Genomic DNA, 57,671 nt, shown 5'->3' on the forward strand with positions numbered 1-57,671 from the left:
AGACAATCGCTGATTTAATCACCATATCTAAATTAGAATTGATAACGGAATCTTTTAAATGGTCTAGATCTAGGTTAAACTGTAAGTGAGTCATTTTATTTCCTCTTTTCATTGTTTATCGTCGCTGAAAACAGTGTTGCCAAGAGTGAATAAAATGACTCATTCTTTTTACACAATTATATGGACTTTATCCCAAACTCCAATGATTTGGATAAGATAACCGGAAAAACTCCGCTTATTTTTAATGAAATAGGGGTATTTGCCTAATTAGTCGGAATTTCTCCGCTTATCTTTTAACACAGTGAAATCAACAGCCTAGTTTAACACAGCCAAACTCTTTTAAAAGAACCTCCATAAACTCTTGACCTGAAACGCGTTTCATACAATAAGCTGTGTATGTAAGAAAATTCAGCGCAAAGTCGGCGTGATCATGAAAAGGAGCGTAACGACTGCGCTGTATTTAATGGAGGTTAAAAATATGGAAAAACCAATCGTATTTTTTGATACCAAAAAAGGGCATTCCATTGAAGGAATGCTCCTTTATCCTTATTTTTTCTTAGCATGCTTCCGCATATCAAAAGCAACGGCAACAATGATAATAGCGCCCTTTACGATAAATTGAATGTACGGACTTACACCGAGGAAGGCTAATCCGTAGTTAATAACTTGGAATATTAGAACCCCCGTTATTACTCCTGGAACTGTTCCAATACCGCCTGATAGTGATACTCCGCCGACCACGCAGGCTGCAATGGCGTCAAGCTCGTACATATTACCAGTATTATTCGTTGCACTGCCCACACGACCAGCTTCTAATGTTCCTGAGAATCCATATAAAAGACCGGCAATCATATAAATGATGATGATATTTTTTGCAACGTTTACGCCGGAAACCTTTGCCGCTTCAGCATTACCGCCGATTGCGTACATATTCTTTCCAAGCTGAGTTTTATTCCAAACCACCCAAATGATAATGGAAAAGGCGATTGCATATAAAATCAGATAAGGGAATTCATACTGTCCTAACTTAATTCCTTTTTGAGCAAAAGTAGTAAAGCTTTCACTTAATCCTCCGATTGGCTGCGCACCGTATGGCGGACGGTCAAAGTAGATGGAAGTGACTCCGTAAACACCAATCATCATACCTAGAGTTGCGATAAATGGCGGTACGTGAAACTTTGATACGATAAAACCATTTAAAGTTCCAAATAGTCCTGTTACAGCCATTGCAATTAATATAGGGATAAACAAAGGCAGCTCCGGAAGGTTTGGATACATTTTATAAGCGTAATCACCTGCTTGGAGCAGAGAAGCTGAAACTACTGCTGCAAGTCCGACCATCCGTCCGGCAGATAAGTCTGTTCCGCCTAATATCAGGATACCTGCGATCCCAAGAGCAATAATAATCCTTGAAGATGACTGACTTAGGATATTGATTAAGTTGGTCATTGATAAAAAGTCAGGAGATGCAATGACAATCCCTATAACAAGTAGAATTAAAAATACATAAATAACATTATCAAACAGCCATTTTACAACATTAGACTTTTTTGTGGCCTGAGTATTCATTTTGCTTCTCCTCCTAATACAACGCTGCCAGCCGCATAATTTCTTCTTGCGTGGTTGTTTTTGTTTCTACGATTCCGGCTGCTTTTCCATTACTCATTACTAGAATTCTATCTGTTACTCCAAGCAGCTCAGGCATTTCTGAAGAGATCATGATAATCCCTTTTCCTTGGGCTGCTAATTCATTGATTAGCTGGTAAATCTCAAATTTCGCACCAACGTCAATCCCCCTTGTTGGTTCATCCAACAATAGTACTTCCGGTTTTGTCAGCAGCCAGCGTCCAATAATTACCTTCTGCTGGTTTCCGCCCGATAGACTTCCGATTGGGGTTTTTTGCGATGGTGTCTTTACTTTCATTGAATCGATTACCCATTTTGTATCATCATGGACTTTACTTTCTGATAGAAACAGCCCTTTTCGATACTGAGGCAGGTTGGCAATAATGGAGTTAAAGCTAATGCTGAGCTGCGGATAAATCCCTGTTGTTCTTCTTTCTTCCGTCACGAGCGCAAAACCATTTTTTATCGCATGCTGCGGCGAATGATTATGAACGACCTTTCCATTTAACTCAATACTTCCTGACTTCAGGCCTCTGATACCGAATATCGCTTCCATTACCTCTGTACGCTTTGAGCCTACAAGACCTGCAACACCTAATATTTCTCCTTTTCTCAACTCGAAGTTAATATTAGAAAATGAACCTTCTGTTTCGGCTGTTAAATCCTTAATTCTAAGCGTTACATCTCCAGGTTGATTGATTTTTTCGGGAAACCGCTGTGATAAGTCACGGCCAACCATTAGCTTAATGATTTCATCTGTCGTTAATTCCTTCGCACTTTTCGTAGCAATATACTGACCATCACGCATAATCGTAACGTCGTCTGATATTTTTAAAATTTCTTCCATTTTGTGCGAGATATAGATAATCGCTACGTTATCACTTTGCAGCTTTCTAATAATCGTAAATAAATGATTTACTTCTTTTTCCGTTAGAGAGGATGTTGGTTCGTCCATCACTATGAGTTTTGAATGATAAGAAACAGCTTTTGCAATTTCCACCATTTGCATTTCTGAGACTGATAAGCTTCCTACTTTGCTGCGAGGGTCAATTTTGATATCCAGACTTTTAAAAATGGCTGCCGTGTCCTCATACATCTTCTTTTCATCAATAAAAATCCCTTTTTTCGGATATCTTCCCAGCCAAATATTGTCCATTACATTTTGTTGACGGACTTGGTTCAGTTCCTGGTGGACCATTGAAACACCATTTTCAAGTGCCTGCTTGGAATTCGCAAATGAAACCTCTTTTCCGTCCAACAGGATTTTTCCTTCATCCATTGAATAGATTCCGAATAAGCACTTCATTAAGGTTGATTTGCCGGCACCATTTTCACCCATTAAAGCATGTACGGTCCCTGCCTTCACTTTCAGTGAAACATTATTAAGCGCGATGACACCAGGAAATCTTTTAGTTAAATTAATCATTTCAAGTAAATTGGTTGAACTTGCCTCTGACATGCGTAAACCTCCTTGCCTAACCATCTAGCGTGCTTTTTTATATGGTAAATTTATTTCATCAGTCCTGCTTCAAATTGAAACATTGCCCCGAACGAAGGAAAAGAATTGTCCTTTTCCTTCGTTCGAGGAGCGCCATTGAGGCTGCCCTCGGACTTGGCGCTTCCGCCTTTTTACCTTATTGCTTTTTATTTATAAGCGTCTTTACCTACTTGGATATTTTCCTTTGTGATTTCAACATAAGGAACACGTACTGCTTTTTTATCGTCTAACTTCCACTCTGTTCCTTCTAATACGTCCTTGCCATTTGCAGCATTAGCACCCAGTTGCACCGTTGCTGCACCTTGGTTTTTCGCATCATTTAGAACTGTACCAACCATTTTTCCTTTTTCAATCATTTCAAGTGCTTCCGGAATCGCGTCTACACCTACAACTGGCATAAACTTATCACCTGAGAAGTACCCAGCTTTTTCAAGAGATGCAATCGCACCTAATGCCATACCGTCGTTATTAGCAATGACAAATTCAATATTTTCATTGTATTTTGCAAGCCATGCGTCCATTTTTTCTGTTGCTTTCATTGCATCCCACATACCAGTATCTAAAGCAAGTTCATCCACTTGAATTCCTTTTTCTTTAACCGTATCCACTACAAACTTTGTACGAGCTTCTGCGTCAGGATGTCCTGGCTCACCTTTTAAAAGAACATATTGAAGCTTGCCATCACCATTTTTATCCCAAGCTTCTTTATTTGCTTCCCATGCCTTAGCGATCAATTCACCTTGGATCACTCCAGATTCAGAAGAAGTCGTTCCAACATAGTAAGCTTTTTCGTATCCTTCTAATACACTTGCGTCCGGCTCTTTGTTAAAGAAGATAACTGGAATATCCTTTACTTTTGCTTTATCAATAATTGTTTGTGCAGCCTTAGGGTCTACTAGGTTGATAGCCAGCGATTTTGCTCCTTTAGCGATTAGCGTGTCGACTTGTTCAACCTGCTTGGCTTGGTCATTTTGAGAGTCATTCAGCATTAAGTTAACCTTTCCATCTGCTGCAGTCTCCATTGCACGACGAACATAGGACATAAAGTTGTCATCGAATTTATAAATCGTTGCACCTACTGCTGGAAGGTCGCCGTCCTTGCCTTTTCCAGAATCCGTTGAACTTTTTTCTGTACCTCCGCAGCCGGTTGCTAATAGAATGCTAGACGCAACTGTTAATGAAAGAATGAACCCTTTTTTCTTTTTACCCATGTTATCCTTCTCCTTTTGCTAATTAGTAAAGGCTCTGGTAAACTCGTTTTACCTTTACCTCATTGAAAGCCCTTACACATATAGTAGCACCGGAAGATTCCGTTCAATAGTTCTAACCTATAGCACTAATTTGCGATTTCCTAGATTTTTTTGCTACCACAAAAAAAGACCGATTCATAACGAATCAGTCTTAAAATTCTATTAACATACCGTTTCCCTGCGAAACTCAGTCGGAGATAATCCTGTCTGCTTTTTAAATACACGGCTGAAGTAATTCGGATCTTTATAGCCGACAGAATAGCATATTTCTTTTAAACTCTTAGTAGCATCAACCATTTCTAGTTTTGCCTGCTTTATTCTAATTTCGGTTACGTAATCGATAAACGTCATCCCAAACCGATCTTTAAATAATTTGCTCAAATAAAATGGGCTTAGCTCCACATACTCTGCTACATGTTCTAAAGTAATGCAGTCAGCATAATGATTTTCAATATACTCCTTTGCTCTATGAAGCATTCCCTTGGCGTGATTGTTCCTCCATAATTGAACGTGCTTGACGACTGACAGCAAATTAGCTTTTCCTTTTTCTAAAATAAGGTTAATATCCGCTGCCTCATCAATCGTCAAAGACCCTTCAAAGTGTATCCCTAAATCATGCATCATTCGTGAAAGGAGAATAAAAAATTCATCAAGTGATTTTTTCACTGCTGCAGCTTTTAATCCTTTGTTATCCGTTAGTTTAGAAACAAAAGAATCAAAGATAAACATGACTTGATTTATATCACCCTGGCGAACACTATCTAGCAGCTTTTTCTCTAATTCCAGCACATCCGAAATCGAAGGCAGCTCAACTGTCCCTTGTTTACTGCTAAATAAGTACTTCCGATTTGGAGTTTTTAAAAGCTGCTGCAGCGCAACTACCGCTTCATGATAAGATTTATTAAGTTCATGACCATGACTATATGGAAGCCCTACTGCAATTCTTAATTCTGCGTTCACTTGTTTTTTATGAAATGAACTAAATAGACTGTCGATGACTGCCTGCGCACTTGTTTTAAAATGTACTTTATCTGGCTGCTGCTGGCAAAGAAATAGAACAGGTACTTGGAAATCTGTCATTGGGCCTATCATAATTTCTTCCTTTTTCACAACTGTTTTCAAGGCATCCTTAAGCCAAAAATAAAAGTTTTGCTTTTCTTCTAAGTCAAAATCTCCCTTTTCCTTTGGCAGAAGGGAAAACAACATAATATAACCTGAAGTAATTTCAGCTCCTAACAGCTGGCTCCATTCATCAAACGTAATATCCTGAACTTGGTTTAAGATCAGTGAAGACACCCACTCTTTTTGGGCTATGGAAACAGCACGATCTAGATTCTCCCTCAAGCTCTGCTTTTCTTCCATAGACTTCCGCTCTTCTATGATTTCAGCAGTAACACGCTGCAAACTCTCAAGAATATCCTGTTTTCTACTAGGCTTTAAAATATACTCTTTTACACCCTGCTGCATCACTTCCTTCGCATATTCAAAGGTATTAAAAGCAGAGACCATGATAAATCGAATACAGTGGTTACTTCTTCTGATTTCCTTGACTGCCTGAACACCATCTATACCAGGCATTTTTATATCCATAAAGATGATATCCGGCTGAAGTTCTCCAGCCATCTCAATGGCCTTTCTTCCATTTGGTGCTTCACCAATAACCATTACGTTCTCGGAAGAGCTGTTTATGATCTTCGTCAATGCCTTTCGCTCCAAAACCTCATCATCCACAATAAGAATTTTAAACAACCGCTCTTCCTCCTTTTACAACGTTTGGAATGGTCAGTGTAAACGTAGTACCTTTTCTTACCTCTGATTGTATTTTAATAATGTCTTTTTGATTGTAAAAAAGCTGAAGCCTCCGAATTACATTTTTTACTCCTATACCAGTCGAATGGCCTTTTGATTGATCAGGTTCGTATTCTTCTTCCATTACAGTACCGCTTATATAGTTTTGTAATCTGCTTCTAGTGACTTCATCCATTCCATCCCCATTATCCACTATTTCCACATTAATTCTGTCATTACTTTTGTAGATATGAAGCCGGATTTCTGCATTTTCCTCATACGATTCAACACCATGTATGAATGCATTTTCGATTAATGGCTGAAGTGTTAAACTAGGAATCTCTATATCCAAGCAATCCTCTTCTATTTCCGTAATGAACTGAATCCGGTCTCCAAATCTAGTTTGTTGAATAAAAAAGTACTCTTTTACAATTGTAACTTCGTCCCTTAAAGTGGCAGCTTTATTTAAATCGCCGCCCAGGTTATATCGCAGCAGAGCAGCAACAGATTCAATTAATCTAGAAGTATGCTCCGCATCCTCAAGATAAGCCATCTTTGAAACCGTATTCAAAGTATTGAATAGGAAATGTGGATTGATTTGGTTTTGAAGACTTCTTAACTCTAACTCTTTTAGAAGCTTATCAAGCTCCGATTTCTCCTTAATTTCTGTTACCAATTGTCTAAGATTTGAACGCATTTGGTTAAAGGTTTCGGTTAATGGCTTTAGTTCATCCTTAGTGGTTATTTTAATATCATCACCAGATAGATTACCTTTTGAAATTTGCCGTGCTGCCTCGGATAATAGTGTAATTGGTTTAGTAATACCGCCCGAGATCCAAAGAGCAATCAATGTACTAAGAAAAAAGGCAGAAGAGAAAAGGGAGAATGATAATAATTTATAATAATGATTTTGCCTTTCCATTTGATCATAGAAGTTTTGATAGTCTGTCAGTTTGTTATTCAACAGTGCAAGCGTACTTTCCTGAAGAAACCCATCTATTTTTAATGCTTCATTTAAGTGGTCGGAATATTCGTTAATATTGTCTTTATGGAAAGCTTCTATCGTTGCGTCGCATTCTTCTAGAAAGCTGTTTATCATATTTTGATAGTTAATAACAGCCATATCACTCGATCTCATTTCTTTATTAAACAGCCATTGATCATTCAGGAGCTTAGATTTTTCAAGATTATATTCTTTTAAATAGGAGCCTTCTTTATCTAGCAAATATCCCTGCAGATTTTCTGTTATTAACGTAGTTCTTTGTGAGATATCGTTTAACATCAGGAACCGCTCGAAACTATCATCGTATTCATTAACTAGGTTTTCACTGCTTTTATAAAAAAGGACCCCAACAGACGTTAACAACACGACAAGGACAATGAAATAGAGTAATAATTTTGATCGAATACGAAATAACATTTCAGTATTCCTCCCCCGCGGACTTTGGAATCTCTGGCAGTTTTCCATCTCTCATGATCACCGTATTCGTATGATTAACGGGAGGAACCTTCTTGCCTTTTATGAGATCAATCATCATAATTACCGATTTATAGCCCATTTCAAAAGGCTCTTGGACCACTGTTGCTTTGATTGTACCTTTCTTAATGTACTTCAGTGTTTCAGGAAGACTATCAAATCCAATAATATAAACTTGATTACGATCTCTGAATTTCTCTACTACTTGAGCAATCCCAATTGCATCGAGGGCGCTTGTCCCATAGAAAGCATTGACTTCGGGGTAATCACTTAATATCTGGTAAGCCTTTTCAGCCGCTCGAACTCGACTAATTTCAGATTCTTCCACCGTAATAATCGATATACCCTCTTCAGATTCCACTGCGTCCCGAAAACCCTGTACGCGCTGCTGCTGATGGTTTGCATAGAAACTGCCTGTAATAATGGCAACCTTCGCCTGACCATTGGTGTCCTCAATTAATGTCTTACCCGCCATAAATCCAGAGTAATAATTATCTGTCCCAATATATGCCATCCGGTTACTATTGGCCGCATCTGTATCAATGGTGATGACAGGGAGTTTTTCTACGACTCTATTAATTAACGGGGTAAATTGCTCATCACTCAATCCCTGAGTGATTATACCATCCACTTTAGATGCCAGCGACATCTCAATCGTCTTTAAATGTTCATCGATATTCGCCTGCTTCGGTCCTGCATACTCCAAAAAAACACCATATTCCGCTGCAGCTTTCTTTGCTCCTTCTTCCACCATCCGCCAATAATCATTGTCGAGCTCTTCAGGGACCAGCACAAAATGATACTTATACTTTTCAACTGTTTTAGCCTCTGCAGGCAAATCATGACTAACAACCTTATAGCCATAAAACACAGAAAACGCGCAGCTCACAAGAAAAAACAAAACCCCGGCACCGTACGCAGCCTTCGTCAATCTGCTCATATAACAACTCCCATACAACCCAAGTCTAAATAAAAATATTATACGAAATATACCAAAAATCGACAATGCCAAATGGTGACAGGCACCACATTAGAGTCATTCTAATGTGGTGCCTGTCACCATAAAAACACAAATGTCCACCCTCGGTGGACATTTGTGTTTGTTTATTGTTTTTTAGGAGCTGCTGTCTCGTATGATGAGCTGGGTGGAGATGATTATTTTCTTTGCTGTTTTTCTGCCTTCGATTTTCTCTGACAGGGTGTTGACGGCTGTTTCACCCATTAGTTCTGTGAAGACTTTTATGGTACTTAATGATGGAAAGACGTATTTTGAAATGCTGATGTCGTTGACACCAATAATGTTAACCCGGCTAGGAACAGGAATTCCTTCCTCTAATAGAGCTCGCAGTGCACCAATCGCCAGAGAATCATTTGCCGCAAAAAATGCAGTCGGTAAGTTTTCTCCGTGTTCAAGAATGGCTTTCTTCATCAGTGAATGACCATCTGAAACGGAAAATGTCCCTACATACATATAGTCTTCATTCAATCGGCCTTTTTCTGCCAGATAGGCTTTGAAGGTGCTCTCTCTTTGGTCCTCGATCAGAGAGGTTTGATCTTTGAAGACCTCTCTCCCGCCAATATAACCAATCTTTTCATGTCCATTGGTTAAATAATGATCAATAACTTTTTTAGTAGCCTTTTCGAAATCAATGACGATGGAATCAAACTGCTCTTCATCGGGTGAGGTGTCTACAAAAACGATATTATTTGTAATAGACACCAAATCTTTTATTTGCTTATTACTAAATTTTCCGATTGCTATAAGACCTTGTATCTCGTCCTGTTTTAGGTCTCCATAGTTATCTTGAAAGTACTTAGCTACAGAAAAGCCCAATTGTCTGGCTTGATTCTCAACACCCAGCCGTATCGACATATAATATAAATCTTCAAGTTCTTCCTTTTCTGTATACCACTGTAAAAGTGCTATTTTCCCTGTTTCTAGTTTTCTACCTTGTTTCTTTTTATAAGACAGCTGCTCTGCTGCCTCAAATATTCTCTTTTTTGTTTCATCACCAACAGATAAAGTACTATCATAATTTAATACTCGGGATACAGTTGCGATCGAAACTCCAGCTAATTCTGCAATATCCTTAATTGTAGCCATTCATTAAACCCCTATAGTATTAGAAAAAAAGCGATAGTTTGTTTTCGCCTTATATACTTCCTCTGGGTTTAAAACAATGGTTGGAAAATCCGGCTGGTTAATGGCGTCAGGCAGACCTTGAGTCTCAAGGCATACACCTAAGTAATTCCTTGCCCGTACCCCAGATATAGAAAATGGACCTTCTAATGTATTGGAGGTATAAAGGACCACGCATGGCTGGTCTGTGGTAACTAATAATGTCCTGCCACTCTCTTTTTCACTTAACGCCACTATGTTTTCTCCCTTTTTTGAAAAAACAAGCGGATGGTCATACCCGTTGCCAGCAAGCACATTTTGCGGATGTGAAGATTTCATTCCCGCTTTTAACAAACGGCCATGTTTAAAATCGAATGGCGTATTATCAGCATCAATCATTCTTCCTGTAGGTATCAAATCCTCCCCAAGCTCTAGGAAGCGTTCACTTTCTAACTGTAAAATATGATCAGAACAATCTCTTTTAATATTGCCGCTTAGATTAAAATAGGAATGGTTCGTTAGATTTACAATTGTTTTTTGATCACTGCGAGCTTCATAGGAAATACTCAGCTCATTTTGATTATTCAAAAGATAGGTGACACTCGTATCCAAATTACCTGGGTAGCCCTCTTCTCCATCAGGACTGTGATAGAAAAATTTTAATCCAATGGCATTCTCACCTTCAACGGGTTCCGTTTTCCAGATCACTGAATTAAAGCCCTTCTTACCACCGTGCAGATGGTTGGGTCCCTCATTCGGCGTCACCTGGTATACTTTTCCATCCAATTCAAACTTTGAATGATTAATTCTTCCTGCCACTCGTCCGACAACAGAACCAAAATACGGGGACAGATCAAGGTAATCCTCAAAATTTTCAAAACCAAGCACAACATTCTCAACGATTCCATTGCGGTCAGGAACCATTATCTTCGTAATAATACAACCGTAATTCAAGCATGAGACTGACATACCCGAATCATTAACAAGGGTATACTCAATCACTGACTCATCTTGATACGCACCAAATAGTTTTTCTTGTATTTTCATCACTTTTCCACTCCATTATTTACTTCAATATATAAGACATTATGCCGCCAACATGTGTTGTCTGTGATCAATCTAGGATAAAGACTGTATAAAGCGTTTGAATCCGGATTGACCTTCTTCATTTCGCTTATAAACACCAGCATCTTCTATTGCTTTTAAAAACTTTTTCCCTGTCTCTTCTCTTACAATTGCTTCTACGTTTGAATCTGTTACAACAGATTGATATCGATCTTTTAAATCCTTCGCCCAATCCATGTGATAATCAGCAACAGAATTCGTTTTTCCTAGTATGAAGTCTTCAACCTCTCCAAGTTCAGCTTTTAAACGTGCTGGCAGCACTGCAAGCCCCATTACTTCAATAAGCCCGATGTTCTCCCTTTTAATATGATGAACATCTTGATGAGGGTGATAAATTCCCAGCGGATGCTCCTCACTTGTCCGGTTATTTCGAAGAACTAAGTCCAGCTCATAAAAATCCTGTTTTTTGCGTGCAATAGGTGTGATGGTATTATGCGGTGTATCACCTGTTTTGGCATAGATTCCTACTGATTCGTCGCTGTAATTTCTCCAAGCAGATAGAATATGTTCTCCCGCTTCCACCAGCGGTTCAATTTCGCTTGATCTCAATCGAATAACTGACATAGGCCATTTCACAAGTGACCCCTGTACATTTGAAAATCTCTCTAACTCAAAGCTCCATTCATCTTCTGCTTTGGCCATTGCAAAGTCGTAATGACCTCCCTGATAATGATCGTGAGATAAAATTGAGCCCCCGACAATCGGTAAGTCCGCATTAGATCCAACAAAGTAATGTGGAAACTGCTCAACAAAAGATAATAATCTTCTAAACGCATCGGAAGTAATCTTCATATCCCTATGTTCCTCTGACAGTACAATACAATGCTCATTATAGTAAACATAAGGAGAATATTGCAGGAGCCAATTCTCTTCTACAAGATTCAGCCTGATCAAGCGGTGATTAGAGCGAGCTGGGTGGCCAATTCTCCCCGCATACCCTTCATTTTCCACACATAGCAGACATTTAGGATAATTTGTCTTTACCATTGACCGTTCAAGCTCTATACTTCTTGGGTCTTTTTCTGGTTTTGATAAATTGATCGTGATATCCAGTTCACCGTACTCCGTACTAACCTTGTACTCGATATTATTACGAATCCGCTTCATCTGTATATAATTACTATTTTTACTTAACTCATAGAAAAACTCTGTTGCATCGATCGGACTTTGTTTGTATTTTTCGTAGAACATTTGATTAACGGTCGAAGGACGCGCCATAAAACAGTTCATGATTTTACTTGAAAAAATTTCTTTTTCGTCAAAAATATTTTCAACAATACCTTGTTCACAGGCGTAGTCTACAATCTCTTCTAGTAAATCTGGAATCTCTAAATTAGACTCTCCATCACATTCCGTAAACTCAACTAATTTCAAGAGTGAAAGGATTTGATTACGTGCATAGATTTCATCTTCTTGAAGTATCAAGTCAGCGGCAATCGCTTTATTGATTAATTGTTGGATTCGTTGATTGATCATGTCACTCACCTCTCATATCCATTTGGATGGTGCTGATGCCAGTTCCATGCGTCGCTGATGATTTGGTGAATAGATGTTCTAGTTGGATTCCATCCTAGTACACTTCTTGCTTTTTCCGAAGAGGCAATTAACGTACTTGGATCCCCAGAACGGCGGTCACCGAATTGAACAGGAATATCAATACCCGTTACCTCTTTCGCAGTCTCAATAATTTCTTTTACTGAAAACCCTTGGCTGCTGCCCAGGTTAAAAATATTACTTTCCCCGCCGTTTTGTAAATATTTCAGAGCAAGTAAATGAGCATTAATTAAGTCCTCAACATGAATATAGTCGCGGACGCAGGTCCCATCTGCTGTATCATAATCTTGTCCGAAAACAGTGACAGCCTGTCTCTTTCCTAGCGCCGCCTCTAAGACAACGGGAATCAAATGTGTTTCAGGGTTATGGTCCTCTCCAATCTCACCGCCGCTTCTTGCCGATGCAACATTAAAGTATCGGAGTGATACATACTTAAGATCGAATGCCTTTTCACACCAAGCAATCATTTTTTCCATTGTGAGCTTCGTCTCACCATATGTGTTTGTTGGAATGGTTGCCGCAGTTTCCGTAATCGGCACCACCTTCTGTTCACCATACACCGCTGCTGTTGATGAAAAGATGATGTGCTTTACATTAAATTCCTTCATCATTTCAAGAACAATTTGTGTACCAAATACATTGTTGTCAAAGTACTTTAAGGGCTCTGTCATCGATTCGCCAACAAGAGAGTTAGCGGCAAAATGCAGGATAGCCTCAATGTTTTCTTTTTCAAACACAGAACGCATAAACTCACGGCTGCGGATATCTCCTTCATAGAAGTGTGCCTTTGGATGAATGGCATCACGATGACCGGTTTGTAAATTATCAATAACCACCACTTGTGACCCTTGATCAATTAACTGGTAAACAGCATGCGAACCAACGTAACCCGCACCGCCTAAAACAAGAATACTCATTCAAATTCCCCCAATTGAATTTCTTTTGCTCCATCGCCGATACTTGCTACGTAGAAATCTGCAGGATAACCAATTTTGTTCTGATAAGCTGCACCTACATTAGCAATAAAGCTCTCAACCTGTTCATTTTCAACAATCGCAATTGCACAGCCCCCGAATCCGGCTCCTGTCATGCGGGCACCAATGACACCTGGCTGTTTCCAAGCAGCTTCTACTAAACTGTCTAGTTCAACACCAGTCACTTCATAATCGTCTCGCAGCGAAATATGTGATTGATTCATTAATTTTCCAAATGCCTCAAGGTTTCCTGCCTTTAATTCTTCAAGAGCCTTAAGGGTTCTTACATTCTCATACACGGCATGTTTTGCACGTTTACGAACTGTTTCGTTCGTTATTAAATTTTGATTCTCATCAAATTCTGCTTCTGTCAGCTGACCAAGTGCTTGGATTGAAAGTCTTTGCTGAAGCTGAGACAATGCTTGCTCACACTCCCCACGGCGCTCATTGTATTTGGAGTCTGCCAGCTCTCTGCGCTTATTGGTATTCATGATTAATATCTTGTAACCTTCTAGCTTAATGGGAGCGTACTGAAAGTTCAATGTCTGGCAATCGAGCAAGATTCCAGCATCCTTTTTTCCCATTCCAATGGCAAATTGGTCCATAATTCCACTGTTGACACCGATGAACTCATTTTCAACTCTTTTACCAATCTTAATCATATCCAAGCGATCTATCCCTAAATTAAATAAACCGTCTAACAGCACTCCAGTTAGCAGTTCAATGGATGCAGAAGATGAAAGTCCGGCTCCATTTGGGATATTTCCTTCTATTACACACTCAAACCCTTGCGGAATATCATAGCCTGCTTCCTTTATATAACGAATCATTCCTTTCGGATAATTGGCCCAATGGTGCTGCTTATCATACTCTAATTGAGTTAAATCAAATTCAATAATCTCTTTGTCCGGAAAGTTTACTGAGTAAAGGCGGACAAGATTGTCATCTCTTTTTCTAGCTGCCGCATACGTTCCATAAGTAATGGCACATGGAAAGACATGACCGCCGTTGTAATCTGTATGTTCTCCAATTAAGTTAATTCTCCCTGGGGCAAAGAATGCTTGCTCAGGCTGGGCCTCAAATATATCTCTAAATGTAGTTTTTAACTGTGTGCTGTTCATTATCGTCCCTCCATCATTCTATCTATATGTTTATTTTATTCTATTCGGTAAAAATAATCCAATGTTTTTTACTAAAAATTTTACTAAATATACGCTAAAAAGCAGTGTATACTAATACACACTGCTTAATTAAGGGATTATTTCATATTTTTATCCGTACATTTTAAGTAAAATATGTTTGATTGGAAGTCGCCTTGCCGTTCTGATGACCGCGCGTTTACTCCGTTAAATTCAGTCGGAAGCTGAAGACCTATTTGCATTAGTTCATCACCATAGCAGGTTCGTCCATTCACTTCATATGCTTTATCCTTTGATAAACCACTTAGACGTAATGTTTGCTGTTTACGAGAATTCGGGGCAGCTAATACCTTATAATAACCAACTAGTGCTTCTGATTGATCTGGACTAACCACCATCCAAGCCGTTTCATTACCTGAGAACGGACTCAATAGTCGATAAAAATGGCCATCCCGAATCAAGCGGCGCTGCTCTTTATAAAAAGCTACCTGCGCTTTAATCTCCTCTCGTTCCTCTTCCGTTAATGAGAGAGGATCTAGTTCATAGCCAAATGTACCAAAGTAAGCTGTATTTGCACGTGTAGACAGCGGGGTCTCCCTGAATGTTTGGTGATTTGGAACAGCTGAAACATGAGATCCCATGCTATACAATGGATAGGCAAAGGATGTTCCGTATTGAATTTTAAGCCTTTCGACCGCGTCCGTATTATCACTCGTCCAAGTTTGCGGAGCATAATACAACATGCCAGGGTCAAAGCGCCCGCCGCCGCCGGCACAGGATTCAAACAAGACATGCGGGAACTCGCTTGTTAACCTTTCATACAGTGAATAAACGCCTAAAATATAGCGGTGGAAAAACTCCCCTTGCTGGTTCGGTGCTAACTTTTGTGAGAAAGGCTCCGTGATGTTGCGGTTCATATCCCATTTTATATAGGATAGATTTGTTTGTTTAATAATTCCGGACATTTTTTCATAAAGATAATCAACAATTTCAGGTCTGGAAAAATCAAGTACCAGCTGGTTCCTGCCTAAAGTTCGGTGCTGATCTGGCATCCCTACGGCCCAATCAGGGTGTTCTTTAAATAACTCGCTGTTCGGACTAATCATTTCCGGTTCAAACCAGAGGCCAAATTTCATCCCGACATCTGTAATCCTTTTTGCCAAGCTTTCTAGCCCATTCGGAAGCTTATTATAGTCAACATGCCAATCTCCTAAAGAGGAAGTATCATCATTTCTTTTTCCAAACCAACCATCATCAAGGACTAACATTTCAATCCCCAATTCACTGGCAGACTTTGCAATATTAACTAGCTTTTCCTCATCGAAATCAAAGTATGTGGCTTCCCAGTTATTGATTAATATCGGACGATCTTCCTTTTTCCATTGTTCAGGTATCAAGTTTTCACGGTAAAGCTGATGGAAGGCTTGACTCATCCCATTTAAACCCTGATCCGAATAAACCATGACTACTTCAGGTGTTTGAAAGGTTTCTTCTGGTGCGAGACCCCAATTAAAAGCAAAGGGATGAATCCCCACTGTTACCCTCGCCATGTCGTAATGATCCACTTCAACCTGCATGATGAAATTACTGCTATAAACGAAGTTAAAGCCGTACACTTCACCGTTATGCTCCGTGGCATCAGGCCTTCTTAAAGCTAAGAACGGATTATGGTGGTGAGAACTGGCACCCCGTATACTGGAAATCGATTGAATTCCCGTTTCAAGTTGGCGTTCCTTCACATGCCTTTCTCGAGCCCATGCCCCAGCTAAATGCGTAAACACAAAATCCTTATCTGGAAGGTCAAGTGATGCGCCCATTAATCGTTCTATTACAAGATTACCTGTTCCAGCATTTGTCAGTGTTGCACTTCTTGTAATCACAGGCTTATCCGCAAAAATGGTATAGTTTAATGTTAATTCTGCTTGAAGAAATTCATCCTTTAATAGAATTTGTAGTGTACTAGCATCGCTGCCGTACGTTGCTGGAAGTCCCTCAAGGCGCGGCTTTCCTTCTAAAACACGATAGGAGTCAAATGTAAAAGTTGGAACATGGGTTTCATTTTCTTTTCGGACAGCAATGGCTGGTTCACGGAAATCCGAATTTCCATAAGCAGGATATTCCTGTCGCAGTGTTTCCAAAACAAATGCTGGATCGTCAGCATAGACATGACAGCTGGCTCCTGTTGGAACATCATAGATTTGCAGATGGGAAAAATCGTCCCTATGCCGCAATGCTTTTCCATAATATAGATGTCCTAATTGACCATTTTTCATCACGTGAAAAATATAACTCACTTGACCATTCGTTAAATGAAATTGCTGGTTTTCTTGATTTATATAAATGTGCATAGCCTGCTCCTTATATATGAAATAAAGAGCCTGAGCATTCAGGCTCTTCCAAGCTGTAACGTAGTTTTTCAATGAATTTCTATATGAGAATTAAACTCTTTGAATTAAAAATTCAAATTCCATGTCTTGATCTGCCTTGATAAGGTGTTCGTCATGAACTGGAGCTCCCCAGCTGTCGTCTCCGCCGACACCCATCTGCTTACCGGCAACTGTTACGACAGTATAATGAACAGGTGGAAGCTCATGAACATGCTGAGCATTCTCAAGTTCAAATGCTGTATATGGACTTAGGTTACATTCCAGCGGTTCAGCGATTGAAGAAATTCTAATTCCCTGACCATTGCGGTTTGTCACGCTGACGCGGCGGACCCCTGTTCTATTCCCAGATTCCTGCGGCATCACATATCCTGATAAACTATCAGAAACTTGATTTTTAAAGGTCGTGAGCTTTGCTCCCATCGCACGGTCAGAATAATTCTCATCTGGACCCATTGCATACCAATCTAATTGATCATAATCTGCTGGAACCTTGAAGGACACAGCAAAAGTCGGCAGCTGCGGCAGATTCTCTGCACCTTTATAAGCAGACTTCACGCGAACACTTCCATCTGAATAAACTGTGTATGCTGTCTTAACCTCGATATCTGGATTAATCGAGAACTTATAGGTAAAAGCAATACAAATATTATTGCTGTTTTCACTCACTTCTATATTTACACACTTTCTCGCTAAGCTAGCTGCGTACCAAAGCCCGGAATGGAAACCTTGTGAAAACCCGCGGTCATTATCCGTCGTCGCTCTCCAGAACAATGGAGCCGGCGGCAATGAAATCATCTCTTTGCCAGCATAGTTCAGAGACACTAACGTTCCAGCTCCCTTTGAAAACATAACTGTAAAGTCGCGGCCATGAACCCCAATGTTGACATCACCAAGTGCAACTCTTAACTCACCGCTAGGCAAGGCTACCTCCTTTGTACCAACCTGATAAACATACTGTCCGAAAGCAATCTCAAAACCTGCTTCTGCCCAAAGAGTGTTTTCCTTCAACACTAGTGAAGATTGCACACAATATTCACCTGCTTCTGCTTTGAACTCTTCAGGGATATCAAACTCAAAGCGTCCTTCACTTTGCGGCTCAACCTCTGCAAGCAGGGAACTTCTATACAATTCTTTTCCTTCATGGAATAGAACATATTCCAACTCATAGTCTCTCGTATTGGAGAACAGACTTTCATTTTTAACCATTACACCTTTCCCATCAGGAACTAGTTTGAAATCTTGATATAAAAATTTCACTTCCTGCATTTTAGGTGAAAGCTCACGGTTGGCATAGACAATTCCATTTGTACAGAATCCATAATCAGTTGGACGGTCGCCAAAATCACCGCCATAGGCAAGATATTCATTGCCGTAACGATCTTTTTTATAAAGTGATTGATCAATATAATCCCAGATGAATCCGCCCTGATACATTGGATACTTCGTCTCTAACTCTGTATATTTGTACATACCGCCAAGTGAATTCCCCATCGCATGCATATACTCACAGCTGATGTAAGGCTTCTCTGGATTGTCATTTAAATACTTTTCAATATCAGCTGGTTTCGCATACATACGGCTTTCCATATCACTCGTATCGTTATAATCACGGTTGTGGAATACTCCTTCATAATGAACGAGTCTGCCAGGGTCAACCTTTTTGAAATATTTAGAGACGTTCAAGATGACTTCACCCGCATAGGATTCATTCCCACAAGACCAAATCAGGATGGAAGGGTGGTTTTTATCCCGTTCTACCATCGAAATGGCACGGTCCATGACAATAGGTTCCCATTCCGGCTTATTACCTGGAATATTCCAAGATGGCTCCACCGCACCCATCTTTTGCCATGAGCCATGTGTTTCAAGATTCATCTCATCGATCACATAAACTCCATACTCATCACATAATTCATACCATAAACTTTGGTTCGGATAATGTGAGGTACGGACCGCATTGATATTATGACGTTTCAGTGTTTTGATATCCCAGAGCATGTCCTCTTTTGTAATCGCACGGCCATGGCGGGGATTGAATTCATGACGATTCACACCCTTGAATACAATCCGCTCCCCATTAAGGTGCATCACTTTATTCACAAGTTCAAATCTTCTAAATCCAATCTTTTGCGGAACAACCTCTACTAAACTTCCAGCTTGATTGTAAACTTGTATAAATAATTTGTACAAATAAGGACTTTCCGCACTCCAAAGCGCAGGCTGCTCAATAGCAAGGTTTATAGACCACTTACCATCAACATTTTCAGCTTCCCCCGTTTTAACAAGGGTACCATTGGCATCAACTAATTCTGCCGTTATTTTTGAAGCGGGATTCCCTTGAAGCTTTAAATCAACTGAAAGTGTCCCTTTTGTAAAAGTTGAATCTAGTTCAGGACGAGCATGCAGGTCAGAAACATGAATTTCTGGAACAGTATAAAGATAGACATCACGGAAAATCCCTGAAAATCTCCAAAAATCCTGATCTTCCAGCCAGCTGCCGGTGCTCCGCTGATAAACCTCTACTGCCAGCTTATTCTCTCCATCTACTAAATAAGGAGTAAGGTCAAACTCTGCAGGTGTAAAAGAGTCCTCACTGTAGCCTACAAACTCACCGTTTAACCATACATAAAAGGCAGATTCTACACCTTGAAAAGAAATATACACCGGTCTATTTTCCATAGCAGCTGGGACGTTGAAATATTTCACATAGCTTCCAACTGGATTATGGTCAGTCGGAATCTCTGGAGGACGAAGCTCATGATGGCCATCCCATGGGTACATCGTGTTGACATATTGCGGCTGCCCGTAGCCTTGGAGCTGGATATGTCCCGGAACCGTAATATCCCCCCAGCCTGCACAATGATAATCTTGCTCGAAAAAGTTTACAGGTCTATGGTCTGGATTGATACTGTAGGTAAACTTCCAATTCCCATTTAATTCATGTCGCAGCTTCATTGGGGCCGCTTCTTGCGCCTCCGCCAATGTTTCGTAGTACACATGGTCAGAATGGGCAGGTACCCGATTCACTGCAAATACATTCACATCTGTAAGCCAAGCTAAACTTGGGGTGGTTTTCATATCTATCACACTTCCTATCTACAATTTCTAATTCTATTATTTTACAGAACCCATCATTCCCGCAACAAAATGCTTTTGCATAATAAAGAAGATTAGCGCTGCTGGCAGAGTCGCAATAACGATGGCAGTCATGATGACACCAAAGTCAGGAGAATAACTCGAACCCAGGTTGGAAATTAGCAATGGAATCGTTTGATTTTCTGGTGACTGAAGCACAACCAGCGGCCAAAGGTAGCTGTTCCAGCTAGCCATGAACGTAATGATAGCAGCTGCTGCATACGTCGTTTTCATGGTTGGAATATAAATTCTGAAAAACACACCTAATTCCGTTAAACCGTCTATCCTTCCTGCTTCAAGGATATCCTTTGGAAACATCTTCGTACTCTGTCTAAAGAAAAAGATCAGAAAGGCAGTGGTAACTGTCGGCAGGATAACAGCCGAGATAGTATCAATTCCAATGAATGGCGCATTTTGTGATATCGTTCCAAACATTCTGAATAACGGTACCATTAATGCTGCAAATGGAATCATCATCGATAGCAGCAAGAAATTGAATAAATAATCTTTAGTCTTACTTTGATAAATTTCAAATCCATAACCAGCCAATGAGGCAATCAGCATCCCTAAAATAGTAGTGATAATGGAAATCTTTGCTGAATTCATTAATGCTGGTACGAGATCTACTGTATTCAAGAGGTTGTTTAAATTCTCCATAAAATGGCTGCCTGGCAATAACCTTCCCTTTGTTACATCAACCGACTTATTCGTGGAGCTGACAATCATCCATAAAAACGGGAAGATAGAAATGATAGCCGCAATTGTGAGAAACCCATAACCAAAGACTTTTTTAAGCATTTTTATCACCTGCCACTTTGAACTGAATAATAGAGAAGATTACAATCAGAATTACAATTGCATATGAAACGGTCGCCGCATAGCCAAAGTCCGGAGTATATTTAAAGGATAGATTATAAATATACTGAGAGATGGTCATCGTAGCATTTCCTGGCCCACCCGCCGTAATATTCATAACTTCATCAAATAACTGAAGCGTCCCTATGGTGGAAGTAATCGAAGTAAACAAGATAATAGGTTTTAACATTGGAATGGTAATCTTGAAAAAAGTTTGAATTGGGGAAGCCCCATCTATTTTTGCTGCTTCATAAATAGAATGATCCACGTTCTGCAGTGCAGATAGATAAAAGATCATATTATAACCGGTCCAACGCCATGTAATCGCGGCGATGATTGTAATTTTCGCCCAAAACGGATCTGTTAACCATGAAATCGGTTCTGCAATCAGTGACATCTTCATTAACATTATGTTCACGATGCCATCCTGTCCAAATAAGTATTTGAACGTAACAGAATAGGCAACAAGTGAAGTTACACACGGTAAGAAGATTGCTGTACGGAAAAACCCTTTAAACTTCAGCGTTTTATCATTTAGTAAAACAGAAATAAATAATGCAAGAATAATCATAATGGGTACTTGAATGATTAAATAAATGACCGTATTTTTTACCGTAGTCAGAAATACTGGATCTTTTAATAAACGTGCATAATTCTCTAGGCCGACAAATGTTAAGTTTGTTCCTCTGCCGGATTGTAAAGACATGATGAATGCCTGAATCATTGGGTAAAAATAAAATAAACAAATCATTACAGCAGCTATAGCAACGAATGACCAGCCAATAGCTGCGTTTTTCACTCGGAGTCCCCGAGTGGACTTAGCTGTTTGCATGGTTGGGTTGGCTTTTGCAGGTATCACATCTAGTCAGCTCCTAACTGAGGTTATGTTATTTCTGGTTTGACTTATTTTAAAATAGGGTCTGTTAAAACTGAATGTTGATTTCACTGTGTTTGGAAAATAAGCGGAGAATTTCCGTTTAAATTGGGAAATTCTATTATTCCCTTAAGAATAGGCGGAGTTTTTCCGCTTATTGCATCCAAATCCTTGGAATTTGTCTTCTTTATAGCAGTTAACCGGAATATCTCCGCTTATAACTCTTCTTAAGGTTCCTCTCTAAACAATAGACGGAAATTCTCCGCCTATGAATTCTCACCACAGCATGAAAGTCAACAATGAATAATAACAGAGCCTTAAAAGAAAAGCTCCGAGACTCTCGCCTGACACTGTTCGCTCCACTAAACCAAAGAGGAGAAGCCGGCGAGTACCCGAAGCTTATATTCATATGAAATTATTTCACTTGTGTTTCTGCTTGACCTTGAGCGTCTTTTAGCGCCTTATCAAGTTCCTTACCTTTAATATAGTTTTGTGCTTCTACTGCAAGAATGTCTTCGATTGCATATGTGTGTAAACCGAAGTTTACTTGTGGAATTTCTGCTGTCCAGGCAGCGAAATCAGCAATGATTTTCTGTCCGCCAAAGAATTCATCTGCAGCCTGATACGCTTCACCTTCAGATGCTGGCTTATACGTTCCAATCGCTCCAATTTCCTTATTGATTGTTTGATAGAATTCAACACTTGAGCCAAACGTTTTTGCTAGGAAATCTGCTGCTTTTTCTTTTCCTGGTACATTAAGAACATACCAAGAGCTTCCTCCTAAGTTTGAAGCATTAACAGAATCAGCTACACCAGGTAGTGTAGGGAATGGTACAACTGCCCATTTACCAGATTGTGAAGCTTCAGCCTTAATAGAAGGAGTGATCCAGTTACCTGTTGGCACAGTTGCCACTTCACCGCTATTGAATCCTGCTAAGAATTGACTCCAGTCAGATACAGGTTTCACTAAATCTGCATCTAAAAGCTTTTTATATGTTTCAAAAGCTGCTTTTAGTGCTTCATTGTCTGCCAAGTTAGGTGTTACACCATCTTCTTCTAAGTACCATGAGCCAGCAGTTTGGATCATCATACGAATTAATCCAAGGTCATTTGGATCTTGCGTTAACATTTGCTTACCAGTTGTTTCTTTTACTTTTTTACCGATTTCAATGTACTTGTCCCAATCGATGTTTTGCAAATCTTCAACGGTATAACCAGCTTGCTCTAAATAATCTGTTCTAACGTATAATCCTGTTACTCCCGTATCAAATGGAAGACCATAGTTTTTACCTTCAAAGCTTGTTGGAGCAATTTTATAATCTGCAAAGTCTTCTGCTTTAAATGATCCAGTCATTTCATGGAACATGTCAGGATATGCCTGCAAGAAGCTTTGTGCACGATAATCTTCAATTAAAACAACGTTGGGAAGCCCTTTTGTAGTTCCAGAGCTCAAGCTTGTGTTAAGCTTTTGAATAATGTCATCTTGTGCATTTTCAATAATTTCAATCTCTACGTCTTTATCCTCAGATGCATATGCTTCTCTGGCTAATTCCATAGCTTTTATATTAAAATTTGGATCCCATGCCCACACAGTTACTTTATTTGAATCTTTTGCATCTCCGGAAGTATCTTTTGTTTTTGACCCCGAAGAACAGGCAGTCAACAACAGTAGGCTTACTAAAAACAGAGCAAGTACTTTCTTCATTGATATTCCCCCAAGTGATTATGATATTGGTTTTGTAAGCGCTGTCCGCCTTACATTTCTTATGTTAGCACCAGCCCGGGGTTAACTGTTAGGACGATATTTCTATCATTTTGTACTATTTTCAGATAAATGGTTCCGTTTACATTTACAGATTTGTACTTTCTTTAGATACTTGGATTATTTTTGAATGGGAAGTATTATCCGGACCTTTGTCCCTTCTCCCAGGGTGCTTGATATGGTTACTCCATACTCTTCTCCATAAATTAGCTGAATACGCTCATGCACGTTTCGTACACCAATACCTGAAAAATGCTGCTGTTTACGCTTCGTGTCTGGAAGTGTGTTATCCTCTGAAACTTCCATTCCATCACCATTATCAATAACCTCACAAGTAAGGGTATTCCCGTCCTGCCAGACTAAGACATTAATATAACCTGACGGCTTACGGATAAATCCATGGAAAAAGGAGTTCTCCATAAAAGGCTGAAGAATCAGTTTTGGTATCTCCAAATCCATACAATCAGGCGTGACAAAATAGTTTACCTTAATCCGGTCACCATAGCGCTTCTGATTAATTAATACGTAATTCTTTAAATTATCAATTTCCTGCTTAACAGTTATGGTTTCACTAACATTGCCTATCGTGTTCTGAAGCAAAGAAATCAATGCATTAATGGTCGCTTCACTCTCTTCTTTACCGCCTTGTTGGACCATAAATTTAATGGATGTCAGTGTATTGTATAAAAAGTGCGGGTTAATTTGCTGCTGCAGGGCAGCAAGTTCAGCGTTCCGCTGATTTTTTTGTGAGACGACAAGCTGGTCCACATACTCATGAAGTTCATCAAGCATCGAGTTAAATGCATGCCCGATTTGCTTTGTTTCATATGTACCCGAAACAGTTACATACTTGTCAAATTCGTGCTTAGAAGTACTTCCAATTTGCTTTACCAGCTTTGATAATGAATTGGTCATTCTTCTTGAGGCGAAGAACACAATGATCAGTGCCACAAAGACTATCCCCATTGAAATAAGCACAATCTTCTTCTTATCGATTAGTGTGCCGAATACTGTTTCTTTATCGATGATATTAAACATGTACATTTCGAGGGATGGCAGAAACTCCATCAAGATAATTTGTTCTTTTCCCAAAAAGTTTTTAACCAAGTAATCTTTTGGTTCAGACACTATTTCATCGGCATACTGAAGCAGCTCCTCTGACTTTTCACCGATTAGCTTTGTCCGATCACTCGACATAATAACCCCAGATTTGTTTACTAAGAAAACATGATTACCAGGACTCGTGTAGTTGGAGTAAAACTCTCTAAATTCATTTTCTTTAATCGCGAAATACATCGTTCCATAGCCAATTCCAGATGTTCGTTCCATTAACGCTTTCGAAGTGACTATGTAATTTCCATCCTCTTTATCAGGACGCACATCGTATTGGTACATCAATCGCTTAGGTTCTTTAAGCGTATTCTTGAATATGTTACCCGACTTCAACTCATCATCAGTAATAGGCCAATAGGTCCGGTCAGTCGAGTAAATAATTCCATTTGTACCCGTGACGATGATACTTGTTTCGTAAGTGTCCACACTGGACTCTATTCGATTCATCTGTTGACCCAGCGTAAAATAAGCATTCAAGCGCTGTACATTGGAACTCTCTTCTGTAAGAATTCTCTTAATGGTGCCGCTCTGCAATAACTTGTTAGATGCGACAACGACCGAATAATTATAGGTCTCAAAGCTATCTTTCACCTGATCCATTACTTTCGCATTCGTAATACTGAACTTCTCAAAAAAGAATTGTTCTGACATCCGAATCGTAGTCCACGTTATCGTGATAGAAACGGTGATAATGATGATAACACTAATCAGAAACATGGTGATAAATAAGTTGTTATGTCTAAACCGTTCAGGAATTAATCTCATCTTGATACCATCTCTTATCTCGTGTTTTGTTTTCTTCTATATTGGCTTGGTGAAAGGCCCGTAATTTTTTTAAACACTTTGCAAAAATAACTGTGATCGGAATAACCAACCATACCGCTGATTTCGGAAATCGTTGCCCTTCCCTCAACAAGAAGCTTTGATGCTTCTTCTATTCGAATCCGATTTAAATATTCAATAAAACCTTCAGTATTATGAGTTGAAAAATAACTTGATAAATAGGAAGGATTAAAATGAAAATGCTTGGCCACATCTGTAAGGGTCAGCGGCTCCGCATAATGTTCCTTGATGAATTCCAACAGCTTTTTCATATTCTGATTGTCGAGAGGATTTTGGGAAGAAGAAATACATTGTTTCGCTTCCTGAATAAACTTATCCAATTGACCTTTTACCTCTTTAGAAGTTTGTGCTTCTTCAATCGATTTAAAATATGAATACTTCGCATGATCCAATTCCTTTACATCGTACTCCATGTTTCCAAGGAGAATCGTAGTATTAAAGACAATGTTCCCGATAAATGCCTTATATTCGTATACATCTAATGTGTAACATTCAGAGAGTTTTGTTACATGTTCCTGAAGATAGTTAAAAGCTGCGTCAAAGTTTCTCCGTTTAAATTCGTCTGTAAACCAATCCAAATTAAATCCTTCGACTGCCGGCTCTTGATTAGGCAAGTTCTGTTTCATTAAAAGGTGCTGCTCAGAAAAATAAAAACGATAATTTAAAAGTTTTATCAGACTTTCTTTGTAAATGACTCCCAACTGAGAAAACTCCGTGAAGGTTTCAGTAAGAACAAAGCCATAGCTCTCATTTGACTCTCCGAGCTGCTTAGCAAATTTAATAAAATCAGAAAAATCATCCCCGTTTACAAGGACAATATTTGTGTCGTAATAAAAGGAGTAATTCTCTTGTCCGAACTCCGCTTCAATTTTCCCCTTAATATGTTTAGGAAGTTCACTTTCCCCACTCTTTAACACAACACCCATTAAGGAAAATTTACGATAAGGAAACACTTCAGAAAGCTTCTCGACATCATAATTAACTTCATAGCCTGAAATCAATTTCTGTATTATTTGCCCAACAGAAAGGTCCACTGAAGCATGGTTGTCCATCATTTGAAGTGACGGAATTCGGTCAGCTGCCGCCTTCAATGCTTTTAACAGTCCTATTGCATCCAGCTTAGGCTTAAGAATATAATCAATCACTCCACTTTGGAAGGTAGAGCGGACATAATCAAAGTCCCCAAAACTACTGAGGATAATCACTTCAATCTGCGGATAACGCTCCTTTACAATTCTCGTTAACTCTTCACCGTCCATAATCGGCATTACGATATCTGTTAGTATGATATGTGGATGTTTCATCTCAATTATTTCAAGTGCTTCTACACCGTTCGAGGCTTCTCCAACAATTTCGAAACCTTCTTGTTCCCAATTTAAGTAATGCTTAATACCCTGTCTAATTAATTGTTCATCGTCAACAATAAGTACTCTTCCCAGCTCCCCAACTGTCAAAGCCTATCCCTCCAGATGGTGAATATTTTGATACATCCTATTCTATATAGTTTTTTCAATTTGGGAAAGGTTGAAGATATTACCTAGTGAAGGTTTATAGCACACGCTGACAGAAGGATTTGTCCTTCATTCGGGGTCTTGAGGACTAATCGTTCACGCCTGCAGAAGGATTTGTCCTTCATACGGGGTCTTAAGGACAAATCGTTCACGCCTGCAGAAGGATTTGTCCTTCATACGGGGTCTTGAGGACTAATCGTTCACGCCTGCAGAAGGATTTGTCCTTCATACGGGGTCTTAAGGACAAATCCTTCACGCCTGCAGAAGGATTTGTCCTTCATACGGGGCCTTGAGGACTAATCGTTCACGCCTACAGAAGGATTTGTCCTTCATACGGGGTCTTGAGGACAAATCGTTCATGCCTACAGAAGGATTTGTCCTTCATTCAGGGTCTTAAGGACAAATCGTTCACGCCGATAGAAGGATTTGTCCTTCATCGGATTCTTGGTCACATTCGTAAGAAAACGCGGTGCAATGTTAGAATTATAAAATGGCTGTCGAGACTTTATCGACAGCCTGAGTAGACACCCATTACAGTACCTTTTTAGCATATTTTCGGTGTTATGTTGTAACTGCTTCTTTTGGAATGACCACTTTTTGTGCCCCATGTGTAATTATAATTTCATCATCATATAAATCGACATGGGGTACTCTATCCCATTGGCTTAAGTTATTCTCACTTATTGGTTCTCCAAACACAGCGTTTACCAGCCAGTGTCTGCCAGGCTTTAAACTGCCTTTTACTGTTGGGATCACCGTTCTTGGATTTATGAGATTCGTATTTGCATTTGCATAGACTAAATCTGGCTGACCTTGTCCATAAATGGTTACAACGCCGCTCGCTCCCCAAGGTAATCTCGCTAATCCTTCTTGCTTATTTAGAATGACCTCAGCCTTTTGGCCTTTATATTCCTTATTTTCCATTCCTAATGCAAATCCGCCGTCTGCGTAATCGAGGCTTCGGCCATTCTCAATACAATGAATTCGAACATGCCATGGTGCTCCTGCGACAAGCCACGTTTTAATATCGACATCGTCGAAAGGTTTCCACTGGGTGTAGATGACATTTTCTGAAACACTAAAGTCTACACATGTTTTTTTACCTCTAAAAAGATTGTCTCCCTCACTAACCGCTAACATGGAATCAAAGGCACCTTGTGAGAGTCCCCAATCCGCTTTTGGCACACTAAAACCAAATAGATTAGAGTAAGCAAATTTTTCATATTTGGCGGCTGCATGCGGATGTTCATTGGTATGCTTATACCCAGCATTAAATGCAACCGTATGACCTCGTTCTTCCTGCCTGCATAAAATGAACCGCGGATATTTTTGAACAACTCTCTCCTTTAATAACGGAAGGGGCTTTTCCTCTGCCTGCCAAAATGGGTGTTCCTGAGGCAGTGCTGCCAATAAGAAGGTTTTAAGCGCCCAATAAGGTGAACCAGGAGCATTGTAGTTTTCTGCCATCACCAAATTTGGATAACAATAACCAATCGTTAGCAGCCCATTGGTGTCGAATATAGGCTGTTTAAACCACCAGCGAAGGTTTCTCAAAATGAGTCCCTTCATTTCGCCTAGCGTAAAAGGTTCAACACCAGCATAAACGAGCGCGCTCCAAAAGGCAGATTGTGAGAATCGATAAGCTAGACTTCTGCCATATGGCAGTGCTGATCCATCCTTTGAAAACCAATAGATAAAATCCTTAGCAAACAAGGCTGCCCTGTTTCTATACTTCTCTGCCCTTTCAGGATCGTCCTTTTCCATTAGTTTTGCATAAAACAAGCTATAAAAATGAATCGCAAAAGGAACATAATAGTCACAATGAGCCTCTGTTCCATCAGCGTACCAGCCTTCGTCTAAATAAAATTCATCGATTCTCTCAAGATTCTTTTCTATCTTTTCCCGATCATAGGGTAATCCTGCTGCTTTAAAACCGAGGTTAACCATCACAGGGAAGAACAGCCAATTACAATCATAAACGCTGATTTGGTTAATTTGATTCAGCCATGTAAAGAGGTTTTCTTTCTCAAAATCATTAAGCGGAGCCCAAACTTTTTCAGGAATGAGTGCAAGAGCATAGCCAAATGCCGCCATTTCTACAGCACGCTGATCATAGTCTGTGATTTCACCCCAATATTCCTCATGAGAAGGATTTGTACCGTTCTTGATTCCTTCCAAGCAAAGATCATAAATCTCGGAGTTTTCTCCTCCTGCCAATAAAGGAACAATTCCCCAAAGCACCCTGGAGAAACCTTCAAAACCCGCTATATCATCGGAGTAACTTGCACCTGTGCTTCCTACTTCTACATGAGCCCTTCCCTTGCTGTAATAATGGTTCAAAGGCTCGACTATTTGTTTTACTGCCTTTATTAAATCTTCTCGAGATTGGAGTGGATTCTTTTGAATGTGCAAATCAACTTTTAGCATACTAGGGTACCTGCCTTCTACCAGAATAATTCCTTGTAACCTTTTAATCTAGCAAGCCCTTCGACAAAATAATAATCACCGTAAATCAACGGATTCTTCATAAACTTCTGTTCAGGGAAGTGACTTGTTCCTTCTAGAACCAGCCCTTCTTCCGTTCCTTCCCAGTCACCATAATTTTTGTAAAGTGATTCAAGGATTCTTTCTCCCGCTCTTTGATAAATGGGAGCCTCCGTTACGTTCACTTTGTCTGCTAGTAAAAGCAGACCACAAGCTGCAATGGCACCTGCAGAAGAGTCTCTTGGAGAATCAACATCAGCAGGAAGAAGGAAATCCCAATGCGGAACATAATCCTCTGGTAAATGGGAGACAAAGAAATGCGCGACCCTTTTCGCACACTCCAAATATTTAGTTTCTCCCGTATAGTGGTAGCTCAAGGTTAAACCATAAATCGCCCATGCGTTTCCTCTTGACCATGCAGAATCAGGACTATACCCTTGCCCGCCAAGCGCTTCAATTCTTTCCCCGCTATCTGGATCAAAACGAACAATATGATGGACGGCTCCATCACTTCGAACGAAGTGGTTTAATACCATTTCTGCATGTCTTTTAGCCACACCCTTGAACCTGGGGTCACCTGTTTCTTCAGATGCCCAATAAAGAAGAGGCAGGTTCATCATGCAGTCGATAATTGCCACGCCGCTGTTGTCTTCCCCTACAGTCCAAGGATTCCAAGCACGTATGTAATTTCCATTCACATTAAATCGGCCCATTAAGAGATTGGCTGCGAGTAAAGCACGCCTTTTCGAATTCTCATCACCTAGAAGTTTATAGTGAGCTACGCTTGTCAATGTCCACATAAAGCCCATATCATGGTCTAAGCGGTAATAGTCATGTTGAACAGCATCAAGTTTTTCTTCACATTCAACTGCAATCATCTTTAGTTCTTCGTTTTTACTTTCACGATATAATTGCCAAAGTAATCCTGGCCAAAACCCAGCTGTCCACCAATATGGCTCCGCCAGAACATATTGACCATTTTCACTGGCGTGCGGAAAATTTGCCCCTATTCTTTTGCTTGTTCTTTCTACTTTTTCATTAACTTTCTGCCAGGCTTCATTTACCCATAGCGGTTGTTCTGTCATTGTCTCCACCCTATCTATTCAAATTGGAATACGAACTCTACCTTACTTTCTTTAACGGGATTCAACAGTGTAAAGTCGAGCGCAAAGTTCTCTTCTATATTCCCGAAATGATTGATAAAATTTAACCTCTTTACTTCCAAATATAGCAGTCTGCTGTCATATTGAATACGCAGCCTCTGTTTTCCTTCCAGGATCACTTCATTATTTTCTTCGGTTATCTTCAAAGCTGGAGTAATGAATCTTTCCATGATTGATACAGGCTGGTCACTGAAAGAATAGGTATCCTCTACGATCAGCTTTGGCAGATCCTTTTTCACCCATGAAAACTTTCGAGTTAAACCTTGAAGAATTTCTACTTCATATGCTTTTGAGAAATCTAATTCAAAGACATCTTCTTCGCTGCTTACATCGGCCCGAAGAATCCCAGCCTCTCTTGATGAACCGTTTTCCTGAAATTGATGATTAATAATAGGGACTGAGTGCCCCTGGGATCCATTACATAAAAATGTATAACGTTTCTCACTAAAATAGTCTTTATTATATAAACCGCTGCCCAAATCCTTAAGGAATACTTCATTGTTTCCTTGGAGAATAAAATGACCAATATCATTATGATTGTGTGGTTCGTTATTGTTTCCACCTTTTGCAGCAAAAGAGAAGCTGCCTAATTTTGTTTGGTGGCGAGAAATAAACCATTGCGAATCCTTGAAATAGCTGCTTCCATTCCCCCATGGCTTCTCAGGAAGTGTTTCATCAAACCATATAAGGTTACGGATTGCTGGTGCCCATCTGCCGCAATGATCTGCAGTGAATGAAGCACGAAGTTTTCTTTCCGGAATTTCAAAGTCCTTATAAACCTTACTTAAATAATGACTTAAGCCTAAAAATACAGAAGCGGTTGGATTTGCATCCGAAAAGTTGACCACAAGATTCTCACTTAGAAAACATCTTTGTTGGAACAAAGCAATTTTGTGGACCTTTTCACTAGTAAATAAATCCAGCTTCCCAACTGTTTTCTTTTTTAATAAATCTGCAAAATAGACGTAATATCCAAAGCCATATTGCCAATAACCAAAGCCTTCAAGGCAGACACCATCGTCGTTGAAGCCCTTTAAATAACATTCCATGGCAGGCAGGACCTTTTCTAAAATAACAGAGAGTTCCTTAGAATCTTGGATTAGATGCATAGCAGCTGCACCGATGGACCCTGCACATACCGCCGCCCAGTTGTGTTCCTGTGTTTCCCATTCATATTTCGTTGTATGGAAGGGATGAAACACCCGTTTATACACTTCTACATAAATACGCTTACGTATTAAAGGATCTAAAAATTCTTCCGTAAGCTTAAGAATCTCTGCTAAGGCAAAGGCTGTTTCAGCGGAAAATAAATCAATACTATAATGTTCGAAACTGTGTCTTTCGAGTGAGCAGCTGATACTCGTGGATGTTTCAAAGCTATTTTTTAAATGCGCAGGCAGACACCAGGAATACTCATTACAAATAGACCAAATTGTATTTTCTAGTGCTGCAGCATATTCCTTGTTCTCTGATTCTAGCAAAACCATTATGGCAAAGGTCGTAAGCCGATGTCTTTTTTGAAAATAAACCTTTTCAAACTCAAGCCTCGAACCATTTTCTTTAAATAACCTGAATAAGGAATAGTTCAACTCTTGCTCTTCTTCCTGCAGCAGCCGTTCTCCCTCGACACGTATCTCTTCAAAAAGAAGAGTAAATTCAGGATTAGTACTAGCGTCTCTCCACCATTTTGCTTTTTCTTTTGTACTAGAGAATAATAGTGAAGCATCAGAAACTAGCAAGTTATTTAAGTCATTTGAAATCAATGATTCTACCTCCCTTACCCTTTGACTCCTCCTAATGCAATCCCTTCAATTACCTGTTTTTGACCGATAATAAATACAATAACTAAAGGAAGAATGGCAGATACGGCGGCAGCCATGATTAAGGAGTAGAACTCACCATTAATGGTTGTAAATTTCTGCATAGCAATCTGTATCGTTAATAAACTGTCCGTACGTAAGAAAATAAGCGGATTTTGATAGTCATTCCACGTCCAAATGAAACGAAGAATACCATATGTCGCAATGGCCGGTTTAACGATTGGCAGCGCAATCGACCAAAAGATTCTCCAGTGGCCCGCACCATCAATTTTTGCTGCTTCAATATAATCGTTATGAATGCTCATAAAAAATTGTCTTAACATAAACGTACCAAGAACACTAAAGCTTCCAAGCAGGATTAGTCCAAAGTGACTGTCAAATAAGCCAATCTTTCGGAATAAAATGAACTGCGGTACAAGAATCGCTTGAGGCGGCACCATATACGTTGCAAGTACAATCATAAAAAGGAACTTTCCAAACGGAAACTTAACTTTTGAAAACCCATAGGCAGCAAGAGCAGATACAACCACTGAAACGCAAGTCGTAATAACGGTTACTTTTATTGTATTCCAGTAGTAGACATAGAATGGATAGTCACCAAACCATACTTCCTTATAGTTGTTAAAACCATTCGATCTTTCCGGAATCCATTGAATAGGAAATTTAAAAACATCTGCTTCAATTTTAAAAGATGTTGAAAGCATCCACACAAATGGTAAAAGGAACAATACGCTGCAGACAAGCATAACTACAGTAATAATACTTTTTTTAATCAATATTGAATTTGCCATTGTTTCCCCTCCTTAGTAATTCACCCATTTTTTCTGTCCAATCCATTGGAAAACCGTAATTCCGAATACCACGATGAATAGGACGACAGCCATGGCAGAAGCATAGCCAATCTTCAGGTTCACGAAAGCTGTATCATATAAATTCCAAACAATCATGGAGGTAGAGTTCATTGGTCCACCTTTTGTTAATACAGCAATCAAGTCAAAAACCTTAAAGGTAGAAATGATGCCGGTAATAAATAAAAAGAAGGAAGTCGGCGAAATTAGCGGTAAAGTAATATTTCTGAATTTCACCCATGCATTAGCTCCATCAATATCAGCTGCTTCATACAAATCTCTTGGAATTGACTGTAAACCCGCAAGATAGATAATCATATTAAAACCAATAGAAATCCATATTTGGATAATCATGATTGAAATGAGCGCAAAGTTAGGATCTGCAATCCACAATGGCGGATTTTTGATTCCTAATGACATTAATACTTGGTTAATTGGGCCAGCAGATGGGTGGAATAATACCTGCCAAACTACTGCTATCGCCACAACACTTGAGATATATGGCATGAAGAAGGCTACTTTGAAAAAGCCCTTCATATAAACATTTTTATCAATTGTAATCGCTATCAATAGTGAGATTGCCATACAAATAGGTACGGTTAAAACGAAGATGGCATTGTTTCGCAATGATTTTAAGAAAACAGCATCTTCAAATAATCTTGTGAAGTTATCAAATCCAACCCACTTTAACTGGGAAAGGGGGGTGATGAAGCTCCAGTCTGCAAAGCTTAGAGCAAATGTTGCAAATATGGGCAGCAGTACAAGGATTGAAACACCTATGAGCATCGGGGATACAAAAAACAGGCCAACTAAATTTTCATTTTTTTCTTTGATGATTTTATTCTTTCCTGCATCTTTTACAACCTTTACAGGTGTGGTGAGTTCTGTTTTAACACTCATTTGATTCACCTCAATTTTTAGTATATTTTTATTATAAAATAGTAGTAGATTTCTTTATTAACGGTATTTTGTTATATATAACTACAATTTTGACTTCTTATAAAGCAGGCTGTGTTAACTGGTCAGTTGATTGGAACTCCAGGCACTTCGCTTTCCGCGGGCGACCGCCGAGCCTCCTCGACACTGCGTGTCTGTGGGGTCTCGCCTGTCTCGCTTCTCCCGCAGGAGTCTTCGTGCCTTCCGCTCCAATCAACTGAGTGCCAAATCAACATATAGCTTTAACACAGCCAAAATAGAAAAAGCCCAGTACCTTTGTGGTCTGGACTTAAATTAAAACTAAATCTATTTGTAGTAAATTAATTACTATGATTTACCGCTTCTGTATTCGATGGGTGTGACTCCTGCGTAGTTTTTGAAGATTTTTATGAAGTAGCTTTGGTTATCGTAGCCCAGCCGTTCGCATATTTTTCCTACTGAGTCGGCTGTTTGTTCGAGTAGTTCTTTTGCTCTGTTGATTTTCATTTTGGTTACGTACTCAACAAAGGTTTCTCCTACTTCTTTTTTGAACAAGCGGCTGAAATAGCTTGGGTTTAAATATAAGTAGCTTGAAACCTCATCCAAGGAAATTTTCTTTTCGATATTCATACTTACATATTTAAAGGCGTCGAGAATTTCTTTGCGTTTTGTTTGTTCATAAACTTCTTTAACAAATGATAGGATGTATTTAAAATAATTCAACAGCCATGTTCTCAGTTCATCCAAAAACTGAATTTCAAAAATCTCGTTATGCATATACTCAATACTTTGCTGCGAACGAAATAATTGTAAGGCATGCAGTTTTATCCTTAAATCTAATAATAATTTTAATACCCAATCCTTCACCAACTCAGGGGGAAATTGTTTTTCTTCCAGAATGACAACCCATTTATTAACATACTCTGTTATCCTAGCCTCATCCCTAAGCATAATGAGCTCTCTCATTTCAGCAGCCGCTTCATCATATCTAGAAAATAAATCCTCCGTTGGTGCGTCCTGCTGTTCCTTCCGCTCAATGATGGTGCCCGGCTTCATATAAAAACGCTGATGACTGCAATGTAACAGCTGTAATAATTCCTGCTTAAACTCTTGCATACTTGTGCAGCCATCACCTGTTATAAAGGATAGCGAAACGTTTAGAGAGCGTTTTAATGCATGTTGAATTCTTTTCATACTTTCACTTACTTCAGCAAGCGCATTCCTTTTTAAAACTAAGGAAGAAGGGAAAAAGAAAAATAGTTCCTTTACTCCATGCTGGAAGTGGATTGTACCTGGGCAGCACCGTTCAATCTCCTCTGTTACAACATTATTAATCGCAAAATTCAACGTATCCTCTGATAAATATTGCTCTTTTACAATGTTGTAATGATGAATCATAGCCAAGGATCCAATATATCCACTTTGTTCTAGATGAAGGCCAATGGAATCTGCCTCTGCCAGCCAGATAATCTCATTAATATCTGGCTGCTCAATTGTTTTTTTAATGAACCTTTCTTTGACACTTTCTTTATTTCGATCCAGCATATTCTGAACTTGAAGATGATGGATCATTCTATCATTTTGTTCATCCAGTGTATCCTTGAATTTCTTGATTAATTTACGTAAATCATCTGGATCAAAGGTATCCTTGACTAAGTAGTCCTGAACTTGTAGTTTTAATGCCTGCTGTGCGTAGGCAAAATCTGCATGGCAGGATAAAATAGCAACCATTAAGTCCGGATTTTGGGTTTTTAGTTTTTTTGTTAATTCAATCCCATTCATCTTAGGCATACCAATATCGGTTATTAATATATCAGGCATTTCACTCATTGCTTTTTCAAAGGCACTGGCACCATTTTCATGTGTACTTTGAAGTGATACACCCAGCTGTTCCCACTCTATCGTTTCAGATAACAGCTGTAATACTGGATAATCATCGTCAACTAGCATTACTTTGTACATCAGAATTATTGCCCCCTTTTTGAATCGTCATTATTACCTTTGTCCCCTCACCAGGCAAACTTTCTATGTCCATCCTAAAAGAGCCCCCAAAAGTTATAAACATTCGTTCATATACATTGGATAACCCCAAGGAAGAGAATCCTTTGTTATTAGCTTTATGACTATTTTCTGTACCAATTGACTGTATTAACTTTCTTTTTAATTGATCCAAGGAAGCGTTGTCCATGCCCTGCCCATTATCTTCGATTATAATCACCAGTTGATTTCCCCGTAATTCCGTTCTTAATACGATTATTCCTGCGCTTTGATTAAGACCGTGAATAATTGAATTCTCAATAATAGGCTGCAGGATAAAGCGAGGAATCTGCAATGCATACGCTTCTTCATGTACAGCTATTTCAACCTTAACTTGTTCTTTTTGCCTCATGTTCATAATGTTAATATAATCTTGGACAATTTGGACTTCTTCACGAAAGCTAATGACTTCTTTATTTTTATCAATGGTCATTCTCAATAATTTTGACAACGAACTAATCATATTTGCGCTTTCTTTATCCCCTTTTACTAGAACCTTCATTCGAATGGAATTAAGGACATTAAATAGGAAATGAGGATTTATTTGTGCTTGCAGCATATCAAGCTCTGCTTTTCTTTTTCTTTCCTGTGTATCTGTTATTTCGTAAATCATTTCATTCACGCGGTCTAGCATATGGTCAAATGATTCAGCCAGTTTACCCACCTCATCCCTGCCCCGCAGGCGGGAACGAATGGCCAGATTTCCTCGTTTAACAGCTTCTGCTATTTTCCCTAAGTGGACAAGTGGTTTCGTAATCGTTCTCAATAAAGACGCCATTAGGATAAGAAAAATAGTGAATGATACTATTTGTACCGTAAATACTTTACTAAATATTGAATTAATTTGTGTGATAGCTTGTTTATAAGGAACAAGGGACACAAGCTTCCAGCCCGTGAATGAGATATCGTGTTCAGCAATCAAGTAATCCTTATCTGAAACTTTGAAAATATTTGAGGAGTTATTCTTTGTAAGCTGTTCACTATATTGAAATGGTTCACCGATTTTTAAATGGTCACGGTGCGAGAGGATATTATTTGATGAATCCAGGATCATCATTTCCTCATTACCCTTCATATTCTCAAATATTTGGTTGATCTTTGTTTCCATAATTGTAACAATCACGTACCCATAAATCCCTAAGTTGCCATCTCTCAATGTTCTAGCAACGGAAATTTGATATGGGTTATTACTTTTCTCGGATCTAAACACGGTTGGTTTACTTTCAATCCAAATGGATTCATAACCCTGTAATCTATTTAACTTCTCAAACCATTTTTCTTGGACCATCCTGCTTGGGTCATAATCATATGTAGAGTAATTTTTGTATGATTTACCATTCTTTAAAAGGATGGTAACATATGATTTTTCCCCTACTAGTGTAATATTTTCAATCGTTTTATTGATTTTACTATCATCCATATAACTTTGGTAACCTGTACCATCCTCGGTCGTTCTTAGAGCTTTTTCTTTTAAAATGGTATTCATTTCCGCATCTAGCTGAACAAAGTTGGTAATGTAGAGCATATCTTCTAAGAGCTTCTCCACATATTCATTGGCAATGGTAAGCTCCCGATTGGCATTGGATAACGCCTGGTCCTTCAACGTGTCTTTCGTTAAATAGTTATAGATAGATAACGAGATTGTCGCTGGTATGATTAAACAAATGATAGAAATAAAAATTACCTTAAATCGAAAAGAATGGGGCGCTAAACTACGCTTTTTCCCCTCTCTCATATGCAAATCACCCTTTTAATAGAAAGATGGGGTTGTAATCAATTACAACCCCTTTTCTTTCCATTATTCTATTATTCTGTGATGATGTCTATACTATTTGTTGCTGTCAATAATTTCCTGGAATCGTTTTTGGGAGGCTTTAATAGTTGCATCGATATCCTGCTCACCAAAGATTAGCTTTTCGTATTCCTCATTGATTACTTTGTAAAGCTCAGACTGATAAGAAACCGGTGAAATGATTTTAGATGATTTTGCATTTGTTAAAACATTTACTAGAGAATCTTTATCAACCTTCTCAGGATTTTTTGTTCCACTAAGAATCTTGTCGATGATACTTGTTAATTCACTATCACTTACTTTATTCCATGAAGGGATATTTTTTCCTTGAACAATTTGCCCTTCAGTTGTGTACCAGCGAATGAATTTATATGCTGCTTCTTTATTCTCAGAAGTATTTGCAACGGACATAAAGTCTGTCGTTACTGGTGTATACCCGCCTTCATCGCCGCTTTCATTTTTCGGATATGGAGCAACTGCTACATCAAATTCTAATGGGAATTGATCTGTTCCGCCAAGTTCAGTATTCATCCAGCTGCCGATTAGGATTGAACTTGCGTCCTGCCCAAAGAACTGGTTACGGTAATGAAGTTTTTGAGATAAGATATCTGTGTAAGGAACAGCAGACTTATCTTCTTTCTCCATTTGTAATCTTAGCTCAAGAGTCTTTTTGAATAACGGATTGTCAAGATTCGATTTACCATCAGCAGTTGTAAACTCAGTATTATCGGCTTCACTAGCTAATGCAAGTTTCATGAACTCCATCCAGCCGCCGCCTTGTGGTCCGTGGAAGTATGTTCCATAATGATCTTTTGTTGTCATAGCCTTTGCATATTCCGCAAATTCATCCCATGTCCAATCCTTTGGTACCTCAAGACCAGCTTCAGTCAAGTGGTTTTTATTAAGAAGAACATACCATGGGTTGAACTTTCCAGGTAATGCATAATACTTTCCATCGATCTGTGTATCAACTTTGTATTCCTCTGTAACTTTGTAAGCTTCCTCTTTAATGAATTCATCAATCGGTGCAACCATACCCATGCTTACACGCTGTGCATAACTTGCAGGGTCACTGAACATAAGAACGTCTAATTGTTCTCCAGATGCTGCCGCCAGGTCAAGCTTTTTAAGTGCTTCTTGTGTATCTCCCTTTTCACTAAGGATGACTAATTCTACTTTGATGTTAGGGTACTTTTCTTCAAATGCTGCGATAGTGCTTTTCCAGTTATAGGAAGCTTCGTTTCCATGAGTGTGGAATTTAATTGTAACCTTTTCGTCCTTCTTTGGTTCTGACGATGTTTTCTCCTCACTTCCACTGCCGGAGCAGCCAGCTAGGACTAAACAAAACAGCATAGTAAAGATTAATAACGACCAAATCTTTCTCTTCATTGCCTTTCCCCCTCAATGTTTTTCCTATCAATTATTTGAAAACCCTTACAACAAAAGTTTAACAAATTCAAATTTAAGACTAATACCATTAAATTTACTCATTATAATACTTTTTTGACTACTACATTAAAATCCCTGGCTATTTTTACAAATAGTAAATTAGATATATACATGAGAGCTAAGCTTAAACCGCTTCCAAAGAAGAGAATTCCGACACCATTGAAGAAAATACTGATGGCTGACACACAAATGGCTGCAGAGATCATCACCATCGTATACAGCGGATAGGATATTCCGAGTAAAAAAGCTGTTTTAATATATTGCAATGTTTTATATTCATATTGAACATATACCGGGAAAATAAATAACGTGATAACGAGAAAAAGGAAAACAACACCTATTAAGCAGCCCATTAGAATCGGGTACAGTGATCCCTGCAAGGAGCTGATTAACCGCCAATCTAAGTATAAAATAATACCAATTCCTGCTAATATGAATCCTAAAGAATTTGCCTTCCAAAACTCTTTTTTGTATGTTTCCCAGTACGTTGTAAAGACTGATAAATCACTTTCGCCCATTATCCATTTACGAATGAGGGTGAACATTGCCACTGTAGCCGGCGCAGCCCCAAGTACAAACAAACCAAGAATCATAAAAAGCAGCCATAAGAGGTTAATATAAGCTAATCGTGTAATCCACTGGCAGATACCTAATAATTTCCCCATCCAATCTGTTGATTCCATAACTGGTTTTCTCCCCCCTGTTACTACATGTTCCTTTATTTTAATAGAAATAATTTTATTTGTTTAACTATTTTTTTGACCACTTTAGCAAAAATCTTTACCTCTTACTTTGCGGGCATAAAAAGAGCAGCTTCCGATATAGAAACTGCTTCCATTTCAATTAATATCATATATTTTGCATTTCTCGTAAAATCTTGTTTTTCCAATTTCAAGTAACCTCGCCGCTTCCTGCTTATTTCCATTGGTAATGGACAGAGCATTTTGAATGGCTTGTTTTTCAACTTGGGCAAGGGTTTCTTTTAAGGACTTAATAGGTATGTCTGTCATGTTAATAGATTCTTCCACTTTTGAATTTTTAGGAACACTTCCTGTTTCAATATCGCGCAAATACAATGGCAGGTGGATTAATTCTATTGTATTTCCGTCTAAAACATTGATAGACCTTTCTAGAACATTCTCGAGTTCTCGAATATTCCCTTGCCACTTATGTTGATTAAGCCTTTCTATTACTTCAGTAGAAAGCTTTAACCCTTTACGATAGAATTTTCTTTCTAGCTTTTCTAATAGATTAATGGATATTAGTTCGATATCGCCCCTGCGATCTCTAAGTGGAGGAATTTCTATTTTAATAACGTTTAACCGATAATATAAATCTTGACGAAATGTTCCTTCTTCTACCATACTCTCTAAATCCCGATGTGTAGCTGCTATGATTCGAACGTCCACAGGAATTGACTTTTGAGCGCCTACAGGCAGTATCTCCCGTTCTTGCAAGACTCTTAACAGCTTACTTTGCATCGCAAGCGGCATATCACCAATTTCATCTAGAAAAATGGTTCCACGATTAGCCATTTGAAATTGTCCTTTCTTCCCACCTTTTTTTGCTCCTGTAAAGGCACCCTCATCATAGCCAAATAATTCGGATTCAAGTAAATGTTCTGGAATGGAAGCACAGTTTATTGGGACAAAGGGAAAGGAGGCACGTGTGCTGTTATTGTGAATAGCAGAAGCGAATAATTCCTTACCTGTCCCAGATTCCCCTAGTAATAGGACAGCAGATTGACTGTCAGAAACTCTTTCAGCTAACTTTTTGACAGCTGTGAAGGAAGGACTTTTTCCAATGAGGTTACTAAAGTAATATTTGCTTTTAATATTTTTTCCAGCCTTTGTTTTATAATAATTCACTTCTTCAACGAGATGCTGAATTTTATTTTTGTATAATAACCAATCCTCGGGATTACGAAACATGACTGTTCCAACTGCTCCAACTAATTTATCATCAATAATTAACGGATATCGATTCGCAATCATATCACCGCCGTTAATTGGCTGAAGAGCCACCAGCTCTTTTTGTCCAGTTTTCGCGACGATATGCATTCGTGTGTTTTCAATTACATCCTGAACCGGTTTTCCGATTGCTTTTTCCACCGTAGTTCCTAGAAATTCACAGTAGGCTGAATTGATATAAAGAATAACTCCCTCGGTGTCAACAACGACAATTCGTTCACCCGCAAGATTAATAATCTCTTCGAACCAATGATATGGGATTTTTTCCGTTCCTGTTTTCACACCTTTTCACCCCGTTCGTTTAGCTTGTATACACCCTATTATAACAAAGAGGTTTAGTCATTAACTCTACCTATTGAAAAATCCTGATCGGCAATTCCGACCAGGATCACTACAATTATTGGACAGTATAACCGCCGTCTAGAATAACTGCCTGACCTGTAACTCCTCTTGCCTTTTCACTAGCCAGGAAAGCAGCATAATCAGCAATTTCAGATACTGCTAACAGTCTTTTTTGCGGGACAAGGGTAAGTAAAACATCATCGATTACACGTTCAATGCTTACATTTCTAGTTATGGACAAGTCCTTAAGCTGGTTTCTAACTAGCGGTGTATCAACATACCCCGGGCATAGAGCATTAACCGTGATTCCATGTTCAGCTCCCTCTAATGCAGCAACTTTTGTTAATCCAATCACTCCGTGCTTTGCACTATTGTAGGCGGCCTTACCGGCAAAACCAATCACTCCGTTAATCGATGCCATATTGATGACTCTGCCAAAGCCTTGTTGTTTCATGATTGGGAAGACATGTTTTATCCCTATAAACGGTGCTGTCAGCATAACTTTTATTAGGAACTCAAATTTCTCTGTGGGAAATTCCTCAATTGGAGAAACATACTGAAGTCCAGCATTATTCACTAAAATGTCTATTCTTCCAAACCTGTTATGTGCTGATTCTATTGCATTCTTGAATGCTTCCTCATCCGTGACATCACAAGGAGCAGAGAATGCTTCAAACCCTTGCTCTCTTAGTTCACTCGCAACAATATCGCTTTTTTCTGTATTTAAATCAGAAATGACCACCTTTGCTCCCTCTTGGGCAAAAGTCTTAGCAATTTCTAACCCTATTCCACTTGCAGATCCAGTAATAAAAGCTACTTTGCCTACTAACATGGTTGGACCCTCCTAAAATATCTTTTTACTAATCTAACGTATGTTTCTGAATGTTATACAAGACCTAAGAAAGTATAGATGGCAATAACAAAGAAAACAGCAACCGTTTTAATAATCGTAATCGCAAAAATATCACGATAGGATTGTTTGTGAGTTAATCCTGTAACCGCTAAAAGTGTAATAACTGCACCATTGTGTGGAAGTGTATCCATACCGCCTGACGCCATGGCAACAACACGATGCATGACTTCAGGCGGGATATTGGCTGCCGCAATTGCCTGATTGTATTTATCTGCCATTGCGCCTAGTGCAATACCCATACCTCCAGAGGCTGAACCGGTAACACCTGCTAGTGCACTAGTTGTAACAGCACCGTTTACAAGCGGATTGGTGAAAGTCGTTGAAATTCCATCACTAATTTTTGCGAAGCCTGGAAGTGCCGCAATAACACCGCCAAAACCATATTCAACACTCGTGTTCATCGTTGCCAGCAGTGAGCCGCCAATACTTTGGTTTAGTCCTTCCTTAAATTTATGGGTTACCCGTTTCCAATCATATAAAAGAGATGTAATAATTCCTGCTACTAAAGCCATTTCAATTGCCCAAATGGCAGCACTCGCTGCGACGTCTACTGTGTATGGTAACCCTATAGCTTCAAAATCAAAACCATTTGGATACCATTTCGGTATAAACGTAATGAAGAGTTTATTCGTAACCCCTACTAGAATAAGTGGAACAAATGCTAAAATTTGTCTTAGAACAGATTGGTTTGAAGTTAAATCAGGTGCTCCTTCTTCTTTTTCTTGAATTAAATCTTTTGCTAAAGCAGCGGCATTCTCAGCACCAAAGCCATAATAGCCTTCACCAGCTTTTTCTGCCTTTTTCCTTCTCATTTCCAAGTACAATAAACCAAGTGTTAAGACAAAAATGGCGCCTATGAAACCAAGGATTGGCGCTGCATAAATATCGGTTTTAAAGAAAGCTATTGGAATGACGTTCTGAATTTGTGGCGTTCCTGGTAAGGCATCCATGGTGAATGTGAAAGCACCAAGTGCTATAGTACCGGGAATAAGTCGTTTAGGAATATCCGCTTCTCTAAACATTTGAGCAGCAAATGGATAAATAGCGAATACTGCTACGAATAAGCTGACACCGCTATAGGTTAAGATTGCACCAAGTAAAACAATCGTTAACATGGCGCGTTTTGCACCTAATATACGAACGATGGTTTTCGCAATGGATTCGGCAATCCCTGACATTTCAACTACCTTCCCAAAAATCGCTCCTAGTAGGAAGACTGGGAAGTAGGATTTGATGAATCCTACCATTTTCTCCATAAATACACCCGAGAAGAATGGTAAAACCTGACTTGGATCAATAAATAATACAGCTAAAATTGCACATAATGGAGCGAATAAAATAACTGAAAAACCACGGTAGGCGGCGAACATTAGCAGTCCGAGCGCCAGAAGAATAACTAGTAAATCCATTTAAATCCCCCTATACCTTGTATTTTTGCAAACTTCAAACAAACCACCCCTTAGTAAGCGTTTTCATTTAATGTCTACGTTTATACTAATGCAAGTTCTGTGCCAGCCTAATATAATACCTAAATGATCATAAAATTCCCTCTTATTATACTCATTCAATAATACCAATATATAAAACAAGCAAACATTCATAATTTATATTTCCGGAATTACGGAATATGTTTTGGGGTTAATTCCGCTAATACGGAATATTCCGTTTTTACGGAAAATTATAAATTTTATTATCAATAAACTAGTCAAATAATAGTGTCGGGCTGATTTTAAACGGAGCTTCCGTTTTTTCCTTTACTGTTTCAAGGTTTACACCCTCTTGAAGTTCCTCTAAAACAAGTCCTTCTTCCGTTACACGAAAAACGGCCAGCTCCGTCACGATCAGGTCTACCACACCTTTTCCAGTCAGGGGCAAGCGGCATTCATCTAAAATCTTTGAGGAGCCATTCTTCGCTGTATGCTCCATAGCAACGATGACTTTCTTGGCACCGGTTACTAAGTCCATTGCGCCTCCCATTCCAGGGACCATTTTTCCAGGGACCATCCAGTTTGCAAGGTTTCCCTTCGTATCCGCTTCTAGGCCCCCAAGAACGGTAACATCAACATGTCCACCGCGGATTAACTCAAAGGAAAATACACTATCAAAGAAAGCACCACCAGGAAGTATCCCCGAAGGCTGTCCCCCTGCATTGACCAAATCCGGGTCAATATCACCATCTAAAGGACCAAGTCCGACATAGCCATTTTCTGATTGTAATATCACATTTACGTTATCAGGGAGATAGTTTGGCACCATTGTTGGCAAACCGATACCTAGATTAACCACATCTCCGTCTCTCATTTCCTTTGCCACACGTGCAGCGATAATTTGTTTTGGATTCACTACTGTTTGTACCATTACTTACTGCCTCCTCTGAACATAAATTTTATCCACGAGTATTCCTGGGGTCATAACCTCATCAGGATCAATTTCTCCTACCTCAACTAATTTCTCTACTTGGACAATAACCTGGTCAGCTGCTAAGGCCATAAATGGATTGAAGTTACGAGCAGAGCGGTGGTAAACCAGATTCCCTGACTTATCGGCTTTGTATGCTTTCAGAAGAGCCACTTCTGCACGTAGTGGTTTTTCAAGTAAATACTCCCGTCCATCAACTGTCAGCTTTTCCTTTCCTTCTTCTACAACGGTTCCCACACCTGTCGGAGTTAAAATTCCGCCAAGGCCCGCCCCGCCAGCACGAACACGTTCAGCAAGTGTTCCTTGGGGGACCAGCTCAACCTCCATTTCACCTGCAATCATTTGCCTGCCTGTTTCTGGGTTTGTACCAATATGTGAAGCAATAACTTTTTTAACTCTATGGTTTACAATTAATGGTCCCACTCCACTCCCTATGAAAGCGGTATCATTTGCAATCAATGTAATATCCTTCACGTTTGCTTCAAGTAAGGCGGATACAAGATCTTCTGGTGTACCAACTCCCATAAAGCCCCCTGCCATAATACTCATTCCATCTTTAAAGAACGAAGCAGCTTCATCCAAAGAAATAATTTTATTCACGTAACAACACCTCCTGAAAATTAGGTGAGTTTAATGCTCACACCCTAATTAAATGCAAGAATCGTGCCAAAAGGAAAAGATGAAGCGTGCTTGCATAAAAAAACACTCTCCTAAAAGGAGAGTGCCCCATTTTATTAAAGAGCCAAAGGTAACTTAATTTCAACCAAGGTACCTTGCTGCGCTTTACTTTGATACGTAATACTTCCATGGTGTTGTTTAATTATTTTATTACAGATCATTAACCCAAGTCCGGTCCCTTTTTCTTTTAGGGTATAGAAAGGCTCCCCTAATCGAGGCAGAAGTTCTTCAGGTATTCCACAGCCCTCATCCTTGATAGCAAGAATACATTCACCTTCATCTCCTTTTTGAAGATCAATATGAATAGTACCGCCTTCAGGCATTGCCTCCATTGCATTCTTAAGAATATTAAGCAATACCTGTTTTAATTGATTCTTCTCCCCTGTAATAAAGAATGCCGAATCCTCTACACTTAGGTTAAATTGTATATTTTGCATGATTGCCTGCGGTGAAAGCAGTTCTAACGTATTCTCGACAAGTTCCCTTAAACTCATTCGATGAAGCTGAACTGCCTGTGGTTTTCCAAGAGTAAGCATTTCACTTGTTATGGTTTCAATACGTGCTAGTTCACTGAGAAGCAAGTCATTGATTTCATCTGCTCCGTTTTCCCATTTACTTAGTTGAATAAATCCTTTAATGGTTGTAAGGGGATTTCGAATTTCATGCGCCACACCTGCGGCCAGCTCTCCCACAATGGATAGTTTCTCAGATTGCAATAGAAATTCTTCTGCCTTTTTACGTTCAGAAATGTCACGGCTGATGATGACAATATGTTCAACTTCGCCATTATCACCGCTAACAGGCACACATCTAGATTCGAATTCAATCCAGCGGCCTTGCTTATGGCTGAGTCGAAACTCAAGTGCTTGCGATTCTTTACAATCAAACATTCTATCAATCGTATTTTTAAAAAATTCAACATCATCAGGATGAATGAACCTACATAGCTTTACATCTTCTAGTTCACAATTTTGATATCCTAAAACCATTTCATGGGATGGGGAAAAGTATGTAAGCGTATGCTCTTTATCCATCACCATAATAAGGTCAGAAGTATTCTCTGCAATTAGTCTGTATTTGGATTCACTCGCTTCTACCATCCTATACATGTCAGACAATCTGTTGTTAAGTCTATGCAGCTTAACATACGATTCTATCAATAGGAATCCTAGAATAACTCCTAATATCACAAACAGAATATATTGGATATGAAAGAATGGGTTATCTCTAAATACGTTAAAAACAATTGGGACAGTTATAATATAAATTAGTATATAAGAGCTAGATAGGATAATAGATTTTATAAATGGTGTATATCTCTTAGTAAAGTAATAAATGATAGTAAACCCAATCATCATAGCAGCCCAGCCGCTAATGGCCGTCTCCCAGTGACCGCTTGAGATTAATCTTGCAATCAAACCGAATGATCCAGTAATAATCCCAGCAATCGGTCCCATGTAGGCAAATATCAGTATTATTGGTGCATAGCGGATATCATAAGAATATCCCTGCTCATGTATTGATAGCATGATGAGAATAACAGAAACAATCCCTCCATAGACACCAATCCAAAGACGCGCATGTTTAATGGGCTTATGATTAAAAAAAGAGCGAATTACTAAAGGACTACTTACTAAAAGTGAAAAAATTGAGAGATTTACAATATAATCTAATAAAAACAATGAACTCCCACCCAAATAAATCAAACTTTTCTTTCTATCATAAACCAGAATATTCACTATTACTATATGAAATTTTTTATTTTAAATGGGAGTTAAAACCAGAAAAAAGCACCAAGGATAGGGATCCTTGGCACTTTGTTTTTATTGAGCATCCTTCGCCGCTGCTGGTTTATCCTTTTCAAAGAAAATGATTAACGCTGGTAATAAAATTCCTCGGATAAGGAACGTATCTAACAAAATTCCGACTGCAACGATAAAACCAAATACGAATAATAATTGGATTGGCTGGGTCATCAAGACTGCAAAAGTAGCAGCAAGAATAATTCCAGCCGAAGAAATCACACCACCTGTAGTGGCTACAGCTAATTCAACAGCTTTCTTCACAGGATACTTCTTTCTTTCCTCCATAAACCTAGAAATTAAAATGATATTGTAGTCAATTCCAAGTGCCACTAAAAAGACAAAGGCATAAAGCGGAACACGATTACTAATCGTATCAATATCAAAGAATAAATTGCTTAAAAACATTCCTAAACCTACGGCAGCTAAGAATGAAATTAATATTGTTCCCATCATGTAGATTGGCATCTTAAAGGATTTGGTTAACACAATTAACATCACGAAGATTAACAGTGATTCTAGCAAGACAATGACAATTAGGTCCCGATCATTTGTTGCACGGTCATCCACTTTCTTAGCTGTTTCTCCAGCAAAATGAAGTTCTCCGTCTAAATTACTCTCTGTTACCAATTTATCTGCATTGTCTCTCATTGTTTCCAATGCATCCATCGTTTCTACAGCATAAGGGCTTTCTTTAAAAGTGAGACTATACTGGACTGCCTTTTGATCATTTGTGGTACCAGTCGGTCGCACATTGCTGACAAGATCTTGATCTGCAAGAGTTTCCAGTAATGCTGCCTGCTGTTCAGGCGATATCTCTTCCTTCGCTTCAAACAATACAGTGGTTGCAGCTAAGTCACCTTTTTCAAACTTTTCTTCTAATATTTCATAGCCCTGCCTTGAAGGCATATCCTTCGGAAACGACTTCATCGTATCGAATTCATATTTCAAATTAAACATGTTTAGTGCAGAAGCTAGAAGGATAATTCCAATAACGGACGCTGCTACTATTGGTTTTTTTACGACAAACTTGCCAATTTTACTCCATATTGAATTGGATTTAACACCTTCCTCGCCTACCCTTGGAATCTTAGGCCAGAAGGATTTCCTTCCAAACAATGTAAACAATGCCGGTACTAGGGTAATTGAAGCCAGCATAATCACAAGCATCACTGCTGCAAAAACCGGCGCAAAATTACGATAATCTCCAAACTCAGCGAAGAAAAGGACTAACATGGCTGCTAAAACGGTTCCTCCTGAGAAGAAAACAGGCAAACCAGTTTCTCTCATTGCATGTTTCATCGCATCGTGTTTGCTGTCAAATTTCTTTAACTCCTCACGATAACGGGAGAAGACAAATAAGGAATAATCAATGACTGCTGCAAATAAAAGGATTGTCATAATGGAGAAGGTTTGATTACTAATCAGTAATCCTGCCTTTCCCATCAACCCTAATATCTGATTAACTGCCTGGTAGACAAATGCTGCTGCAAACAGTGGAATTAAAGCTAATAATGGGGAACGGTAAATCACTATTAATAAGACTAGGATTAAGCCCACAGTTGAAAATAACAATACAAAGTCAGCACGTGAAAAGAGGTTGAGGGAATCCACCGCAATTCCTGCCGGACCGGTAGTATATAATGTTAAGTCTGTATCTTTCTTAACAATTCCATCTATTTTCTCTAGTGCTGTCCTAATTTCCTTTGACTCTAGATCTGATTCAAACGTTAGTGGAAGGATTAACGTACTTTGATCTTTAGAGAAAAAGCTTGCTGTCGCTTGTGGCGGCATTTTAGCTAAAGGAACGTATTCTTTTATTCCTTCTACCTGATCAAGTTTTTCCAATAATGGATTTACATCTGATATTTCCACTTTATTGTCGTCAGATTGAAAAACCAATATTGCTGGAATTCCATCATTATTTTTAAAATAGGTATCTACCTTTTCTTGGGCGATAATCGATTTCGCATCGGCAGGTATCGAATCAATACTTGATACCTCATATTCCTTCGCACTTGGAGCGAGGACAGACAGCAATATTGTTACCAATAGCCATATTCCAAGTGTTATCCACATTCCCTTTTTTGAGGTAACTCGATCGGTTAAAGGTTGTAAGAATGAATTCATACTTTTGAGCTCAGCTCCTTCAAAATAATATAAGTGACAACAATGTAACTTTAAATAAAAAATAATTAACACAAGTACACTTTACATTATCTTTCAAAGTTACACTTGTGTCAATTAACTATTATTGAACATTCCCTGACGAATGATTTCCTTTATTGAATTAACCCATTCTTGATGGGGAACCCCAAAATGATTAGGAATTGCGACAGTCTGGAGGATAAATCCTATGATAAGACTGTCCGGAATATGGGATTTCAGTTTTCCTTCTTCCTTACCTTTAAGAATGAAAGTATTTAAATAACGGTACATTTCTAAAGGGAGCTTTTCCAGCTTTTCTTTATTTATGTTTGTTTGTTCTAATTTTGCTAGAACATGCAATGCTGCTTTAATTAGATGATGTATTTCTGTTTTGGTAAAAATAAAATCCATTAGAAAATCGAATTGCTGGTCAAACCCATTGAGTTTTTCAATTTCCTTTAGTTCATGAAGAAATAGTTCCATTTCGTAAATCATAAAATCAGTAATGAGCTCTTCTTTATTTTCGTAATATTTATATAATGCTGCTCTCGAGACATCCATTCGATCCGCCAAAAGACTAAAAGTAAAACCGTCATATCCATACTCTAACAGCAGCTGTTTGGCTGCTTGAAATAAATCCACTGTATTAAATTTACGTTCCCGTGCCACCTGCTCACCCCCGGTTTACTATGTGACAATAGTATAACATATTGAAGAAAAATTTTTAGAAATGTACATGACAACACCTATTGAACTATTTCTGTAATTTGATATAATTCAAAGTGAGTAATCACTCATTTTTAGAAAGGGTTGATTAAAAATGTCCTCATCAATTGTTATAAATAAAGTGAGCAAAAGCTTTGGAAAAAAGAAAGTCCTTAATCAGATTAACTTAACGGTGAAATCAGGAGAAATTTTTGGACTAATTGGTCCTTCAGGCTCAGGCAAAACAAGCTTGGTAAAAATCATCGTCGGCATGGATTCACCCAGCCAAGGTGATGTCCAGGTATTGAATACTGGTGTTCCTAATTTGAAACTTTTACAGAGAATCGGATATATGGCCCAAGCCGATGCCCTGTATTCCGATTTAACAGGAGAAGAAAACCTTGCATTCTTCGCTTCCCTTTTTAAGCTTAAAAAAGAGGAGAAAAAAAGGCGAATTGCCTATGCAGCACATTTAGTGAATTTAACAGATGAGTTGAAAAAGAAGGTCCAAAACTATTCTGGCGGCATGAAGCGCCGATTGTCTCTGGCTGTTGCCTTGATACAGGATCCTGAAATTCTTATTTTAGATGAGCCGACTGTTGGAATCGATCCTGAATTAAGACAGTCAATTTGGGCTGAGTTATATCGCTTAAAAAACGAAGGGAAAACGATTTTAGTAACTACCCATGTAATGGATGAAGCCGAGAAATGTGACCGATTAGCTATGGTACGTGATGGTGAAATCATCACAAGCGGTTCGCCTGCGGAATTGAAAGAACAGTATGGGATTACCAGTTTAGAAGAGGTATTTTTGACAGCAGGAGGGAAACAGCAATGAGTATCCTTGCCATGGTAAAACGGATATTTCACCAAATGTTACGTGATAAACGGGCTTTGGCTTTGATGATGGTGGCTCCTTTATTGGTTTTGACCCTCCTTGATTATCTCCTTGCAGGGAATACTGTCGACCCTAGACTTGGTGTGATGAATACGAATGACACGTTAGTTGAAAGATTAGAAGACTCTAATATAACCGTCCTGCAGGTTGAAGAAAGGTCAAAAGACATCCTTTTAGATAAAGATTTAGATGGAATCCTTGAAATTGCTGGAGAAGAAGTCTCATTAACCCTTACAAATGATCAGCCTAATGCAGCCAAAGCTCTACAAATAAAGGTACAACAGGCTATTGCAGCAGAAAAGGCTAAAGTTCAGGGTGAAAATTTGTCTGCCTTTATGGAAAGGATTAAGAGTCAGTTACCAGAAGTTCCCGTTAAGATGGAGCAGGTGAAAGCACCTGAAGTAGCTACTTCTTATATATATGGAAATAAAGACACCATCTTTTTTGATCAGTTAAGCCCTATCTTAGTTGGATTCTTTGTCTTCTTCTTTGTGTTCTTAATTTCGGGGATTGCATTATTGAGGGAACGAACCACGGGTACCCTTGAACGATTACTTGCAACTCCTATTCTTAGAAGAGATATTGTTTTTGGGTATCTATTGGGGTACGGATTATTTGCAGTGGTACAAACAATTATTGTTGTTACCTATGCTGTAAAAGTATTAGATATAACGCTTGTAGGTTCCTTTTGGAATGTTGTGATCATTAACTTAACTCTTGCTTTAGTGGCGTTGTCACTTGGTATTCTCCTATCGGCATTCGCGAATTCAGAGTTTCAGATGATGCAATTTATTCCGATTGCGATTATCCCACAGGTCTTTTTTGCAGGGATCTTCCCGTTTGAGTCTATGGCCGGCTGGATGCAGGTTCTTGCTAAATGCATGCCGATGTATTATGGCGGCAGCGCCTTAGTGGACGTCATGTATAAAGGGTTAGGACTCGGTGCTATTCGGAACGACCTTTTAGTGTTACTGGGCTTTGCCCTTGTCTTCATGGTTTTAAATGTTGTAGCATTGAAGAAATATAGGAAGATATGATTTGTGATTTTGTTATGAAAAAAGGAGTTAACAATGACTGAAGAAGAATTAATGCTGCAGCAGCTATTTGATGAAGATAAATTGACTGAAAAGCAAAAGAAAATCATTGTCGCGGCAATTGAAACCTTTTCTGAAAAAGGCTATGCTGCATCTTCGACAAGTGAAATCGCCAAAAAGGCAGGGGTTGCCGAAGGAACCATCTTTCGTCATTATAAAACGAAAAAAGAATTGCTGGTTTCCATAGTTGCCCCGCTGATGACAAAATTCATTGCCCCTTTAGTGGTAAAGGACTTTAATAAAGTGCTTTACCGGGAATTTGAAACGGTCGAAGAGTTTCTGAGAGCAACCATAGAAAATAGAAGAGATCTTCTTATCCGGATGTTACCTGTAGTGAAAATTATGTTGCAAGAGATTCCTTTTCAGCCGGAATTGCGTGAACAATTTTTTGAACTCGTTGTAGAAAATATATTTAAACGCGTTGAAAAAGTAATCATAGGCTATCAAGAAAAAGGGCAGCTCATTGATATGCCGCCGAAAAGTATAGCCAGGTTAACGATTACAAATATACTTGGCTTCTTGTTATCCCGTTATGTCCTCTTTCCGAATTTGGACTGGGACGATGAGCTTGAAATTGAAAGGACCATCCACTTTATCATGCATGGTCTTGGAAAAAAGGATTAACAGCAAGGTTTGTAAAGCCCCCTTCAATTAACTGAAGGGGGCTTCCTTTTTAGATGACATACTGCTGATATTTTTCAAAATCATTGCTGTTACATTCGAGCGATAATAAAGTGCCGTTATATTCATATTTTGTGGAGAGCACATTAGCATTTTCATTAAGATACGAGATTAATCGCCCATCATCAAAAGGAATGAGCATTTCACACTGAATGGGATTTTTTAAAATTTGCTGGTTAATCCTTTCAACTAGTTCATCCAAGCCAATGTTTTGCTTGGCAGAAAGGTAAACCCTATTTCCCTTTATTGCTGGAAATTCCTCTGCCACTAAATCAGCCTTATTAAATGCAAAAATCATAGGGATATTATCTATTCCCATATCCTTCAGTGTTTGATTGGTTACGTTTATCTGCTTCTGATAATTAGGGCTTGAATAATCAACAACATGTATGATTAAATCTGCTGCAGCTGCTTCCTCCAGGGTTGATTGAAAGGCTTTAACAAGGTGATGTGGAAGTTTATCTACAAACCCTACCGTATCAGACAGTAAAAAGGGCTGATGATTAGAAAGTTTTATTTTTCTCACTGATGTATCAAGCGTTGCAAATAACATGTCTTTCTCAAATACTTGTTTATGAAAGGAATGATTCGATTTCTTTAATAGAGCATTTAAGATGGTTGATTTTCCTGCATTTGTGTAGCCCACTAAGGAAACGAGCGGGATGCCGCTTTTCTTACGCTGATTCCTCAGTGTTTCCCTTTTTGTTACAATGGCTTCTAATTCCTTTTTTAACGCCGTGATCTTTTCTTCAATCTTCCTGCGGTCGAGCTCTAATTTTGTTTCGCCAGATCCTCTGTTAATTAAGCCCACGCCGCCGCCTTGTCTGCCTAGGGAGTCACGTTGACCACTGATACGAGGAAGCATATATTGGAGATTTGCCATTTCAACCTGAAGCTGTGCCTCCCGCGTCTTGGCACGCTGCGCAAATATGTCCAAAATCAACATCGTCCGATCGATAACTTTTCTATTGAGATCAGCTTCAAGATTACGAATCTGCGAACCCGTTAATTCATCGTTAAAGATGACAACATCTGCGTCAAGCTGCTCGAGGAGCTGATTGGCTTCGGTTATTTTTCCCGTGCCAATATAATGAGCCTTATTGCACCGACTCAAACTTTGAGTTAGTTCCCCAACAACTTCTATATCACAGGCTGCTGCCAGGTTCTTCAATTCTTGCATGGAATAATGAAAGTCAGGTTGATGATTTATATTCACACCTATTAAAATAGCTTTTTCTCTCATCTTTTCTCCCCCATTTCCTTTTTGGACAAATAAAAACACAGACTATGCCCGCCTGTGCTTTGCGTAAATGGAAAAGACAATACAAAAAACACCTGATAATTCCTTATCTGGCTTTGTATGGACTCCTGCTTAAAAATACCTGTACTATTTTAATAAAGGTATTCTTCGTATTCATAATTATTTTTAAAGACAGCAAAAAAGAGGGTAGACTCGCCCCCTCTTTTTTACCTACCGTAAAATAAAGGTTTCCTTAAAAATAAGGCAGACCAATCCCATTTACCCCGCACGCACACGGCAAGGCTTGAACGTTATTTAGTTAACGATTCAAAAGTTGGAATCTAAATCTGCGATACTTCATTTGGAAAACCTCCATTTCTCTATAACTGCTTTAATCATAACACCAATATAAATGGTAAACAATAACAATAATAACTGAAATTACGACAATTTATCCTTTTAATAAAAATTCATTACCGTCTTCATCATTGAATTGTACAAAGGTTCCCCATTGCATACTGTTTGGCTCACCCTTGAAAGACACTCCATTTGCTTTCATATTTTCATATGTTTCCATGACGTTGTCGCAAGCAAACACAATCGAAGCCATCCTGTTTTCATGTCCCTGCATCATTGATTTCGGATAAATGACGAGGTGCGTACCCGCATTTTGTGGACCTACCTCCAGCCAGTGTGCATTGGGTCCCATTGGAAACTCTGCTTTTACTTCAAAACCCACCTTGTTTGTCCAAAAATCCTTTGCTTTTTGCTGATCCTCTACATAAACTGCTACAGTTGCAAGATTTGTAATCATATGTAAAGCCTCCCTTGAACATTTCTCAAAACCAATAATATCAGTAAAGCAAAGCAATACCAAGGCTTCATGGCCTTCTAATCAAACGTTTAATTAGTTTACCTCCCAATCTAATCAAACGTTTGATTAGATAATATTCCATAAAAAAACTGGATAGCCATCCCGGCCATCCAGTAAATCCCAAAGTGTCCATACCACACGGACAGTGTCCACGAGTGGTGCCTGTCACCGCTTTTTAGTGTCACTAATTATTTATGCTTCAACAATATTTGGCTGTTGATATACTTCATTTTCGAATTCGCCTGTTGCTTTGCTTGTTAGTACTCCAGATGTCATGGCTCCACTTACGTTAAGTGCTGTACGTCCCATGTCAATTAGTGGTTCTACTGAGATTAGGAGACCCACTATCGCGATTGGAAGGTTCATAACAGATAGTACGATTAGCGCTGCGAATGTCGCACCACCGCCAACTCCTGCTACACCGAATGAGCTAATGGCAACTACAAGAATAAGTGAAAGAATAAATCCAGGGCTTAGTGGATCGATTCCTGCTGCTGGTGCAACCATTACCGCCAGCATCGCTGGATAAACCCCAGCACATCCGTTTTGACCAATGGTTAGTCCGAATGAACCTGCAAAGTTTGCAATCCCTTCAGAAACACCAAGGTCTTTCGTTTGCGTTTTAATCGTTAAAGGCAGTGTTCCTGCACTTGAACGTGAAGAGAAGGCAAATGTTAAGGTTGGTAAAGCCTTTTTCACATAATTAACTGGGTTAATTTTTGCAATTGCTAATAACAATAAATGAACAATGAACACAAGAATAAGTGCTACATAAGAAGCTATAACAAACTTCCCTAATTTTACAATAGCATCATAATTACTGGTTGCTGCAACCTTTGTAATAATGGCTAAAATACCATATGGTGTTAAACGAAGGATTAACGTTACAATTCTCATTGTTACTGCGTATAGAGCATCAATAATCTTCGCAAAAAGTTCAGCATGTTCTGGCTCTTTACGCTTTACTCCAAGGTAAGCAATTCCGATAAAAGCTGCGAAGATAACAACAGCAATCGTTGAAGTTGCCCGAGCACCTGTTAGATCACTGAATGGATTAGCTGGAAATAAATCAAGTATTTGTTGTGGAATAGTCATAGCTTCAACTGTAACGACTCTTTCCTCTAACGAAGCATTTCGTGCCGCTTCTGCTTCACCTTCAGTCAGTTCGATACCATCAAGACCAAATCCCAATGATGTACCAATGCCAATTGCTGCAGAAATAGCAGTTGTTCCAAGTAAAATTCCAATTACAAGGATACTGATTTTCCCAATGTTTTTTGTTAGTTTTAATTTTGTGAAAGCTCCAACGATGGAAATGAATACAAGCGGCATAACAATCATTTGTAGTAACTTAACGTAACCTGATCCTACAATATTAAACCACGCAATTGATTCAGTTGTTACCTCAGAATCCGTACCATAAATTAAATGAATAATAAAACCAAAGATAAGACCTAAACCTAAACCAGTGAATACACGTTTTGAGAATGATACATGCTTCTTTGCCATCATGCGTAAACCGACCATGAGTAAAAGCAATACTACTACATTCACAATAATAAGAAATGCATTCATCTTTTTCCCCCCTTATATGATATATATTTCTTTTTTCCTAAATTAGTCTATGAAAATACTATTATATATATTCCTATCAGTCAAGTCGGAATAATATGTTTTTTTATTCTAATAATTTGAATAAAATCTTCACTTTGATAAATACTACCTGCTAACAATAAGGACAGAAGGAGATTTTAATTTGGCGTTTAATTCCTACTGGTATCTGGGATTGGGACTTTTAAGTATTCTTCTGTTAATTTATGTTTATTTTAAAACAAGGAATACAAGGAGTTTATTGCTTTTTATCTCCATGGTCGGTCTTGGATATCTCATAGAAATTGTGATTTACAACTTTGGTCATAGTTACCAGTATTATCCTAAACTTATTAATCATGATCCTATTTACGACAGTAATATGGGGGCAATTGCCTCAAATGCTTTGGCATTACCTGCTGTTGCTGCTTTTATTGCTGCTTTGCGAAAAGGTTGGATGTGGATATTATTTTTTATTTGCATATTTGCAGGGATTGAATGGGCATTTTTGAAGCTAAATATCTATTCGCATAATTGGTGGAGGATAGGTTATACATCTCTCGGATTACTTGTTTTTTACTTCCCATTAACAAAAGTGTTCCATCAACTATTATCTAATCCACTAAAAGGATTCCTGCATTCATTATTCCTTTTTTTAATGATTGGTCCCTTCTCCGGTTCTCTGCATATTCTCCCAATTATGTTTTTGTCTAACAGATATTATTGCCTCGAATGGTTTGACAACCATTCCAAAGATACCACTGCCTTTAGTGCTCTCTT

42 protein-coding genes (1 of these 42 running past the window's edge) are annotated in these 57,671 nt (G+C 38.9%); 4 read left to right on the top strand and 38 right to left on the bottom strand.

All coding sequences use genetic code 11. The annotated features are described in order from the left end of the window. Positions 1 to 546: 546 nt before the first annotated feature. The 35 genes from mglC to H0184_RS17100 all read right to left on the bottom strand — a co-directional run bounded on the left by mglC (position 547) and on the right by H0184_RS17100 (position 50,478). A complete protein-coding gene (mglC, locus tag H0184_RS16930; protein ID WP_221827212.1) occupies positions 547 to 1,569 on the bottom strand; it encodes a galactose/methyl galactoside ABC transporter permease MglC in 1,023 nt (340 codons plus the stop codon). A gap of 13 nt (positions 1,570 to 1,582) precedes the next feature. After that, positions 1,583 to 3,085, bottom strand: a complete 1,503-nt coding sequence (gene mglA, locus H0184_RS16935) for a galactose/methyl galactoside ABC transporter ATP-binding protein MglA (protein ID WP_221827213.1) — start codon at positions 3,083 to 3,085, stop codon at positions 1,583 to 1,585. 185 nt (positions 3,086 to 3,270) lie between these two features. Beyond that, a complete protein-coding gene (mglB, locus tag H0184_RS16940) occupies positions 3,271 to 4,335 on the bottom strand; it encodes a galactose/glucose ABC transporter substrate-binding protein MglB (RefSeq protein ID WP_221827214.1) in 1,065 nt (354 codons plus the stop codon). Positions 4,336 to 4,536: 201 nt separating this feature from the next. Beyond that, on the bottom strand, positions 4,537 to 6,123 hold the full coding sequence (locus tag H0184_RS16945; RefSeq protein WP_221827215.1) for a response regulator: 1,587 nt from the start codon (positions 6,121 to 6,123) through the stop codon (positions 4,537 to 4,539). Beyond that, complete coding sequence (locus tag H0184_RS16950; protein WP_221827216.1) at positions 6,116 to 7,582, bottom strand: sensor histidine kinase; 1,467 nt, start codon at positions 7,580 to 7,582, stop codon at positions 6,116 to 6,118. Before H0184_RS16950 ends, H0184_RS16945 begins: the two co-directional genes overlap by 8 nt. A gap of 1 nt (position 7,583) precedes the next feature. Then, positions 7,584 to 8,579, bottom strand: a complete 996-nt coding sequence (locus H0184_RS16955; RefSeq protein ID WP_221827217.1) for a sugar-binding protein — start codon at positions 8,577 to 8,579, stop codon at positions 7,584 to 7,586. Positions 8,580 to 8,753: 174 nt separating this feature from the next. Then, complete coding sequence (locus H0184_RS16960; RefSeq protein WP_221827218.1) at positions 8,754 to 9,743, bottom strand: LacI family DNA-binding transcriptional regulator; 990 nt, start codon at positions 9,741 to 9,743, stop codon at positions 8,754 to 8,756. Positions 9,744 to 9,746: 3 nt separating this feature from the next. After that, complete coding sequence (locus H0184_RS16965) at positions 9,747 to 10,805, bottom strand: aldose epimerase family protein (RefSeq protein ID WP_221827388.1); 1,059 nt, start codon at positions 10,803 to 10,805, stop codon at positions 9,747 to 9,749. Between the two features lie 72 nt (positions 10,806 to 10,877). After that, positions 10,878 to 12,359 carry a UDP-glucose--hexose-1-phosphate uridylyltransferase gene (gene galT, locus H0184_RS16970; protein WP_221827219.1) on the bottom strand — a complete coding sequence of 494 codons (1,482 nt, stop codon included), beginning with the start codon at positions 12,357 to 12,359 and terminating at the stop codon, positions 10,878 to 10,880. Between the two features lie 5 nt (positions 12,360 to 12,364). After that, positions 12,365 to 13,354: a UDP-glucose 4-epimerase GalE gene (galE, locus tag H0184_RS16975; protein WP_221827220.1), complete on the bottom strand. Its 990-nt coding sequence runs from the start codon at positions 13,352 to 13,354 to the stop codon at positions 12,365 to 12,367. Beyond that, a complete protein-coding gene (locus H0184_RS16980; protein ID WP_221827221.1) occupies positions 13,351 to 14,532 on the bottom strand; it encodes a galactokinase in 1,182 nt (393 codons plus the stop codon). The genes galE and H0184_RS16980 overlap by 4 nt, the downstream gene beginning before the upstream one ends. Before the next feature lie 137 nt (positions 14,533 to 14,669). After that, on the bottom strand, positions 14,670 to 16,898 hold the full coding sequence (locus H0184_RS16985) for an alpha-galactosidase (RefSeq protein WP_221827222.1): 2,229 nt from the start codon (positions 16,896 to 16,898) through the stop codon (positions 14,670 to 14,672). Positions 16,899 to 16,988: 90 nt separating this feature from the next. Then, a complete protein-coding gene (lacZ, locus tag H0184_RS16990) occupies positions 16,989 to 20,015 on the bottom strand; it encodes a beta-galactosidase, LacZ type (protein ID WP_221827223.1) in 3,027 nt (1,008 codons plus the stop codon). Positions 20,016 to 20,051: 36 nt separating this feature from the next. Next, positions 20,052 to 20,870, bottom strand: a complete 819-nt coding sequence (locus tag H0184_RS16995; RefSeq protein WP_260631640.1) for a carbohydrate ABC transporter permease — start codon at positions 20,868 to 20,870, stop codon at positions 20,052 to 20,054. Beyond that, positions 20,863 to 21,759 (bottom strand): carbohydrate ABC transporter permease, encoded by an 897-nt coding sequence (locus tag H0184_RS17000; RefSeq protein WP_221827390.1) that lies wholly within the window; start codon positions 21,757 to 21,759, stop codon positions 20,863 to 20,865. The genes H0184_RS16995 and H0184_RS17000 overlap by 8 nt, the downstream gene beginning before the upstream one ends. 457 nt (positions 21,760 to 22,216) lie before the next feature. Continuing rightward, positions 22,217 to 23,506, bottom strand: coding sequence for an ABC transporter substrate-binding protein (locus H0184_RS17005; RefSeq protein ID WP_221827224.1), 1,290 nt, complete (start codon positions 23,504 to 23,506; stop codon positions 22,217 to 22,219). Between the two features lie 177 nt (positions 23,507 to 23,683). After that, on the bottom strand, positions 23,684 to 25,441 hold the full coding sequence (locus H0184_RS17010) for a sensor histidine kinase (RefSeq protein WP_221827225.1): 1,758 nt from the start codon (positions 25,439 to 25,441) through the stop codon (positions 23,684 to 23,686). A gap of 14 nt (positions 25,442 to 25,455) precedes the next feature. Next, the gene (locus tag H0184_RS17015) at positions 25,456 to 26,973 is read right to left on the bottom strand and encodes a response regulator transcription factor (RefSeq protein ID WP_221827226.1); all 1,518 of its coding nucleotides are present in this window, start codon (positions 26,971 to 26,973) and stop codon (positions 25,456 to 25,458) included. A 618-nt stretch (positions 26,974 to 27,591) separates the two neighbouring features. Then, positions 27,592 to 29,457 carry a DUF2264 domain-containing protein gene (locus tag H0184_RS17020; protein WP_221827227.1) on the bottom strand — a complete coding sequence of 622 codons (1,866 nt, stop codon included), beginning with the start codon at positions 29,455 to 29,457 and terminating at the stop codon, positions 27,592 to 27,594. A gap of 17 nt (positions 29,458 to 29,474) precedes the next feature. Further along, on the bottom strand, positions 29,475 to 30,599 hold the full coding sequence (locus tag H0184_RS17025; RefSeq protein ID WP_221827228.1) for a glycoside hydrolase family 88 protein: 1,125 nt from the start codon (positions 30,597 to 30,599) through the stop codon (positions 29,475 to 29,477). 14 nt (positions 30,600 to 30,613) lie between these two features. Further along, a complete protein-coding gene (locus tag H0184_RS17030; RefSeq protein ID WP_221827229.1) occupies positions 30,614 to 32,440 on the bottom strand; it encodes a heparinase II/III family protein in 1,827 nt (608 codons plus the stop codon). Between the two features lie 14 nt (positions 32,441 to 32,454). Next, the gene (locus H0184_RS17035) at positions 32,455 to 33,288 is read right to left on the bottom strand and encodes a carbohydrate ABC transporter permease (protein ID WP_221827230.1); all 834 of its coding nucleotides are present in this window, start codon (positions 33,286 to 33,288) and stop codon (positions 32,455 to 32,457) included. Positions 33,289 to 33,300: 12 nt separating this feature from the next. Further along, positions 33,301 to 34,245: a carbohydrate ABC transporter permease gene (locus tag H0184_RS17040; RefSeq protein WP_221827231.1), complete on the bottom strand. Its 945-nt coding sequence runs from the start codon at positions 34,243 to 34,245 to the stop codon at positions 33,301 to 33,303. Positions 34,246 to 34,608: 363 nt separating this feature from the next. After that, positions 34,609 to 36,222: a response regulator gene (locus tag H0184_RS17045; RefSeq protein WP_221827232.1), complete on the bottom strand. Its 1,614-nt coding sequence runs from the start codon at positions 36,220 to 36,222 to the stop codon at positions 34,609 to 34,611. Then, positions 36,200 to 38,032 carry a sensor histidine kinase gene (locus tag H0184_RS17050; protein WP_221827233.1) on the bottom strand — a complete coding sequence of 611 codons (1,833 nt, stop codon included), beginning with the start codon at positions 38,030 to 38,032 and terminating at the stop codon, positions 36,200 to 36,202. Before H0184_RS17050 ends, H0184_RS17045 begins: the two co-directional genes overlap by 23 nt. A 93-nt stretch (positions 38,033 to 38,125) precedes the next feature. Next, positions 38,126 to 39,478, bottom strand: a complete 1,353-nt coding sequence (locus tag H0184_RS17055; protein WP_221827234.1) for an ABC transporter substrate-binding protein — start codon at positions 39,476 to 39,478, stop codon at positions 38,126 to 38,128. A gap of 101 nt (positions 39,479 to 39,579) precedes the next feature. Next, complete coding sequence (locus tag H0184_RS17060) at positions 39,580 to 40,221, bottom strand: YesL family protein (protein WP_221827235.1); 642 nt, start codon at positions 40,219 to 40,221, stop codon at positions 39,580 to 39,582. Positions 40,222 to 40,377: 156 nt separating this feature from the next. Next, entirely contained in the window at positions 40,378 to 41,790 is a 1,413-nt protein-coding gene (locus H0184_RS17065; RefSeq protein WP_221827236.1) for a sigma-54 interaction domain-containing protein, read from the bottom strand. Positions 41,791 to 41,905: 115 nt separating this feature from the next. After that, positions 41,906 to 42,682, bottom strand: a complete 777-nt coding sequence (locus tag H0184_RS17070) for a 3-hydroxybutyrate dehydrogenase (protein ID WP_221827237.1) — start codon at positions 42,680 to 42,682, stop codon at positions 41,906 to 41,908. Positions 42,683 to 42,735: 53 nt separating this feature from the next. After that, the gene (locus H0184_RS17075; protein WP_221827238.1) at positions 42,736 to 44,172 is read right to left on the bottom strand and encodes a GntP family permease; all 1,437 of its coding nucleotides are present in this window, start codon (positions 44,170 to 44,172) and stop codon (positions 42,736 to 42,738) included. A 292-nt stretch (positions 44,173 to 44,464) separates the two neighbouring features. Beyond that, positions 44,465 to 45,121, bottom strand: a complete 657-nt coding sequence (locus H0184_RS17080; RefSeq protein ID WP_260631641.1) for a 3-oxoacid CoA-transferase subunit B — start codon at positions 45,119 to 45,121, stop codon at positions 44,465 to 44,467. A gap of 3 nt (positions 45,122 to 45,124) precedes the next feature. Then, positions 45,125 to 45,781: an acetate CoA-transferase subunit alpha gene (gene atoD / locus H0184_RS17085; protein ID WP_221827239.1), complete on the bottom strand. Its 657-nt coding sequence runs from the start codon at positions 45,779 to 45,781 to the stop codon at positions 45,125 to 45,127. A gap of 134 nt (positions 45,782 to 45,915) precedes the next feature. Further along, positions 45,916 to 47,541, bottom strand: coding sequence for an ATP-binding protein (locus tag H0184_RS17090; protein ID WP_221827240.1), 1,626 nt, complete (start codon positions 47,539 to 47,541; stop codon positions 45,916 to 45,918). A gap of 141 nt (positions 47,542 to 47,682) precedes the next feature. Next, a complete protein-coding gene (locus H0184_RS17095; protein ID WP_221827241.1) occupies positions 47,683 to 49,791 on the bottom strand; it encodes an MMPL family transporter in 2,109 nt (702 codons plus the stop codon). A gap of 114 nt (positions 49,792 to 49,905) precedes the next feature. Next, positions 49,906 to 50,478 carry a TetR/AcrR family transcriptional regulator gene (locus H0184_RS17100; RefSeq protein WP_221827242.1) on the bottom strand — a complete coding sequence of 191 codons (573 nt, stop codon included), beginning with the start codon at positions 50,476 to 50,478 and terminating at the stop codon, positions 49,906 to 49,908. Between the two features lie 151 nt (positions 50,479 to 50,629). Between H0184_RS17100 and H0184_RS17105 the strand changes: the two genes are divergently transcribed. From H0184_RS17105 to H0184_RS17115, 3 genes are read left to right on the top strand one after another with little or no spacing between them, the layout of a single operon-like run. Continuing rightward, entirely contained in the window at positions 50,630 to 51,352 is a 723-nt protein-coding gene (locus tag H0184_RS17105; RefSeq protein WP_221827243.1) for an ABC transporter ATP-binding protein, read from the top strand. Further along, positions 51,349 to 52,449 carry an ABC transporter permease gene (locus H0184_RS17110; RefSeq protein WP_221827244.1) on the top strand — a complete coding sequence of 367 codons (1,101 nt, stop codon included), beginning with the start codon at positions 51,349 to 51,351 and terminating at the stop codon, positions 52,447 to 52,449. The genes H0184_RS17105 and H0184_RS17110 overlap by 4 nt, the downstream gene beginning before the upstream one ends. A gap of 33 nt (positions 52,450 to 52,482) precedes the next feature. Further along, complete coding sequence (locus H0184_RS17115) at positions 52,483 to 53,130, top strand: TetR/AcrR family transcriptional regulator (protein WP_221827245.1); 648 nt, start codon at positions 52,483 to 52,485, stop codon at positions 53,128 to 53,130. A 49-nt stretch (positions 53,131 to 53,179) separates the two neighbouring features. Here the strand turns inward: H0184_RS17115 and hflX are convergent, their stop codons facing one another. From hflX to H0184_RS17130, 3 genes are all read right to left on the bottom strand, one after another. Then, the gene (gene hflX, locus H0184_RS17120; RefSeq protein WP_221827246.1) at positions 53,180 to 54,430 is read right to left on the bottom strand and encodes a GTPase HflX; all 1,251 of its coding nucleotides are present in this window, start codon (positions 54,428 to 54,430) and stop codon (positions 53,180 to 53,182) included. Positions 54,431 to 54,878: 448 nt separating this feature from the next. Next, positions 54,879 to 55,241 (bottom strand): VOC family protein, encoded by a 363-nt coding sequence (locus H0184_RS17125; protein WP_221827247.1) that lies wholly within the window; start codon positions 55,239 to 55,241, stop codon positions 54,879 to 54,881. Between the two features lie 252 nt (positions 55,242 to 55,493). Further along, complete coding sequence (locus H0184_RS17130; protein WP_221827248.1) at positions 55,494 to 56,876, bottom strand: L-cystine transporter; 1,383 nt, start codon at positions 56,874 to 56,876, stop codon at positions 55,494 to 55,496. 181 nt (positions 56,877 to 57,057) lie between these two features. Here H0184_RS17130 and H0184_RS17135 point away from each other — a divergent pair, with 181 nt between their 5' ends. Continuing rightward, on the top strand, positions 57,058 to 57,671 hold the 5' portion of the coding sequence (locus tag H0184_RS17135; RefSeq protein WP_221827249.1) for a hypothetical protein. Its footprint extends 244 nt past the window's final position; only the first 614 of its 858 coding nucleotides appear in the window; its start codon is at positions 57,058 to 57,060; its stop codon lies beyond the right edge, outside the window.

It is taken from the genome of Neobacillus niacini (assembly GCF_019749295.1).
Taxonomy (GTDB): Bacteria; Bacillota; Bacilli; order Bacillales; family Cytobacillaceae; genus Neobacillus; species Neobacillus niacini_D.

Excerpts from the sequence above, each read along its gene's own strand:
- H0184_RS17045 (WP_221827232.1), bottom strand. The coding sequence starts at position 36,222 with ATGTACAAAGTAATGCTAGTTGACGATGATTATCCAGTATTACAGCTG.
- galT (WP_221827219.1), bottom strand. The coding sequence starts at position 12,359 with ATGATCAATCAACGAATCCAACAATTAATCAATAAAGCGATTGCCGCT.
- H0184_RS16950 (WP_221827216.1), bottom strand. The coding sequence starts at position 7,582 with ATGTTATTTCGTATTCGATCAAAATTATTACTCTATTTCATTGTCCTT.
- H0184_RS17040 (WP_221827231.1), bottom strand. The coding sequence starts at position 34,245 with ATGAGTGTTAAAACAGAACTCACCACACCTGTAAAGGTTGTAAAAGAT.
- H0184_RS17095 (WP_221827241.1), bottom strand. The coding sequence starts at position 49,791 with ATGAATTCATTCTTACAACCTTTAACCGATCGAGTTACCTCAAAAAAG.
- H0184_RS16965 (WP_221827388.1), bottom strand. The coding sequence starts at position 10,805 with ATGAAAATACAAGAAAAACTATTTGGTGCGTATCAAGATGAGTCAGTG.
- H0184_RS17130 (WP_221827248.1), bottom strand. The coding sequence starts at position 56,876 with ATGAATGCATTTCTTATTATTGTGAATGTAGTAGTATTGCTTTTACTC.
- H0184_RS17115 (WP_221827245.1), top strand. The coding sequence starts at position 52,483 with ATGACTGAAGAAGAATTAATGCTGCAGCAGCTATTTGATGAAGATAAA.
- H0184_RS17125 (WP_221827247.1), bottom strand. The coding sequence starts at position 55,241 with ATGATTACAAATCTTGCAACTGTAGCAGTTTATGTAGAGGATCAGCAA.
- mglA (WP_221827213.1), bottom strand. The coding sequence starts at position 3,085 with ATGTCAGAGGCAAGTTCAACCAATTTACTTGAAATGATTAATTTAACT.
- H0184_RS17105 (WP_221827243.1), top strand. The coding sequence starts at position 50,630 with ATGTCCTCATCAATTGTTATAAATAAAGTGAGCAAAAGCTTTGGAAAA.
- H0184_RS17020 (WP_221827227.1), bottom strand. The coding sequence starts at position 29,457 with ATGCTAAAAGTTGATTTGCACATTCAAAAGAATCCACTCCAATCTCGA.
- H0184_RS17010 (WP_221827225.1), bottom strand. The coding sequence starts at position 25,441 with ATGAGATTAATTCCTGAACGGTTTAGACATAACAACTTATTTATCACC.
- H0184_RS17080 (WP_260631641.1), bottom strand. The coding sequence starts at position 45,121 with ATGGTACAAACAGTAGTGAATCCAAAACAAATTATCGCTGCACGTGTG.
- H0184_RS17075 (WP_221827238.1), bottom strand. The coding sequence starts at position 44,172 with ATGGATTTACTAGTTATTCTTCTGGCGCTCGGACTGCTAATGTTCGCC.
- mglB (WP_221827214.1), bottom strand. The coding sequence starts at position 4,335 with ATGGGTAAAAAGAAAAAAGGGTTCATTCTTTCATTAACAGTTGCGTCT.
- H0184_RS17055 (WP_221827234.1), bottom strand. The coding sequence starts at position 39,478 with ATGAAGAGAAAGATTTGGTCGTTATTAATCTTTACTATGCTGTTTTGT.
- H0184_RS17050 (WP_221827233.1), bottom strand. The coding sequence starts at position 38,032 with ATGAGAGAGGGGAAAAAGCGTAGTTTAGCGCCCCATTCTTTTCGATTT.
- H0184_RS16995 (WP_260631640.1), bottom strand. The coding sequence starts at position 20,870 with ATGCTTAAAAAAGTCTTTGGTTATGGGTTTCTCACAATTGCGGCTATC.
- H0184_RS17005 (WP_221827224.1), bottom strand. The coding sequence starts at position 23,506 with ATGAAGAAAGTACTTGCTCTGTTTTTAGTAAGCCTACTGTTGTTGACT.
- galE (WP_221827220.1), bottom strand. The coding sequence starts at position 13,354 with ATGAGTATTCTTGTTTTAGGCGGTGCGGGTTACGTTGGTTCGCATGCT.
- H0184_RS17000 (WP_221827390.1), bottom strand. The coding sequence starts at position 21,759 with ATGCAAACAGCTAAGTCCACTCGGGGACTCCGAGTGAAAAACGCAGCT.
- H0184_RS17025 (WP_221827228.1), bottom strand. The coding sequence starts at position 30,599 with ATGACAGAACAACCGCTATGGGTAAATGAAGCCTGGCAGAAAGTTAAT.
- H0184_RS17035 (WP_221827230.1), bottom strand. The coding sequence starts at position 33,288 with ATGGCAAATTCAATATTGATTAAAAAAAGTATTATTACTGTAGTTATG.
- H0184_RS17060 (WP_221827235.1), bottom strand. The coding sequence starts at position 40,221 with ATGGAATCAACAGATTGGATGGGGAAATTATTAGGTATCTGCCAGTGG.
- H0184_RS16960 (WP_221827218.1), bottom strand. The coding sequence starts at position 9,743 with ATGGCTACAATTAAGGATATTGCAGAATTAGCTGGAGTTTCGATCGCA.
- H0184_RS17110 (WP_221827244.1), top strand. The coding sequence starts at position 51,349 with ATGAGTATCCTTGCCATGGTAAAACGGATATTTCACCAAATGTTACGT.
- hflX (WP_221827246.1), bottom strand. The coding sequence starts at position 54,430 with ATGAGAGAAAAAGCTATTTTAATAGGTGTGAATATAAATCATCAACCT.
- H0184_RS16985 (WP_221827222.1), bottom strand. The coding sequence starts at position 16,898 with ATGCACATTTATATAAATCAAGAAAACCAGCAATTTCATTTAACGAAT.
- H0184_RS17070 (WP_221827237.1), bottom strand. The coding sequence starts at position 42,682 with ATGTTAGTAGGCAAAGTAGCTTTTATTACTGGATCTGCAAGTGGAATA.
- H0184_RS16980 (WP_221827221.1), bottom strand. The coding sequence starts at position 14,532 with ATGAACAGCACACAGTTAAAAACTACATTTAGAGATATATTTGAGGCC.
- H0184_RS16955 (WP_221827217.1), bottom strand. The coding sequence starts at position 8,579 with ATGAGCAGATTGACGAAGGCTGCGTACGGTGCCGGGGTTTTGTTTTTT.
- lacZ (WP_221827223.1), bottom strand. The coding sequence starts at position 20,015 with ATGAAAACCACCCCAAGTTTAGCTTGGCTTACAGATGTGAATGTATTT.
- mglC (WP_221827212.1), bottom strand. The coding sequence starts at position 1,569 with ATGAATACTCAGGCCACAAAAAAGTCTAATGTTGTAAAATGGCTGTTT.